Raw genomic sequence first — 56,710 nt, 5'->3', positions numbered from 1 at the left:
ACCCTCGCGCTCTCCTGGGGCCTGGCCGCCGGGCTCGCGGGCGCGGCCGGGCTGGTGCTGTTCTACCGGGCGCTGGCCACGGGCGTGATGTCGGTGGTGGCCCCCACCACGGCGGTCACCTCGGCCGCGCTGCCGGTGGTGTTCGGCCTGGCCACCGGCGACCGTCCCGGCGTGCAGGCGCTGGTGGGCGTGGCGCTGGCGCTCGGCGCGGTGCTGCTGGTCAGCCAGGAGGGCAAGGGCGGCGGGCAGGTCACGCCGCGCTCGGTGCTGGTCTCGCTGGCGGCGGGGGCCGGGTTCGGCGGGTTCTTCATCCTGCTGTCCATGGCGCCCGACGACTCCGGGCTGTGGCCGCTGGTCGGCGCCCGGCTGTCGTCGGTGTCCGTCGTCGCCCTGCTGGCCCTGCTGACCGGGCGCGGTCTGCGGCCGGGCGCGGGGTCGCTGCCCGTCATCGTGGCGGCGGGCGTGCTCGACATGACGGCCAACGTGCTCTACCTGCTCGCCCAGCGTGACGGCCTGCTCAGCCTGGTCGCCGTGCTCGTCTCGCTCTATCCCGCCAGCACGCTGGTGCTCGCCAACCGGGTGCTCGGCGAGCGTCTGCGGGCCGTCCAGATCGCCGGCGTGGTGTGCGCGCTGGCCGCGGTGGCGCTCATAGCCGTTGCACAGCACTCCTAGCCTTGCTACGTTCCGCCTGTGCGCCCTGCCCGGGCACGTTCCGTTGACGGATCGTTGAGGCACGTCGCGGTGCCGTACGACTCCGAGGAGTCCTTCGTGACCCTCACCGTGCCGCGCGTGCGTTCCGCGCTGGACGAAGGCAGGCAGGTGCTGGTCGTCACCGGCGCGGCCAAGCTCGGCCTGCTGGCCGCGGCGCTCGGGCCCGACGCCGCCCGCATCGACAGCCGCTCGCCCGCCGCCTGGTACGCGCATCCGTACCGGATGCTCGCCGCCTGCCACGACTACACCCGCGGCCGCAGCACGCTGGTGATCGCCGAGCCGTCCTGGACGGGCATGAGCGAGCGCGACATCAGGGAGCTGATCCGCTGCGACTCGGTGATCAACGCGGCGCTGCACCGCGCCGCCGCGATCGTGATGTGCCCGTACGACGTGCGCCGGGCCCCCGAGCCCGTAGTGGCGTACGGGCCGGTCATCCACCCGGCCCTGCTCGGGGCCGACGGCGAGGTGACGAGCACCCGCTTCGTCCCCCGCACGACCTGGTGCTCGACGGCGACCACGCACCCCTGCCCCCGCCCGCGCCCGACGCCGAGAGGTTCGGCTTCACCGGCCGCGAGCTGAAGCGGCTGCGCCGGACCGTCGGCGACTACGCCAGGGCGGCGGGCATGGACCACGACCTCGTCACGTCGCTGGTGATCAGCGTCTCGGAGATCGCCGCCAACAGCGTCGAGCACGGCGCGGGCCACGGCACGGTCGCGATGTGGATCAGGGACGGCGAGCTGATCTGCGAGATCTCCGACCCGGGAGGCGCGCTCGACGACCCGTTACCCGGCTACATACCACCAGAGCCCGAATCCCCACGGGGATACGGGCTCTGGATCAGCAGACAACTGTGCGATCTGGTGGACCTGCGCGCGGAGGACGGTGTGTTACGGGTCCGCCTCCACCTGAGGGTGGAGCGGTAGTCAGGCGGCCCGCTGCGCGGGCAGGCGCACGGCGCCCTCCTCGCGGGCGTACTCCTCCAGCATGGCCCGGAGCTGGCGGCGGCCGCGGTGCAGCCGCGACATGACGGTGCCGATAGGCGTGCCCATGCGCTCGGCGATCTCCTTGTACGCGAAGCCCTCGACGTCGGCGAGGTAGACGGCCACGCGGAAGTCCTCGGGAAGGGAGCGCAGTGCGTTCATGACGACGTTGTCCGGCAGGCGGTCGAGCGCCTCGGTCTCGGCCGAGCGCAGGCCGGTGGAGCTGTGCGACTCGGCGGCGTGCAGCTGCCAGTCCTCGATGTCCTCGGCGGCGGACAGCTTGGGCGAACGCTGCTTCTTGCGGTAGTCGTTGATGAAGTTGTTGGTGAGGATCCGGTGCAGCCACGCCTTGAGGTTGGTGCCCTCGCGGAACTGGTGGTACGACGTGTACGCCTTCGCCACCGTCTCCTGCACCAGATCCTCCGCGTCAGCGGTGTTACGGGTCAGGCGCATGGCGGAGGCGAACAGCTGCGACGTCACGGGCACGACGTCCCGCTCGAACCAGTCCTGGCGCTGCTCATCGGTCATGGTGATCAATTCATTCCCCCTTGCGCTATCCCCCGTTTCGGCACAAGCCGCCTGACGGCGGTTCCATCCTCGCAAGCCCTTGGTAAGGGGGGCGTTAGAGAGGTTCCGCTTCGATCAGAAGGGGGGTCATCGTCCATCTGCTCGCGGCGTGCGTCACGTCCACGGCGGGACAAGTCTCATTATCATAACACTACCCACCCAAAATCATAGGAATAGTGGCGAGAGTCACATGGGATAGCGTATGGCCATGAGATTCGTGGACCGGCATGACTCGGGGACACGCCGCTGGGTGGCGGAGGCCATACGCAAGGTCGAGGCCGACGCCAACCGTAGTTGCGACACACACCTGCACGTCTTTCCGCTGCCCCCGCACTGGGGCGTAAACCTTTATCTGAAAGACGAATCGGTGCATCCAACCGGATCTTTGAAACACCGGCTGGCCCGCTCCCTATTCCTGTACGGCCTGGCCAACGGCTGGATCGGCCCCACCACCACGATCGTGGAGGCGTCGAGCGGATCCACCGCCGTCAGCGAGGCGTACTTCGCCCGGTTGCTCGGTCTTCCCTTCATCGCGGTCATGCCCGCCTCCACGTCGCCGGAGAAGTGTCATCTCATAGAGTTCTACGGCGGAAAATGTCATTTGGTTGACGACCCGCGTGCGATCTATGACGAATCTCACCGTCTGGCCGCGGAGACCGGCGGCCACTTCATGGATCAGTTCACTTACGCCGAGCGGGCCACCGACTGGCGCGGCAACAACAACATCGCTGAATCGATCTATTCACAGATGTCCATGGAGCCCTACCCCGAGCCCGCCTGGATCGTGGTAGGCGCGGGCACCGGCGGCACATCGTCGACCATCGGCCGCTACATCCGCTACCGCCGCCACGACACCCGCCTCGCCGTCGTCGACCCCGAGGGCTCGGCCTTCTATCCGAGCTGGGTGGACGGCGACCTCACGGTCACCGCCCCCGGCTCCCGCATCGAGGGCATCGGACGTCCGCGCGTCGAGCCCTCGTTCCTGCCCTCGGTCATCGACCGCATGATCGCCGTGCCGGACGCCCGCTCGATCGCCGCCATGCACTGGACCCGCGAGGTGACCGGGCTCGACGTCGGCGGCTCCACCGGCACCAACATGGCGGCGTGCGTGCAGCTCATCGAGGAGATGCGCGCGGCCGGGGAGCGGGGCAGCATCGTGACGCTGATCTGCGACAGCGGCGACCGGTACAGGGGGACGTACGGCAACCCCGCGTGGCTGGCGGCCAACGGCCTCGACATCGAGCCGCACCTGGAGGAGCTGCGCAGGTTCATGAACAGCTAGGGCACTCGGAACCGGCCGGGCCTTCTCGATGAGGGCGGCGGCCGGTTCGTCAGCGGCGGCTAGGACGTCTTGGCCGGATCGACGCCGAAGATCTCGGCCACGTCGTCCAGCATCGCGTGCGCCCCCTGGATGCCCACCGCGGTCATCCACGTCAGGTCGCTGACCTCGTGCTTCTTCCCCTTGAGCTTGGCCCACAGCGGGTTGCCGACGAACTTCTGCTTCGGCCCGTCGGAGGCCGGGTCCGGATAGGTGGCGACGAAGATGTGGTCGGCGTCCAGGTCGGCGATGCGCTCCTGGCTCACGTTCACCGCGATCGCGTCCTGCGCGGTGGGCTGGCCCTCGGGGCGCGGGAAGCCGACGTCCTTCAGCACCACGCCGGAGTAGGAGTTCTCGACGTACAGGCGGGTGGTCGGCTCGCCGGCGAAGCGCACGATCGAGATGGTGGGCAGCTCGCCCTCCTTCTCCTTGATCTCCCGCCCGATGGCGGCGGCGCGCTCCTCGTACGCCTTGATCCGCGCCTCGGCGAGGTCCTCCTTGCCCAGCGCCTGGCCCATGAGCCGGAGGTTGTCCTTCCAGATGGCCCCGGTGGTCTCGCTGAACACGGTGGGAGCGATCTTGGACAGGCGGTCGTACAGGGCCTCGTGCCGGACCTTGGCCGAGACGATCAGGTCGGGCTTGAGCGCCATGATCTTCTCAAGGCTGGGCTGCTCCAGAGTGCCGACCGACGTGGCCTCCTGGCCGTACCGCTCGACGACCGGGCCGAGGTAGCCGGGCAGCTTCGTCTCGATCGACCGGTACGTGGTGTAGCCGACGACCGGCGTCTCCAGCGTCAGCACCGCGTCCACGAAGCTCTGGTCGAGCGCCACCACCCGCTTCGGCCGCGAGGGGATGACCGTCTCGCCCATCGCGTGCCGCACGGTCCTGAACGGCGCCGCGCTCTTCGAGGCGTCCCGCGCCGATCCGGCGCCTGCGCCCTCCGCCGAGCCGCAGGCGGCCAGTGCCGCCAGCAGGACAGCGCCGACCAGCACGCGCAACGGTCTCATCAGATCCCTTTCCCCGAAGTAAGGTAAGCCTAAATTAGGTTAGCCCTGCCTAACCTGGCATACTTCAGCGGGATCGGGCAAACGTCAGGAGGACTCGGGTGAGCGTTTCCGCCGTCGCCCCGCGCCTCCACGGCATTCAGCGGCGCCGGCTCGGCGTGCTGGGCGTGCTGCTCGCCGCCGTGGCGATCGGCGTCCTGCTGAGCATCACGATCGGCTCCAAGTCGGTGCCGCTCGCCGACGCCTGGCACGCGATCACCGCGCCGACCGGCACCGAGAACGACATCGTCATCCGCTCGCTGCGGCTGCCCAGGACCGCGCTCGGCGTCATGGCCGGCATCGCGCTCGGCGTGGCGGGCGCCCTCATGCAGGGCCACACCCGCAACCCGCTCGCCGACCCCGGGCTGCTCGGCGTCACGCAGGGCGCCGCGTTCGCCATGGTGTCGTCGATCATCCTGCTCGGCACGTCCAGCCTGCTCGCCTACATCTGGTTCGGCCTGGCGGGCGCGCTCGTGGCCAGCGTCGCGGTCTTCGCGCTCGGCATGGTGGGCGGCAGGGGCGGCCCGACCCCCGTCACGCTGGCCCTGGCGGGCACCGCCGTGAGCGCCCTGCTGTACGCGCTGACCTCCGCCATCGTGCTGCTCGACGAGCAGGCGATGGACGTCTTCCGCTTCTGGCAGGCCGGCTCCATCGCCGCCAGGGGCGCCGACGTGGCCTGGCAGGTGCTGCCGTTCATCGCGGCCGGCCTGGTGCTCGCGATGGTCAACGCCCCCGGGCTCAACGCGCTCTCACTCGGCGAGGACGTGGCGAGGAGCCTCGGCCAGAACGTCGCGAGGACCCGCGCCATCGGCGTCGCCGCCGTCACCCTGCTGTCCGGCGCCGCCGTGGCCGCCTGCGGCTCGCTCGCGTTCGTCGGCCTCATCGTGCCCCACCTGGCCAGGCCGCTGTCCGGCACCGACCACCGCTGGCTGCTGCCGTACTCGGGGCTCATCGGCGCGGCCCTGCTGCTGGTCGCCGACGTGGTCGGCCGGGTCGTCGCCCCGCCCGGCGAGCTGGAGGTGGGCGTGGTGCTCGCGCTGCTCGGCGCGCCCTTCTTCGTCGCCCTGGTACGCCGCAGAAAGCCCGTACGCCTGTGATGACCACACTCCCCCTGCGACTCGGCGGCCTGTCCTGGCGGCTGCGGATGCGCGGCGTCGCCGTCACCGTCACGGGCGCCGTGCTGCTCGCCCTGCTCATGGCGCTGAACATGCGCATCGGCGACATCGAGATGACGCTGCCCGAGGTGATCTCCGGCACGTTCGACGCGGGCAGCCCCGCCCACTTCGTCATCATGGAGCTGCGCCTGCCGCGCGCGCTCACCGGCGCCCTGGTCGGCGCCGCGCTCGCGCTGTCCGGCGCCATCATCCAGTCCATCGCCCGCAACCCGCTCGCCAGCCCCGAGATCCTCGGCGTCACCACCGGCGCGTCGGTCACGGTCGTGGCCGGCGTGGTGGCGAGCGGCAGCGTGTACGGCGGCGTCAGCGGCCTGCTCGCCACCCTCGGCATCCCCGCGCTGGCCCTGCTCGGCGGCCTGATCGGCGCGGCCATCGTGTACGGCCTGGCCTGGCGGCGCGGCCTCGACGGCTACCGCCTGGTGCTGGTCGGCATCGGCGTGGCCGCGGTGTTCACCAACGTCAAGTTCTGGCTGCTGACCGTCGGCGACGTCAACGACACCGGCCGCGCCATGGTGTGGATCAGCGGCTCGCTCAACGGCCGCGGCTGGGAGCACGTCGTGCCGACCGGGGTGGCGCTGGCCGTGCTGGTGCCGCTCACCCTGCTCGGCACCCGTTCGCTCGACGCGCTGCGCTTCGGCGACGACACCATCACCGCGCTCGGGGTGCGTACGAACCTGGCCAGGGCGCTGATGATCCTGGCCGCCGTGCTGCTCGCCGCCGTGGCCACCGCCTCGGCCGGGCCGATCGCGTTCGTGGCGCTGGCCTCGCCGCAGATCGCGCTGCGGCTGGTCCGCTCGGGGCAGCCGCCGCTGCTGTGCTCGGCGGTCGTCGGCGCCGTGCTCACCACGGCCGCCGACCTGATCGCGAGGTCGCTGTTCTCCCCCATCGAGTTGCCCGTCGGCATCGTCACCGCCGTGCTGGGCGCACCGTACCTGATCCACCTGATCTGGAGGTCGCGAAAGTGAGACTGCAGGCCGCCGACGTCAAGCTCGGGTATGGCGACCGCCTCATCGTGGACGGGCTCGACCTCGGCATCGAGGCGGGCACGGTGACCACCATCATCGGCCCCAACGGCTGCGGCAAGTCCACGCTGCTGCGCGCGCTCGGCCGGCTGCTCAAGCCGCAGGGCGGCGAGGTGCTGCTCGACGGCAAGCGCATCGACAAGATCCCCACCCGCGAGGTGGCCAAGGTCCTCGGCGTGCTCCCCCAGTCGCCCACCGCCCCCGAGGGGCTGACGGTCGCCGACCTGGTGGCCAGGGGACGCCACCCGCACCAGACGTGGTACCGGCAGTGGTCGTCCGACGACGAGGGCGCGGTCGCGGCGGCCCTGGACATGACGGGCCTCGCCGACCTGGCCGAGCGGCCGCTGGACGAGCTGTCCGGTGGGCAGCGGCAGCGGGCGTGGATCTCCATGGCGCTCGCCCAGGGCACCGACCTGCTGCTGCTCGACGAGCCGACCACGTTCCTCGACCTGGCCCATCAGGTGGAGGTGCTCGAACTGGTCAGGCACCTGCACGAGGAGGGCGGCCGTACGGTCGTCATGGTCCTGCACGACCTCAACCTGGCCGCCCGCTACGCCGACCGCCTGGTCGCCATGCGCGCCGGCCGGGTGATCGCCTCCGGCACCCCGCACGAGGTGCTGACCGAGGAGCTGCTGCGCGAGGTTTTCGAGCTGGACGCCAAGGTCATCCCCGACCCGGTGGCCGGCACCCCGCTGGTCGTCCCGATCCGCCCGCTCTCCCACGCGTCCTGACACCGCCGGACCGCTCGGCCCGCCGTCACAGGAACCCTTGGGCGCCCCCCGGCGGCGCGTCAGGCGTCGCCGAGCTCCGACAGCGCCGCGCGCACGTCCGCGTCGTCCGGGTCCAGCTCCGCGGCCCGCAGCAGGTCCTGGCGCGCCTGCTCGGCCAGCCCCGCCGCCCGGTACGCCAGCGACCTGTTGTAGAGCAGTTCGGCCGTCTCTCCCAGCTTCAGCGCCCGGGTGAGATCCGACACCGCCAGCTCGTTGTCGCCGCGTTCGAACGCGAGCTCCGCCCGTCCCGCCCAGGCCGCGACCAGTTCGGGGTCGATCTCCAGCGCCCGGTCGAAGGCCAGCCGCGACTCCGGGTAGCGCTGCTCGGCCAGCTCGACCTGCCCGAGCACGCACAGCAGGTAAGGATCCTCAGGGGCCAGCGCGAGCCCGCGCTCCACGTCCTGCCGCGCCCGCACGTAGTCGCCCGCGGCGACGTGCAGGCCGCAGCGGTTGACATAGGCGGGGGCAAAGTCCGGGTCCAGCTCCAGCGTGTGGTCCAGGTCGGCGCGCGCTCCCGCCAGGTCGCCGGCCGCGTAGCGGACCTCCGAGCGGTTGTAGTACGCCTCGGGGAACGGCGGGCTGAGCCGCATCACCGCCTCGTAGTCGGCCAGGGCCTCGTCCGAGCGGCCCATGGCGTGCAGCAGGTTGCCCCGGTCGAGGTAGTAGTCGGGGTAGCCGGGGTCGGCCGCGATGGCCCTGTCGTAGTCGGCCAGCGCCTCCTCGCGCCGCCCGCCGAGCGCCAGCAGCTGTCCCCTGTTGGCGTACAGAATGAGCCGGTGGATCGGGTGCTCGTCCTGGAGGTGCGTCTCGGCCAGCTCGATCGCCTGCTCGACCAGCTCCATGGCCGCTTCCCTGCGGCCTCTGCGCAGCTCGACCAGGGCCTTGCCGTTGAGGTCGAAGCCCAGGTGGAAGGCGCGCTCACGGGGGTCGGGCAGCAGCGAGGTGATGGTGACGGCCTCGTTGATCCACGACAGCGCCTGCTCCGGGTCGCGCTGCGCCGGGTCGTGGTGGCGTACGAGGATCATGGCGGTGGCGTACGCGATCGTGGCGCGGTGCTTGGGGTCGGTGCTCAGCCGCCTGGCCCTGTCGTACAGGTCGCGGGCCTCGTCCTCGCGCTCGATCGCCTCCAGCGCGGCGGCGACCCGCTGCACGAGGAGCTGCCAGCGTTCGGGGTCGTCGTCGTACGCCAGCCCGCGCAGCACCTCCAGCCCCGACTCCGCCATGGCGTGGTGGAAGCCCTCGTCGCGGTAACGGCCGAAGTCGGCCCGCAGCGGCCCGCTGCCCGGCGCCGACGGGCCCTCCTCGATGCGCAGCAGCTCGGGGTCGAGCCGGCGGCGCAGCACCTTCACCAGCTCGCTGTCGGTGTAGTCGGCCTCGCCGAGGTTCGTCACCCGCAGGGTGAGCGGCCCGGCGGCGGTCAGGTAGTCGCGCACGAACTCGGCCAGCCCGTTGGCGATGCGCAGGCTGCGCCGTGCACCCGGCACGAGCACCCGCTGCGCTCTGGGCAGGTCGTCGGCCAGCGAGCGCCTGCGCGCGGGCACCGCGGCGCGCAGCGCGGGCGCCGCCGCCCTGATCTCGATGTCGTGTGCGGCGACCAGGTCCGGCGCGGTTTTCAGCGCACCGGGAACGAGCCGCGCCAGCAATGCCGCGGCCAGCGTATACGGCCCGCCGATCCGGCGGTCCGCGTCAATGAGGATCGTCTCCACGTGGATCGTTCTGCCCTGGCCGGCGCCCCCACCGAGACGCCGGCCCCGCAGCTCAGGCGCTGTGCCTCGGAGCCGCCGCAGCGGTCGGCTTCACAGTTCCTGGCCGGTGGACGACGATCTTCTTCATGAGCGGCCTTTCACGTACCAAAGCGATCGAACGATCTTTGATGACGATATATGTCAACACATGAAAAAGAGGTCGATCAAGGCTTATCTGGTAAGGGCTCCTTCACGAATATTTACGGCGTAACCGTAAATCATTCGCCCAAAATGGCGTCCACGAAGACCTCGGGGTCGAACGGCGCGAGGTCGTCGGGCCCCTCTCCCAGCCCCACCAGCTTCACCGGAACGCCCAGCTCCCGCTGCACCGAGATGACGATGCCGCCCTTGGCGGTGCCGTCGAGCTTGGTCAGCGCGATGCCGGTGATGTTGACCACTTCGGCGAAGACCTGGGCCTGGCGCATGCCGTTCTGGCCGGTGGTGGCGTCGAGGACGAGCAGCACCTCGTCGACCGTGGCCTTCTTCTCGATGACCCGCTTGACCTTGCCCAGCTCGTCCATGAGGCCGGTCTTGGTGTGCAGCCGGCCCGCGGTGTCGACGATGACCACGTCGGCCTTGTCCTCGATGCCCCTGGCCACCGCGTCGAACGCCACGGACGCCGGGTCGCCGCCCTCGGGGCCGCGCACGGTGTCGGCGCCGACCCGCTCGCCCCACGTCTGGAGCTGGTCGGCGGCGGCGGCGCGGAACGTGTCGGCCGCGCCCAGCACGACCTTCTTCCCGTCACCGATGAGCGAACGGGCGAGCTTGCCCGTGGTGGTGGTCTTGCCGGTGCCGTTGACGCCCACGACCAGCACGACGGCCGGCCGCTCGCCGTGCTTCTGCACGTGGAGCGTGCGGTCGAGGTCGGGGCCGACCTGGGCGAGCAGCTGCTCGCGCAGCAGGCCGCGCACCTCCTCATGGCTGCGGCTGCCCAGCACCTTCACCCGGGTGCGCAGCTCCTCCACTATGGCGCGGGTCGGAGCCACCCCCACATCGGCGGTGATCAGGCGCTCCTCGATCTCGTCCCAGACCTCGTCGTCGAGGTGGTCGCGCGACAGCAGCTCGAGCAGCCCGCGGCCCAGCGCGTTCTGCGAACGGGCGAGCCGCGAGCGCAGCCGCACCATGCGGCCCGCAGACGGCGGCGGCACCTCGACCTCGGGCGCCTTGACGACCGGCTCGGCGGGCTTGGCCGGAGGCGGCAGCGTGGTGGTCGCGCCCTCGGCCTCCTCACCCGCGCCGGCGGGCTTCTTCTCGCCCTCCTCCGGCAGCACGGGGGCCTCCGGCGGCTTGACCGGCGGCGCAGCCTTGCGGCCCGGCCTGAACAGCAGGAAAAGACCGCCGACCGCCAAGATGGCGACGACGGCCACGATCACGATGACGCCGAGGTAATCCACAAGATGTCAGTTTTCCAGATCGAACGGCATGGTCACGCACAAGGCCACACCGATCAGGCGGACCGGCGCCCGTCGAATCGCCGCCCGGCCACCGGCTCAGACCGGCTCACGCCCTCCGGAACCGCCGCCCGGCCACCGGCTCAAGCCGACTCACGCCCTCCGGAACCGCCGCCCGGCCACCGGCTCAAGCCGACTCACACCCCCTGAGCCTCAGACCGACTCACGCGCTGAACCTCAGGCCGACTCGCGCTCCCTGAGCCGCTGGCTGACCACCTGCGTCACGCCGTCGCCCCGCATGGACACGCCGTAGAGCGCGTCGGCGATCTCCATCGTGCGCTTGTTGTGGGTGATGACGATGAGCTGTGAGCTTTGTCGCAGCTCCTCGAACAGCGTGAGCAGGCGCTGCGTGTTGGTGTCGTCGAGCGCCGCCTCGACCTCGTCCATCACGTAGAACGGCGACGGCCGCGCCTTGAAGATGGAGATCAGGAACGCCACCGCCGTCAGCGAGCGCTCGCCGCCCGACAGCAGCGACAGCCGCTTGACCTTTTTGCCCGGCGGCCTGGCCTCGACCTCGACGCCGGTGGTCAGCATGTCGCTGGGGTCGGTCAGCACCAGCCGGCCCTCGCCGCCGGGGAAGACCCGGGTGAAGATCTGCTCGAACTCGCGGGCGACGTCCTCGTAGGCGGAGGCGAACATCTGCTCCACCCGGTCGTCGACCTCCTTGACCACGGTCAGCAGGTCGCGCCGGGTCTTCTTGAGGTCTTCGAGCTGGGAGTTGAGGAACGCGTGGCGCTCCTCCAGGGCCGCGAACTCCTCCAGCGCGAGCGGGTTGACCTTGCCGAGCTGGTTCATCTGCCGCTCGGCGGCCTTGGCCCGCTTCTCCTGCTCCTCGCGTACGTAGGGGACCGGCGGTTCGCCGGGCACCGGCACGTCGGGGCCGTACTCGGCGATGAGCGCCTCGGCCTCGACGCCGAACTCGTCGAGCGCCCGCTGCTCCATCTGTTCGAGCCGCAGCCGCTGCTCGGTGCGCGCCATCTCGTTGCCGTGGACGCGGTTGGTCAGCTTGTCGAGCTCCTGGCCCAGCTCGCGCACGCGTACGCGGACCTGCTTCAGCTCGGCGTCGACCGCCACCCTGGCCAGCTCGGCCTCGTCGCGCTCGCGCTCGGCCAGCGCGACCGAGTCGTTCAGCGCCGTCAGCACCCTCCTCGCGCCCTTGGCGACGGCGTCGGCGAGCGCCGCCTGACGCCTGCGCCTGGCCCGCTGAGCGGCCGCCTGGGCGCGTTCCTCGCGCTCCCTTCTCGCGGCCCTGAGCAGGCCGTCGGCGCGGCCCTCGATGCCCTTGACGCGCTCCTCCGCGGTGCGCACCTGAAGGCGGGTGTCCATCTCGCGCTGCCTGGCCGCCTCGCAGGCGCTCGCCAGCTCGTCGCGCAGGTCGGTGGTGGGCTCGGACTCCAGCTCCTGGGCGTATTCGGCCTCGGCGAGCCGGACCTCCAGCTCGGCAAGCTCCTCCAGGCGCTCGGCGCGGGCCGCCTCCGCCCTGGCCACGCTCGCGGTCAGGCGTTCGGCCTCCTGGCGCGCGGCGTCGGCGGCGGCCTCGATCTGCGCGAGCCGCCTGGCCGCCGCGGCGCTCGCCTGGTCGGCCTCGCGCTGGCGGCCCCTGATCTGGTCGAGCGTGCCCTGTGCGGCGCTCACCCCTGCCTGGGCGGTGGTGAGCGCGGTCTGCGCCTCGCTGACGCGGGCCTCGGCGGCCTCAAGCGCGGCCTGGGCGGCCTGCTCGGCGGCGACCGCCTCGTCCAGCGCCACGGCGCTCTCCTCGGCCCTGGTCTCGGCCGCTTCGAGGTCGGCGAGCGCCTCGTCGAGCGCGGCCCGCACCTGAAGCACGGAGGTGCCGCCGGTGGATCCGCCGGTGGCCACGTGGGCGCCGACGACGTCGCCCGCCCTGGTGACCGCGCGCAGCTCGGGGTGGCGTTCGACCAGGGCGCGGGCGGCGTCGAGGTCTTCGGTGAGCACCACGCCGGAAAGCACGTGGTCGAGCGCGGGCCGCAGGTGCTCCGGCACCGTCACCAGGTCGGCCACCCACCGGCCGCCGCCCGGCGCCTCGCCGCGCGCACCGCCGTTCGCGCCGTTGGCGAGCGCCACGAGCAGCGTCGCCTGGCCGGTGCCCTGCGTACGCAGCAGCTCAAGGGCCTCAACGGCGGTGTCGAGCGTCTTGACCGTGATGGCCTCGGCGACCGGGCCGAGCACGGCGGCCACGGCCTGCTCGGCCCCCGGCGTCACCTGCATGGAGGCGGCCAGCGGCCCCAGCACCCCGCCCAGATCGGCGTCCAGCAGCGCGGCGCCGCCGTCGCCCTTGGCCAGGCTCAGCTCCAGTGCGTCGCGGCGGGCGGCCAGCGCGGCCACCTTGCGCTGCGCCTCCTGGTCGGCGGCGCGGGCGCTGCTCACGCCCGCCTTGGCCGCCTTGAGCGCGGCGCGGGGCGCTTCGAGACCGGCCTTGGCCTCCTCGACCGCCGCGCGCGCCTCGTCGGCCACCGCCCTGGCCTCCTCGACGGCGGCCTGCGCCGCGGCCAGCTCCTCGGCCAGCGCGGGGTCGGCGGCCGGCACCTCCTGCCGCTGCGCCTCCAGCTCCTCCCTTGCCCGGCGCTCGCGCTCGGTGGCGTCGGCGACCGCCTGGGTGAGCCGGCCGATCTCTTCTTCAGCGGCCCTGGCGCGGCTGCGTACGGAGTCGACCTGGCCGCGCAGCTTGGCCAGCCCCTCGCGGCGGTCGGCGGCGGCCCTGGCGGCCAGCGCGAGCCGCTGCTCTTCGGCGGCCAGCTCGGCCTCTGCCGCCGTCCGCGCCTGCACGGCCTCTTCCAGCAGCTCCTGCGCCTGCTCCAGCTCGGCCCTGAGCAGCTGCTCGCGCTCGCGCACCTCGGCGGCCTCGCGCTCAAGGTCTTCCGGGTCGCGGCCGCGCCGCTCGATGGAGGCGGCGTCGAGCGCGTGGCGGTGGCGCTCCATGGCGAGCTGTTCGAGGCCGGTGATGCGCTCGCGCAGCGAGGACAGCCTGAAGTACGTCTCCTGCGCGGCGGCCAGGCGCGGCTGCGTCTCGGCCTCGGCCGCCTCGAGTGCCGCCTCGCGCTGCTGTGCCTCGGCCAGCTCGGCCTCGACCTGCTGCCGCCTGGCCATGATCGCGGCCTCGTCGGCGGCCTCGCGCTCCAGCTTGGCCCGCAGCGTGCACACGTCGTCGGCGAGCAGCCTGAGCCTGGCGTCGCGCAGGTCGGCCTGGATGACGGCGGCCTTACGGGCGATCTCGGCCTGCCAGGCCCAGCGGCTTGAGCTGGCGGCGCAGCTCGGTGGTGAGGTCTTGGACGCGGGTCAGGTTGGCCTGCATCGCGTCGAGCTTGCGCAGCGCCTTCTCCTTGCGCTTGCGATGCTTGAGCACGCCCGCGGCCTCTTCGATGAAGGCGCGGCGCTCCTCGGGGCCCGCGTGCAGCACGGTGTCGAGCTGGCCCTGGCCGACGATGACGTGCATCTCACGGCCGATGCCGGAGTCGGACAGCAGCTCCTGGATGTCGAGCAGGCGGCAGGTGTCGCCGTTGATCGCGTATTCGCTCTGCCCCGACCGGAACATCAGCCGGCTGATCGTGACCTCGGTGTAGTCGATGGGCAGCGCGCCATCGCTGTTGTCGATGGTCAGCGTGACCTCTGCGCGGCCGAGCGGCGGCCGGTTGGCCGTGCCGGCGAAGATGACGTCCTCCATCTTGCCGCCGCGCAGCGACTTGGCGCTGTGCTCGCCCATGACCCAGGCCAGGGCGTCGACGACATTGGACTTCCCGGAGCCGTTGGGGCCGACCACGCAGGTGATGCCCGGCTCGAAGCGGAGGACGGTCGCCGAGGCGAAGGACTTGAAGCCGCGCAGGGTGAGGGTCTTCAGATACACGAGCGCGACCCCCTCTCCCCGGAACGGACTCGGAAAAGCCTACTGGTCCGAAGGGCCGCGAGTGGGCATCATGGCCGGGACCTGGTCTCCGGGGTGAGGTGTGGGGTGAGGTATGAGGCACGTAACAAGGGACGCCTCATCGAGACGTCCCTGGGTCTTGCGCTCCGATCACTCTCAGGTGAGTGCCGGCTCGCGCTCCTGCATGCGGCTTAGTGCCTCGTCGCGGGTCTGCGCCGCAAGAGCGTCATTGGTGGCCTGGAGTCGGATGAGTTCTGCCTCCAGGTCTCGTATGCGCTGCTGCAGGCGGCGCATTTCCGAGACCATTCGAGGGTCAGGACCGCCGACGTGGCCGAGTAGAGCCTTCGCCATGGTAAAGGGTCCTCCACGCTGAGTGACCAGACTGGTTCGCGCACTTCTATTCCGCGGGAGGGGTGCGCGTGGTACCTAACAAGAGTCGCACCGGCAGTGTGGGCGGTCAAGTCGATCGAACCGCTGAGCCCTACTGATGGGCACTCCCGACATACAACTATACCCTATTTGGGCGGTTTAGCGAAACGAGCTACCTTTCCACAAACCCCCCCAAACTACCTCGGGGTTCGCTCCAGCGTTCTACTACTCCATCCACTCTGCCCGGCGTGTCGCAACCTCTGAGCTGCTCCAGCAGCTTGACGCACGCCTCGCGCGGACCCTCGGCGACCACCTCGACGCGGCCGTCCTCCATGTTGCGTGCCCACCCGGTGAGTCCGAGCTCCAGCGCTCGCGACCGGGTCCACCAGCGAAAGCCCACGCCTTGCACCCGGCCCCGCACCCAGGCGGTCAACCGGGCGTCCGAACCGCCGTCAGACATCCGCACTCCTCCATGCCGCAGTCACGCTGAGTGATCAGGCCACCAGGACGGGCGCCGCGTTCGCATGGGCGACCGCCGCCTCGTTGAACGCCCTGACGGCGGCCGTCTCGCCCGCCTTCGTCCAGGCCAGGCCGAGTATCGAGGCGCGCAACCCGGTGACCGGTACGAACACGACGTCGGCCCGGGGATACTGAGCCGCCGTGGGCGTGCAGAAGAGCATGCCGCCGCGGTTGAGCGCCACCTGGGTCAGGCCCTCCTGCGTGGTCGCCACCTTACCCGCCAGCGGGATCTTCCTCCCGGAAGGGGTCGCCGACGGCGCGATGCGCTCCTGCCAGCCGCGCGGCGCCGGGCCGTCCAGCCCGATGAGCGGGATCGAGGCCAGTTCCTCCGCCTCGATGACCGCCCGCTTGGCCATCGGGTGGCGTACGGACAGGCCGAGCCGGTAGGAGACGCGGTTGAGCGCCTCTCCCGCGGCCAGGTCGGGCTCGTCCACGGGCAGCAGCGTGAACGTGATGTCCACCTCGCCGGCCCGCAGCTTGCCGAAGGGGTCGGACAGCGGGATCTCGACCAGCTTGACCACGCTGCCGGGGTTGCGCCGCTCGTAGGCGCGTACGCTGCCCGCCACCAGCTCGGTCGGCGTGGCCAGGAAGCCCACCCTCAGCTCCCCCGTCACCCCTCTGGCCGCCGCCCTGGCCCTGCTCACCGCCTGCGCCAGGCCGTCGAAGGAGGGCCGCAGGTCGGCCAGGAACCGCTCGCCGAGCGGCGTCAGGCGTACCCGCCTGCTGGTGCGCTCGAACAGCCGCCCGCCGATCCTCGACTCCAACGAACGTACGAGCTGGCTCACCCGGCCTGGCGACAGGTACAGACGCTCGGCCGTACGCGCGAAGTGCAGCTCCTCGCTGAGGACGACGAAGCACTCCAGCTCCCTGAACTCCATGCGCCCCTCCCCGGGCGAACGCTTAGCCTGACTAAACCAAGCCTTCGGGTCTCGTCATTGTTCCCGCCCGCCCGCCGCACGAGGCTGAGCGGCATGACGATGACCGAAGTCTCAAGCGCCGCACGGGCGCGCTGGCTCGCCGTGACCACGGTCGCGGTGGGCACGTTCACCGTGGTCACCAGTGAGATGCTGCCCGTCGGGCTGCTGACCTCGATCGCCGACGACCTCGGCGTGTCGCCGGGCACGGCCGGCCTGTCGATGACGGCTCCCGGGCTGGTGGCTGCCGTCGCCGCGCCGGTGCTCGCGTTCACCGCGCGCGGCCTGGACCGGCGGCTGATCTTGATGGGGTTGATGGCGCTGCTCGGCGTGGCGAACGTGGTGGCCGCCGCCGCGCCCGACAACACGGTGATGCTGGCCGCGAGGGTGCTGACGGGCGTGAGCATCGGCGGTTTCTGGGCGTTCGCCGCCGCCCTGGGCGCCCGCCTGGTGCCGGAGCGCTCCGTGGGGAGGGCCACCTCGATCATCTTGGGCGGGGTGTCCGTGGCGTCCGTGCTGGGCGTGCTCGCGGCGACGTTCGTGTCGTCGTTCGCGGGCTGGCGCAGCGCGTTCGCCGCCGCCGGTGCGCTGTCGATCGCGTTGCTCGCGCTGCTGGCGGCGACGCTGCCGCCGTTGCGTCCCGAGGCCGATGATTCTGGGTCTGCCGCTCGGGAGAAGCGCTTGGCGTGGCTTACAGGGCCGCTGGTGCTCGTTCTGGTGCTCACGGCCCTGACCGTCTCGGGGCACTTCGCGGCCTACACCTACGTACGCCCGTTCCTGGAGCAGGTCTCCCAGGCCGGTCCCGCTTTCATCGGCACCGCGCTCCTGCTGTACGGCGTCGCCGGCGTGATCGGCAACTTCGCCTCCGGAGCCCGCGCGGGCAGGAACCCCAGGTCCACGTTCATCGTGCTGGTCGTCCTGATGACCGCCGCCATGCTGGCGCTCGCGCTGACCGGCATGCCGCCCCTGGCCGCGCTGCTCGTCTGGGGCGTCGGCTACGGCGGCGTCGGCGTCGCGCTGCAGCTCTGGCTCATGCGCGAAGGCGGCGGCGAGCGCGGCACGGCGCTCTACGTCAGCGCGTTCAACCTCTCGATCGCGCTCGGCGCCCTCGCCGGCGGCCGGATCACGGACGCGGTGTCCGTGCCCGCCGTGATGTGGACGGGCGCCGCGCTCACCGCGGTCAGCGCGGTCGTCGCTGGCATCTGGGGCAGGAGTAGGACGACCGGTTCATGAAGGGGTCGCGCCTGATGGGCGTGCCGCAGCGGGAGCAGGGCTGGTCGCGGCGGCCGTACACCTCAAGCGAGCGCTCGAAGTAGCCGCTCTCGCCGTTGACGTTGACGTACAGGCTGTCGAACGAGGTGCCGCCCTGCTCCAGCGCCGCGCTCATCACGGTGCGCACCGCCGACACCAGCTCGGCGATCTTGGGCCGGGTGAGCGTCTGCGTCGGACGCGCCCAGTGCAGCTTCGCCATCCACAGGGCCTCGTCGGCGTAGATGTTGCCGACGCCGCTGATCAGCGACTGGTCGAGCAGGGCCCGCTTGATCTCCGTACGCCTTGCCCGCAGCCTGCGCGCGAACTCCGCCTCGTCGAACGCCGGCTCGAACGGGTCGGGCGCGATGTGCGCGATCGGCGCGGGCACGCCCGACACCAGCGGCGTCAGCATGACGTGGCCGAACGTTCTCTGGTCGACGAAGCGCAGGTCGGGGCCGCCGTCCTCGAAGCGCAGGCGCACCCGCAGGTGCTTCTCCGGCGGCTTGCCGGGATCGGCGACGAGGAGCTGGCCGCTCATCCCCAGGTGGGCGAGCAGCGCCTCCTCCGCACCCGACAGCGGCAGCCACAGGTACTTGCCGCGCCGCTCGGCCGACAGCAGCGTGCGGCCCTTGAGGCGGGCGGCGAACTCGTCGGCGCCCGGCACGTGGCGCCTGATCGCACGCGGGTGCAGCACCTCGGCGGCGGCGATCTCGCGCCCGATCACCCATTGCGCGAGGCCCCGCCTGACGACCTCGACCTCCGGCAGCTCAGGCACCTCGGACCCCGCCCTTCGACAGCGGAGGGAACGTAAGTCTCACCCTCCGGACAACATCGGACGCCGCCCCGGCCCTTCCCGGCGCCCTGCTCACGATCACGCGCATCAGGCCCACCATCTTCGAGCAGACCCCTCCTCCGCCGGTAGCCCCTCCCCTGACCGAAACCCCGCCCACGCCACAGGCGTCACGCCCGAAACGCCTTCACAGCCCGTTTCTGCACCGCCGCTCCTGCCGAACGAGCGGCACTCGAGTGCCCAGCGCACGGCCGGGGTTGTGCCAGCGGTACCGCACCACCCTCCGCACCAGACTCACGAGGCGCGGAGTACCGCACATTCACCAGGGGCGGGCGACCCTTGTGCTAGCGCCGCAGCCGCCACGCACCCGCAGGCTGGATCTTCGGCGCCCGACCGCCTACCGATCGGCGAGGCTCGACGGGCGCTTCCGCCACTCGCCTTCCGGCGGCCCGCACGCTGCCCGCCGCCATAAGGACCTCACGTGGCCTGCCCGGCATCGACGCACCGCGCGCCGCCCGCCAAGCGTCACCAGCCGGCAGAAGGTCACGCAAGCCGGGGCCGCCGGCGGGTCGCCGTCAGGCGGTCGGCTGGCTTTCGCGCTGTTCGCGGCGGGCGCGGATGCGGGTCCAGGCCGCCTCGGCCGCCTGCTGCTCGGCCTCCTTCTTGCTGCGGCCGGTGCCCGAGCCGTAGGACTCGCCGCCGACCCGCACCATCGCGGTGAAGGACTTGGCGTGGTCGGGCCCGCTCTCCTCGACGTGGTACTCGGGAACCCCGAGCGCCTCGGAGGCGGTCAGCTCCTGCAGGGAGGTCTTCCAGTCGAGCCCCGCGCCGAGCGAGGCAGAGCGCACGATCAGCGGGTCGAACAGCAGGTGGACGACGCGGAAGGCCTCGTCGAGGCCCTTGTCGACGTAGATGGCGCCGATCAGCGCCTCAAGGGTGTCGGCCAGGATGGACGACTTGTCGCGCCCGCCGGTGCCCTCTTCGCCCCTGCCGAGCCGCAGGAAGCGGCCGAGGCCGAGGCCCCTGGCGACGTCGGCCAGCGCTCGCATGTTGACCACCGCGGCCCGCAGCTTGGCCAGCTGGCCCTCGGGCAGATCGGGGTGGTTGCGGTAGAGCGTGTCGGTGACGACCAGGCCCAGCACCGAGTCGCCCAGGAACTCCAGGCGCTCGTTGGTGGGCAGGCCACCGTTCTCGTACGCGTAGGAGCGGTGCGTCAGCGCCCGCTCGAGAATCGTCGTCTCAAGGGAGACGGAAAGAACTCGCTCCAGCTCGTCTCGGGCGACCTCGACGGCCACCGGCTTAGGACCTGCGCCCACGTGCTTCCTCCTCGGACATCTTCACATGGCGCGCCGACTGCGGAAGATGCCCGAAAACGTGGTGGGCGTCGGGGTAAACGCGTTAGCCCCGGCGTCCACCACGGCCGCGGGCGAACCGCCGCCGCACGCATCTGAGACGTTAACGCCGACCGAGGCACAATGGCACCCGGTCGGCATCACGTCAACTGCTGGCGATCAGGCGGACGGCTCGACGACCTGACGACGGTTGTAGGTGCCGCAGGTGGGGCACGCAATGTGCGGCTGCTTGGGCGACCGGCACTGCGGGCAGCTCACCAGGGCGACAGCAGTCGTCTTCCACTGGGAGCGACGGGCGCGGGTGTTGCTCCGCGACATCTTTCGCTTCGGGACGGCCACGTCACTTCTCCTGATCGTTATCTTTGTCGGTGAACAAACCTTGCAACGACGCCCAGCGAGCGTCGATCTTCTCGTGCCGGTGATCCTCGCCGGCCTCGGCCAGCTTGATTCCGCACTCCGCGCAGAGCCCGGCGCAGTCTTCCCTGCACACAGGGCTCAACGGCAGTGCGAGCACCACCGCGTCGCGAAACGTCGGCTCGAGGTCGAGCAGCTCGCCGTCGAGCAGCGAATCCTCCTCCGAGGCGTCCTCGTCGGAATAGAAGAACAACTCCTGCAGATCGACCCGGATCTCCGAGGAGACCGGATCGAGACACCGCGCGCACTCCCCGGCGAGCGGGGCCTGCGCCGTGCCTGACACGAGCACGCCTTCCATCACTGCCTCGAGCCGGAGATCCAGCTCGACTTCGGCGTCTTTGGGGACACCGATCATGTCGACGCCGAGATCCGCCGGTGCCGGGAGAGCGAGGGTCAACTGCCGCATCGTGCCCGGCCGCTTCCCCAGGTCGTGTGTGGAGATCACCCACGGGGAGCGGGGGTCCAGGTGCTGAGTCATCCTGCTCTCGCTAGGCATGGCGAAAAGCATCGCCGTCGTACAAGGCCGAAAAGTAAGGATAGCAGCTTGCGACTAGCCTCTAAGCCGCTCGATGAGCAGCTTGTGGACGAGGTCGGGCACGAGACCCGAGACGTCACCACCATACCGGGCGATCTCCTTCACCCGGGACGACGACAGGAACGAATACTCGGGATTCGTGGGCATGAACAGCGTCTCGACTCCGGACATCCGGTAGTTGAGCTGCGCCATCTGCAGCTCGTAGTCGAAGTCGCTGACGACTCTGATGCCCTTGACGATGGCGGGGATCTCGTTCTGCCGGCAGAAGTCGACGAGCAGTCCGTGGAACTTCCGCACCTTGACGTTCGGAATGTCCTTGGTCACGGCCTGCAGGATGTCGATGCGTTCATCCACCGTGAACAGGCTGGATTTCTCGACGTTGATGAGGACTGCCACCGTCACCTCGTCGTACAGCCGGGCGGAGCGGCCGATGATGTCGAGGTGACCATTGGTGACGGGGTCGAACGACCCGGGCAGACTACGCGGCGCAAGACGCCTCCCAGGTCTACGGGTTCCCGGCGGCGCGACCGTACCAAACGGACGCTTCGCCATAACGACGGACCCTCTCCTCAACGTACCCTTTAGGCCACATCAGTGGCCCTCCCCGACTTTCCCTCTCGAACGCCACCAATCCCTCTTCGACCAGCCACCCGTTGTCTCGCAGCAGCTCGAGCACCGTGCGCACGTCGTCATCGGGCAGCGCGTACGGAGGGTCGGCGAAGACGATGTCGTACGGCGTGTCGGCCCGCCTGCCGAGGACCCGCTCCACCTTGTCGGCCACCACCCGGGCCCCGTCGAGACCGAGCGAGGCGACGTTGGCCTTGATCGTGCGCACCGCCTTGGGATCGGACTCCACCAGCACCGCCTCGGCCGCACCCCGCGACAGCGCCTCCAAGCCGATCGCGCCCGAACCCGCATAAAGATCGAGAACGCGGGCCTCGTGCAGGCCGTAGAGGGAGTCCAGCGTCAAGAAGATGCCTTCTCTGGCCCTGTCGCTGGTCGGCCGCGTGCCGCGCCCCGGCGGCACCGCCAGCCGCCGCCCACCCGCCGTGCCTGCGATGATCCGCGTCATGTCCCCCATTGTCCCGCATGTTCATGCAGGTCAAGAGTGGACAAGTGTCGGCCTCGACTACGCAAGGGTGATTCACATCGGGCGGACCGGCCCGCATGATGATGACTGCGGCCTTCAAGGTGACCCACATGAAGGCCGACCGGCGTGATCGTGAGCCCTTCCGCACGCCGGTTCCCTCGGCACCTGACCCGAGGGTGGGCCCAGCCGGGGACGGCATTCGGGGGAGGCCGTCCCCGGCGGCTGGGCCTCACTTCACCGCCACCTCACCCCGGCACCGGCACCCCGCCGGCTTCGGTTTCTCGCCTCACCAGGCACCCGACACGCCCGCTCACCTCGGCTCCCGGCTTCGCTTCCATCAAGCGCCTCACCCACCGGACCTCCGAGCGCCTTGCGCGACGGCACCCAGCCTCCGGCAATTCGACCTGCTCACATCGGCGACAACCGGCCTGACCGCAGCAGCCCGACCGTGCGGTTGATCGACCTCCCCACCCCACACACCTGACCGCAGCAGCCCGACCGCGCGGTTGATCGACCTCCCCACCCCACACACCTGACCGCAGCAGCCCGACCGCGCGGTTGATCGACCTCCCCACCTCACGCACCCCGACCACCAGCCACCCGCCGGCCCTCCCGCCCGAGCGCGGCGGCCCTCCTGCGACGAGGTCGCCGACCGGCGAGGCCATCGAGCTGCTCACCGGACACCCCGCCCCACGCACCGGCAACCCACCACGAGCGCCGCAGCAGCACCCCCGGTTGGCCGTTGTCGCGACGCTCAGGCCGCAGGGCCGATCAAATCCGCAACGCCCACGCCACCAGGGCCATCCGGACCCAAGACGCCCAAGCGGATCGACGGCAGGCCGCAGGGCCGGCCCTGCGGAGATCGGCAGGGTCGGTCCCTCCAGACGCGACCTCCGCCGAGCAGCGGGACCGGTGTCATGTCTTCTCGAGGTACTCGGCGCGTTCGTCGGCCAGCAGGCGTCCGATCTCCGCGCGCAGCCCCTCGTGCCGCTTCAGCTCCGGGTCGCCGGCCAGCAGCGCCGCCGCCTCCTCACGGGCGGTGGCGATGACCTCCTCGTCGCGCAGCAGCTGCAGCAGCTTCAGCGACGACCGCTTGCCGGACTGCGCCGCCCCCAGGACGTCGCCCTCGCGCCGCTGCTCAAGGTCGACCCGCGACAGCTCGAAGCCGTCGAGCGTGGCCGCCACCGCGTCGAGGCGGGCGCGGGCAGGGGTGCCCTCGGGGAAGTCGGTGACCAGCAGGCAAAGACCAGGCAGCCCGCCCCGGCCGACCCGGCCGCGGAGCTGGTGGAGCTGGGAGACGCCGAAGCGGTCGGCGTCCATGATGATCATGACGGAGGAGTTGGGCACGTCGACGCCGACCTCGATCACCGTGGTGGCGACCAGCACGTCGAGCTCGCCGCGCGTGAAGGCCCGCATGATCGCCTCCTTCTCCTCAGGAGGCAGCTTGCCGTGCAGGGTGCCCACCCGCAGGTCGCTGAACGGCCCCTGGGTGAGCATCTCGGCGACGTCGAGGACCGCGAGCAGCAGCAGGCGCTCGTCGTCGGCCGCCGCCCCCATGTCGCCCTCGTCGCCCTCCAGGTCGCCGATGCGCGGGCACACGATGTACGCCTGCCGCCCCAGCGCCACCTCCTCCCTGACCCGCTGCCAGGTGCGCTCGAGATAGTGGGGCTTCTCGGCGGCCGGCACGACGTGGGTGGTGATCGGGGCGCGGCCGGACGGAAGCTGGGACAGCGTCGAGACCTCAAGGTCGCCGAAGACGGTCATGGCGACCGTACGCGGGATCGGCGTGGCGGTCATGACCAGCACGTGAGGGCGCCCGCCGTCGGCCTTTTCGCGCAGCGCGTCACGCTGCTCGACCCCGAACCGATGCTGCTCGTCCACCACGACCAGCCCCAGGTCGGCGAACTGCACGTGCTCCTGCAGCAGCGCGTGGGTGCCGACGACGATGCCGGCCGTGCCGGAGGCGGCGTCGAGCAGCGCGGAACGCCGGGCGGCGGCCCCCATCGAGCCGGTCAGCAGCGTGACCGCCGTGCCGCCGAACATGCCGCCCTGCGCGAGATCGCCCAGCATCGTGGTGATCGAGCGGTGGTGCTGCTGGGCCAGCACCTCGGTGGGCGCGAGCAGCGCGGCCTGCCCGCCGGCGTCGACCACCTGCAGCATCGCCCGCAGCGCCACCACCGTCTTGCCCGCGCCGACCTCGCCCTGGAGCAGCCGGTGCATCGGATGTTCGCTCGCCAGGTCGGCGGCGATCTCCTCGCCGACCTTCGTCTGCCCCTCGGTCAGCGAGAACGGCAGCCGCTCGTCGAACGCGGCGAGTATGCCGTCGGGACGCCGGGGCCTGGGCTTGGCCGGCAGCGCGGTGGCCGCCTGGCGCCGCTGGAGCAGCACGGCCTGCAGCACGAACGCCTCGTCGAACTTCAGCCTCTTGCGCGCCCGCCCGACGTCGGAGAAATCCTTGGGCCGGTGGATCGCCACCAGCGCGTCGCCGAGGTCCTGCAGGCCGTGGCGGGCTCGCAGCTCGGCGGGCAGCGGGTCGTCGAGCGGCCCCAGCGTGTCGAGCACGACGCCGACGGCCCGCCTGATCGCCCACGGCGTGAGGTCTTTGCCCGCCGGGTAGATCGGCACCGGCGCGGCCGCGAACTCCTCGGCGCTCGCCTCGCTCTCCTCGAACAGCTCGAACTCCGGGTGCGCGAGCTGCCAGCGCGGCCTCGACCGCGCCCCGAACAGGCCCACCTTGCCCGCGAACATACCGCGCCTGCCCGGCTTGAGCCGCGACTCGGCCACGTGGGAGCCCTTGCCGAAGAACGACAGATAGATCTTGTTGCCGTTTCCGTCGACGACCTCGACCTCCAGCCAGGTGCCGCCGCGGTTGCGCATCGGCTTGCGCATGAGCCTGGTCACCTCGCCCACCACGGTGACGTGCTCATCGACCTCCAGCGCGTCGAGCGACGTCAGCTCGCCGCGCTCGGCGTAGCGGCGCGGATAATGGCGCAGCAGGTCGCCGACCGTCTCCAAGCCGAGCACGCTCTTCAGCAGCTTGGCGGTCTTCGGGTCGAGCGCCTTCGTCAAAGGCTCGTCGAAACGACTCACGGCATTCAGTTCTACCGCCTGCGACCGACAGGAATCCCCAGCGACGCGGGGACGCAGCGCCCGTGAAGTCGTAAGGAGCGGGCGGGCAAGCCCCTCGGACACCGGCGGGCACGCCGGTGGATCACTCGACGCCGATGAGGAGCGGGTAGCCGCCCTGCTCGCCGTCGTACACGACCAGGTCCACCTCCGGCCGCGTACGTCCGAGATACCGCTCCACCTCCTCCGCGAGCCCCTTCTCCGCGCCGGCCCCCGTGACCAGCGTGACCAGCTCGCCGCCACCCGCCAGCATGCGATCGACCACCGTGACCGCCACCCCGGCCACCGAGTCGCCGATCACCGCCACGTCCCCGCCGATCAGGCCGAGCACGTCGCCGGGCCGGCACACCCCCGCGCTGGTGAACGCCTCCCGGTCCGCCACCGTGACGTGCCCGCAGCGGGTGTGACCCGCGGCGTCGGTCATCGCCACCACGTCGTCGTCGAAGCGCCGCAGCGGATCGTGTACGGCCAGCGCGGCCAGCCCTTGCACGGTGGACTCGGTGGGCAGCACGCTGACCGTCACGCCCTCCTCGCGGGCGATCTCGGCGGCAGCGGCGGCGACCGCGCGTACGCCGTCGTCGTTGGGCAGCACCGCGACCTCGCCGCCCGCCTGCCTGATCGCGGCCAGCATCGCGGGGAGCGTGGGCCGGGTGCCGGGCGCGCGCCGCACCACGACCGCGCCGCACTCCTCGAACAGCGCCGCGATCCCGTCGCCCGCCGCGACCGCCACGACGCCGCGCCCGGTGCCGCCGGCGTGGGTGCGTTCGGCCAGGTACGTGATGCGGATCCGGTGCGGCCGCCCCGCCTTGATCCCCGCCTCCACCGCCGGGCCCGCCTCGGGGACGTGGACGTGCACGTTCCACAGCCCGTCGCCGCCCACCACGACCAGCGAGTCGCCCATCGCGTCGAGCTCTTCGCGCAGCTCCGCGACGGCCCGGTCGCCGGCGTCCAGCAGGAACATCACCTCGTAGCCCGCCCCCGCCTCGGTCATCGGCGACACCCGCGAGGACGGCGCGGGCACCTCGTAGTGTCCGCCGGACTCGCCCGCGATCGCCGTGGCCAGCGTCTCCAGCACGATCGCCGCTCCCGCGCCGCCCGCGTCCACCACACCGCTGCGGGCCAGCACGTCGAGCTGGCCGGGCGTACGGCTGAGCGCCGCCCGCGCCTCCCCCGCCGCCTGCCGCGCCACCTCGGGCAGGTCGCCCTCCACTTCCTGTACGGCCCGCGCCGCCGACTCCAGCACGCTCAGCACCGTGCCCCCGACCGGCCTGGCCACCGCCTCCCTGGCGAGCACCGCCGCCCTCATCAGCCCGGCGCGCAGGTCGGAGCCGTCCTTCAGCACCTCGGCCATGCCGCGCAGCGCCTGGCTGACGATCACTCCCGAGTTGCCGCGCGCGCCCACCAATGCCCCGTACGAGAGCGTCTGCCACACCACGGCGGCGTCCACGTCCTCCGGCAGCGACTCGACGGCCTCGGCCGCGGACAGCATGGTCAGGTGCAGGTTGGTGCCGGTGTCGCCGTCGGCGACCGGGAAGACGTTGAGCGCGTCGATCTCCGACCTGGCCTGGCCCAGCGCGTCGGCGGCCAGGCGGGCCCAGCGTCGTACGGTGGGCGGGTCGAGGATCTTCATGTGGTGCCTCCGACGTACGTCCCCCGACCGACTGCCCTGACAGGTCGGCGGCGAGCGACCGGCCGGGATGGGCCGGGACGTCCGAGCTCACCGCCTGGATGCGCTACGGTTGTGCGAGGAGAATATCGCCGCCCGGGATCCGGTCCAGGTGCTCTGGTTCGCGCCCATCGGCGTGGATCGGATATTCTCATCTGGCTGGCCGGTCGTCCCGGCATGCCCTCCGCCCGGAAAGCATCAGCGGACAGGGCTACATCGACTGTTTTAAAGGAGCGATACCGTGGCTTCCGTCTGCGATGTCTGCCGCAAGGGCCCGACCTTCGGCAACAACGTGTCTCACTCTCACCGCCGCACCCGTCGGCGCTGGAACCCCAACATCCAGACGGTTCGCGCGGTCGTCGGCGGCACGCCGAAGAAGCTGAACGTGTGCACCTCGTGCATCAAGGCGGGCAAGGTCACCCGCTAGTTCACACTTCCGACGAAAGGCCCGCCTCCCGCTTCGGGAGCAGCGGGCCTTCGTCATGCCCGGCCAACGTCAGAGAAACGCATCACGCACGCCGGCGGCGCCGCCGGCCTCACCAGTCGGCGCAGGGTCGGCGCTCCGCCCGGCCCGGCCGGATCGCGGCAGGGCTCACGCGGCCGAGGGTGCCGCGTGCCACACGCCCTTCCTCAGGCTCACGAGCGACGCGTCCCCCACAGCGGTACCGTCCACGGGCGTCGCCTCGACCTGAGGCGGCACCGTCCACGGCGTCGCCTCAGGCCGTGGACACGTCCTGACAGCGGCGTTTTCCGCCATTCCGGGCAATCGGGTACCCACGGCCGTCCCCACGCGCTCTGTGTGGCGCTGAGACGCGCCCATGACGGCCATCACCCGGTACAGGGGCGCACAGCACAGCCTCTCGGCGACGACCGCGAGGCTGAGGCGACGTCGGCGATGCGCGGAGGAGAGCCGCGACGCGCGCAGTGCGCGGTAGCACCTGTCCACCACTCACCTGAAGGCGCGCAGGGACGATCGCCGCAGACGGCTGCGCGGCGGTCCATCAAGCGGGCGTCACGAACATCAAGCGGGCGTCACGAACCGCCATCAAGCGGGCGTCACGAACCGCGCGAAACGTCCACCCGTCCAAGACGCGCCGACCCCGGCAAGCCCGGGCGGAGAGAGGCTCCGCCCGGGGCGTGGAGGGTCAGCTGATGGCGCACTGGCCGGAGACCATGCCGCAGTTGCGGGCCTTGGCGCCCCTGCCGGTGGCGGTGAAGGACACCTTGACCGAGTCGCCGGCGGCAAGCGTGGTGGACAGGTCGAGGATCAGCAGGTCGCCGTCCTGGGTCCACTGCGCGCCGTCCACCTTCACGACCTTGCCCTCGACCGGCACGGACACGGTCGGGCTCTGCAGCGGCTGCGCGGACTCGTTCGACAGCGTCAGGTTCGCCTGGTACGTCGTCAGCCGCTGCTGGATGGTCTGCTTGACGTTGAGCGCGCCGGTGTTGCCGAACGGCTGCTCGAACCCGAAGTCGTCGCCCACGCCGACGCTGTCGTCGCTGGGCGTCGGGGAGGGCTGGTCCTGCGGGGTGGTGCCGGTGTTGTTGTTGGTGCCGGCGTCGTCGAGCTGGGAGACCTCCTCGCTGGGCTCTTCGGAGGCGGTCTCCTGGATGTCCGGCGACGGCTCGGAGACCGGCTTCTCCTCCTGCTTCTTCGCCCTGGTCCTGGTGGGCGTCGGCGACGGGTCGGCGGTGCGGCGCGGCACCCCGGCGTTCATCGTGGGGGTCGGGGCCGCGGACTTGGAGGGCTCCTCGCTCTCCGTCGGCTCCTCCTCCACCGGCTCTTCCTCGGGCGCGGCCTCGGTCTCCTCCTCGGCGGGCCCGGACTCGGCGGGCGCGGGGCGCTGGTTGGGAGCCTGTACGGCGGCGCACGTCGTGCCCTCGCACTTGGCCGGGTCGCTGGAGCTCATGAACTTGACGCCCGCCACCGTGCCGCCGAGCACGACGGCCACGGCGGCCACGGACAGCAGCGCCACGCGGCCCTTGCCGGCCCCGGAGGGCGCGGCCGCGAGCGCGTCGTCGTCTCCGCCGCCGCCACGGCCCTGCCTGCGGCGGCCACGGCGGCCGCGCGGCTCGTCGTCTTCGTCGGGCCAGCCCGGGTCGGCGCCGAGGAAGGAGGTCTCGGCGTTCGCCCAGGCTGGGGTCGGTGCAGCGGTCGGCTCGCCGGCGACCTTGACGTCGCCGGGCTCGGGCGGGCCGCCGTAGACGGGGCTGGGCCCCGAGGGCGAGTCGAATCTCGCCGTACGGTCGTCCGGCGCTCCATCGAAGGAGGAGCCGAAGGGCTCACGCCGGTCCGCGTCGAACGGCCCTTGCTGGTCGATCGGCCCGTCGAACGTCCTGGTCCGCTCCTCGTACGAGCCCCACTGGTCGTCGTCGAAGGCGCCGCGCTGGTCCCTCGGCGGGTCGAACAGCCCGCGCTGCTCGGCGGACAGGTCGGACAGTGTGTCACCGCTCTGCGCGTACGAGAGGCCGGGCTGCGTGCTCGTCTGGCCGGGGCCGCCGCCGAAGACGGCCGTCTGGTCGGCGGGGCCGGGAGCGGGCTGGTTCCACTCCGGCGGGCGGGCGAACGCGCCCGTCGTCTCGAACGGCCCGGCCTCATCCGGCCTGGAGTCGCGCCCAGGCTGCTGCGGGTAGGCGCCCGCGGGGTCGTTGCCCGGCGGGAACCCGCCGGGGACGTTGGTCGGCAGCGCGAAGGCCCCGGTGGTCTCGAACGGCTCCGACTGCGTCGCGCGCGGTGGCGGTGCGTCGGTACGCCGCGGCATCGGGGCCCACTGCCCCGTCACCTCGGGCTGGTCCGGCAGCGAGGGCCAGCCCGGCGGCTCGGCCTGCTCGTCAGGACCCCAAAAAGCGCTGTGCCCCCGTTCGTCCCCGTCTTCGGATCCACCTGTGCCGTGGCGGCCCATGGCTGCCCTTTCTTCCCGGTTACAGTGGCCGCCACTCTTCATAACACCTTTGCTACGCCGTTGTCACAGCAATCCCACTAGTCATACCCCAAACCGGGAAAATTTCACGTAAATCAGGACAAGTCGTCACCGAAAGTGATCCCACCCGCGCTGTCCGATTTCTCTCCCGAGCACGCTCACCCCGGAGCCCTCGGTCACCCGGCCCACGATATGCCACGGCTCCGGCAGCCGTACCTCGGCGGGGAAGGCCGCCGCCAGCGCGTGATCCTCGCCACCCGACAGCACCCACTCCAGCGCATCGGCCCCCAGCTCCTTGGCCGCCGCCGCCACCGGCTCGTCCAAGGTGAAGGGGGCGAAGGCGGCGGGATCCAGCTCCACGTGCACGCCGCTCGCCTGCGCGATGTGCCCCAGGTCCTGCAGCAGCCCGTCGCTGACGTCCAGCATGGCGCTCGCGCCCAGCTCGGCCGCCTCGATCCCGCTCTCGTACGGCGGGCACGGGCGCCGATGCCCCGCCACGGCCTCGGCCAGCGCGGGAGCGGCCACCGGAACCCCGGCCGACAGCAGCGCCAGCCCGGCGGCCGAGCGGCCGAGCCGGCCGGCCACCGCCACCACGTGCCCAGGCCGGGCCCCCGACCGGGTGACGGGAGCGCGCCCGCCGAGGTCGCCGAGCGCGGTCACGCCGAGAACGACCAGGTCGCAGCGGGTCACGTCGCCGCCGGCCACGCTCGCGCCCACGGTGGCGCACTCGTCGGCGAACCCGGCGGTCAGCTCGTCCAGCCAGTCCACCGGCAGGTCGGCGGGCAGGCCGAGGCCGACCACGAGGCAGGTGGGACGGGCACCCATGGCCGCGACGTCGGCGAGGTTCTGAGCGGCGGCCTTACGGCCCACGTCATAGCCGCCCGACCAGTCGCGGCGGAAGTGGCGGCCCTCGATCAGCAGGTCCGTCGAGACCGCGACGCGCCCGTCCGGGGCGCCGATGACGGCGGCGTCGTCACCCGGGCCGAGCATCACCGCGTCGCCTTGGGGCAGACGTCCGGTGATGCGTTTTACCACACCGAATTCGCCGAGATCTCCGACTGTGATGACGCACCTCCTGACGCACACAGGGTACGGTGGCCCTTCGGCGTGATCCAATCGCCCGGGAGGACGTGATGGTGCAGGCCTACATCCTTATTCAGACCGAAGTCGGCAAGGCCGCCGCCGTGGCGCGCGAGATCTCCGGCATCCCCGGGGTCACGCGGGCCGAGGACGTGACGGGGCCCTACGACGTGATCGTGCGCGCGGAGGCCAACAACGTCGATGAGCTGGGCAAGCTCGTCGTGGCCCAGATTCAGGCGGTGCAGGGCATCACGCGTACGCTTACGTGTCCGATCGTCCATATCTGACGGCATATCTGACGGAAACATCTGACGAAAACATCTGACGGGCGCGCACGCGCCCCTGTCGCGGAGGTAGTGGTCGTCGCATGCGTGTCGCCGCCGTCCTGCTCGTTCTCCTCGCACTCGCCGGTTGCGGCGGCACGGTGCAGGTCGAGCCGCCCAGGCCCGAGGGCGAGGCGGCGGCGGCCTGCGACCGGCTGGCGCCGCTGCTGCCCGAGACGCTCGACGGCGAGGAGCGCGGCACCTCGGAGCCGGCCTCCCCGTACGTCGCCGTCTGGGGCTCGGGCGTCATCGCGCTGCGCTGCGGCGTGCCGCGGCCGGTGCGCATGGCGCCCACCGACCAGTTGCAGGAGATCGGCGGCGTGGGCTGGTTCTCCGACCCGGACAAGCCCGCGCTGTTCACGGCCGTGACCGACACCGCGTACGTCGAGGTCACGATCGGCGGCGAGCACGTACCGGCCGAGGTGCTCACCGACCTGTCGAAGCCGATCGCGCAGGCCACCGCGCCGGCGGCCTGACCCGAGATCTTCAGCGCAGCCCGGCCCGTCGCTGCAGCGCGAGCTGGATGAGCCGGTCGACCAGCTCCGGGTACGACAGCCCTGAGGCGGCCCAGAGCTGCGGCGCCACCGACAGCGACGTGAACCCCGGCATGGTGTTGATCTCGTTGAAGATGAGCTTGCCGTCGGGGGTGTAGAAGAAGTCGACCCGGGCGAGCCCCTCGCAGTCGAGCGCCTCGAACGCCCGCACCGCCATCGCCCGCAGCTCCTCGGTGGTCTCCGGCGGGATGTCGGCGGGCACCGTGAGCGACATCTGGTCGGGGTAGTACTTCGCCTCGAAGTCGAAGAACTCCTGCCCGCCCTCGACCTTCACCTCGCCGGGCAGCGACGCGGCCGCTCGCTCGTCGCCCAGCGACTGCAGCACCGCGCACTCGATCTCGCGGCCGGCGATCGCCGCCTCGATGAGCACCTTGGGGTCGTGCTCCCTGGCGAACTCGACGGCCTCCTCCAGCTCGGCGCGGTCGTGCGCCTTGGAGATGCCCTGGACGAGCCTGGCCCTGGCGGGCTTGACGAAGACCGGGTAGCCGAGCTCCTCGGCCTCCTTGAGCACGGCCTCGCGGTTGAGCCGCCAGTCGCGGTCGCGTACGACGACGTAGCGGCCGATCGGCAGGCCCGCCGCGGCCATCACGGTCTTCATGTACGCCTTGTCCATGCCGACGGCGCTGGCCAGCACGCCGGAGCCGACGTAGCGGACGCCCGCCATCTCGAGCAAGCCCTGGATGGTGCCGTCCTCGGCGAACGGGCCGTGCATCACGGGGAACACCACGTCGACCGTGCCGAGCTCGACCGGGATGCTGCCCTGGTCGTACGCCACGAGACTGCCGCCGCCGCCCGAGGGCAGCGCGAGCGCCGCACCTGAGGTGTCGACGACCGGCAGCTCGCCGGACTCGATGGCGAACCGCTGGTCGGAAGCGGCCAGCACCCACCTGCCGTCCTGGGCGATCCCGATAGGGATCACCTCGTACTTGGTCCTGTCGATCGCCTCCAGCACGCTGCCCGCGCCCATCAGGGACACGGCGTGCTCGGAATTGCGACCTCCGAAAACGACGGCGACGCGTGGCTTGCTCATGGTGTCCGAATCTACCGGGGTGTACCGGTCACAGCGAGCCGAGCACGCCGTATTCAGGTCATTTCACAACCCGTATCGTTCCGGCTTCGGTGAGCGCGACATCAGCAGCATGCCCGCCTCGGCCGGAGACATGCCGTCGTGCACGACTCCGACGACGACCTCCGTGATCGGCATCTCCACGTCGTGCTTCCTCGCCAGCTCCAGCACCGACTCGCACGACTTGACGCCCTCGGCGGTCTGCTTGGTGGCGGCGACGACCTCCTCCAGCGTCATGCCGCGCCCGAGGTTCTCGCCGAACGTGCGGTTGCGCGACAGCGGGGAGGTGCAGGTGGCGACCAGGTCGCCCATGCCGGCCAGGCCGGCGAAGGTGTGGGGGTCGGCTCCGAGCGCCGCGCCGAGCCGGGAGATCTCGGCCAGGCCGCGCGTGATGAGCATGGCGCTGACGTTGTCGCCCATGCCCATGCCCGCGGAGACGCCGACGGCGAGCGCGATGACGTTCTTCACCGCGCCGCCCAGCTCGACGCCGACGACGTCGGGGTTGGTGTACGGCCGGAACCACGGCGGCAGGTGGCAGATCGCCTGCAGCCGCTCGGCCACGCTCTCGTCGGTGCAGGCCACCACGGTCGCGGCGGGCTGGCGGTGGGCGATCTCCTGGGCGAGATTGGGCCCGGAGACGACGGCGACCCGCTCGCCGGGCACCTCGGCGACCTCGCGGATCACCTCGCTCATCCGCTTGGTGGTGCCCAGCTCGATGCCCTTCATCAGGCTGACCAGCACCGCGCGCGGCGGGATGTACGGTTTCCACGCCGTGAGGTTGGGCCGAAGCTGCTGTGACGGCACCGCGAGCACCACGAAGTCGGCGCCCGCCAGCGCACGCTCGGGGTCGGTGGTGGCCCGCAGGGAGGGCGGCAGCGGCACGCCGGGCAGGTAGTCGGGGTTGGCGTGGTCGCGGTCGATGGCCTCGACCAGCTCCTTCCTGCGGCCCCACAGCGTGACCTCGTTGCCCGCCTCCGCCAGGATCATCGCGAACGTGGTGCCCCACGAACCCGTGCCGAACACGGCTGCCTTCGTCATGCGCTCACCGCCTCGACGGGTCGTAGGGGGTATCGGGGGCCTTCTCGCCGCGCAGCTCGGCGAGCTGCGCGGTGACCGCGGCCATGATGTCGGCCGTGGCCGCGCGCAGCACGTCGGCGCGCAACGGCTTGCCCTCGTACTTCGACAGGTCCACCGGCGGGCCCACGCTCACGTGGAACGTCTTGCGCGGGAACAGCCTGGGCCGCTTCGAGCCGTACGGCAGCAGCTCGTGTGCGCCCCAGTGGGCCACGGGGATGACCGGGGCGCCGCTTTGCAGCGCGAGCCTGGCCGCGCCGGTCTTGCCGACCATCGGCCACAGGTCGGGATCGCGGGTGCAGGTGCCCTCGGGGTAGAAGAGGATCGCGCACCCGTTGGCCAGCCGCTCCTCTGAGATCCGCAGCGACTTGGCGGCCTCGCTGCTGCCCCGCTCGACGGGGATGGCGAGCAGCGAGGAGATGGCCCGGCCGAGGAACGGCACCTTGAACAGCCCCGACTTGGCCAGAATGACCGGCCAGCGGCCGTGGTTGTACAGGAAGTGCGACAGCAGCACGGGATCGGTCCACGACAGGTGGTTCGCCGCGATGATCACGCCGCCGGTCCTCGGGATGCGGTCGCCGTTGCGCCAGTCCTTCTTGACCAGGAGCCAGGACAGTGGTTTCACCACGACGACTGCCAGGGTCTCCCAGAAACGCGGTGGTCTCGTGGGGCGGCTCATGGTCTTCCTCCAACACGTACGGGGTGCGCCCCAAGTCTCCCGGTTGGCCGCGCGGGCTGTCGAGGCGCGATGCTTACCCTATGAGCATCCGCTGGTCCCTGGTGATTCCGGTGAAGACGCTGGTCGCGGCGAAGACCCGGCTGGCGGCCGCGACGGGGCCCCATCGCACGCGGCTGGCCGTGGCCGTGGCCTGCGACACCGTGGCCGCCGCGCTGGCCTGCCCGCCGGTCGCGCGGGTCATCGTGGTGACGGCCGATCCCGCCGCCGCGGGGCCGCTGGCCGCGCTGGGCGCCGATGTGGTGCCGGATCCCGACCGGGGGCTGAACACCGCCCTGCGCACGGGCGCCGCGCACGCCGTACGCGTCGCGCCCGATGACGCGGTGGGCGCGCTCCAGGCCGACCTGCCCGCGCTGCGCCCGGCCGAGCTGGCGGTGGCGCTGGAGGCGGCGGCCGAGTTCGACCAGGCGTTCGTGCCCGACGCGCTCGACGTCGGCACCACGTTCTACGGGGTACGGCCGGGGCAGCCGTTCACGCCGAGGTTCGGCGGCGAGTCGCGGGCCAAGCACCTGGCGGTCGGGGCCAAGGAGCTGTGCGTGCCGGGGATCGACTCCGTGCGCCGCGACGTGGACACCCCCGACGACCTGCGCGCCGCCATCCGGCTGGGCCTCGGGCGGCACACGGCCGCCGTGGTCGCCGAGCTGTGGCCGGACGCCGGTCTGGACCCCGCCTGAATCCCTCGGCTCCTCGGGCGGCGGGCCGGCGCTTAAGCTGGTGGCGTGCAGGCGACCGTACGCAGTTTCGACCAGGCCACCCGTTCCGGCACGGTCTTCCTCGACGACGGTGCCGTGCTCCCGTTCGGCACGGCCGCGTTCGACGCGGGCCCGCTGCGGCTGCTCCGCTCCGGCCAGCGGGTCAATCTCGGCATGAGGGACGGCGAGATCACCTACATCACGCTGTCCACGTTCCCGGTGCCGGAGGCCTTCACGTCCTGACGCGCCGGCCCGTCCGCAGGTCCGTCTCAAGGCGTCCGGACACGCGGACGCCCGGGCCGCGTGGCCCGGGCGTTCAGCGGTCCGCTGTATTTACTTCTTCTTGCCGATTTTCTTGCCGCCCTCGTTCACCAGTTCTTTGAAATCGGAACCGGGACGGAACTTGGGCGCCCAGCTCTCCGGCACGTTGATTTCCGCGCCGGTGGACGGATTGCGCGCCGTGCGGGCGGGCTTGTTCACCATCTCGAACGCGCCGAAGCCCGTGATCGAGACCTTGTCGCCGCCGGCCACGGCCTTCTGGATGGTGTCGATGACCGCGTTGACGGCCTCCGTGGCCGTCTTCCTGTCGCCCACCCGATCCGCGATGGCCTCGACGAGTTCTCGCTTGTTCATGAAAGTCCTGCTCCCCCAGTTACGGCTCGGGGTTCCAGCTCACGAGTTCGACGTAGAAACCCCTTACGGGCTCTGAAAGTAGGCGGGATCGCGTATGAACTCAATCACCGAGCGGGTTTTCTTCACTACGTGGCGTGTCGAAAGCCTCGTCAAGGGCGCGCAGAAACGCGTCGAGGCGCATCGCGGCCCTTTCCCGGTCGTGCTTGGCCAGGTCGCAGATCGCGAGATAGCGGCGCGCGAGGCGTTCCCTGCGGTCGGCGGGCAGCATGCGGACGCGGCGGTGCGCATCGCGCAACCGCCGCGCCAGTTCGTCGTCGTCTAGACGGTCGTCGGCAGCCATGGCTGCCGACCATTCTCGTACGCCGCCACTTCGCTCTCGTGACGCAGGGTCAGGCCGATGTCGTCGAGACCCTCCATCAGCCGCCAGCGGGTGTAGTCGTCGATCTCGAACGGGACCGTCTGGCCGCCCCAGCGGACCTGGCGTTCGACCAGGTCGACGGTCACCTCCAGCTTCGGGTCTGCCTCGACGGCGGCCTGCAGCTCCTCGACCTTCTCGCCCGGCAGGACAACCGGGAGCAGGCCCATCTTGGTGGCGTTGTTGCGGAAGATGTCGCCGAAGCGGGCCGAGATCACGACGCGGAACCCGTACTGCTGCAGCGCCCACACGGCGTGCTCGCGCGAGGAGCCGGTGCCGAAGTCGGGGCCGGAGACCAGGATCGAGCCGCCCTCGTAGGCGGGGTTGTTGAGCACGAAATCGGGGTCCTCGCGCCAGGCGGCGAACAGCCCCTTCTCGAAGCCGGTGCGGCTGACCTGCTTGAGCCAGACGGCCGGGATGATCTGGTCGGTGTCGACGTTGCTGCGGCGCAGCGGCACCGCCGTACCGGTGTGGGTGGTGAAGGCTTCCATGGAACGTGGTCTCCCTTACAGGTCGGCGGGTGCGGTGAGGCGGCCGGTGACGGCGGTCGCGGCGGCGACCTGCGGCGACACCAGGTGAGTGCGGCCACCCTTGCCCTGGCGGCCCTCGAAGTTGCGGTTGGAGGTGGAGGCGCTGCGCTCGCCCGGCTTGAGCGTGTCGGGGTTCATGCCGAGGCACATCGAGCAGCCGGCCGCGCGCCACTCGGCGCCCGCGGCCTGGAAGATCTCGTGCAGGCCCTCCTCCTCGGCCTGCTTCTTGACCATCATCGAGCCGGGCACGACCAGCGTGCGGGTCTTGACCTTGCGGCCCTTGAGGATCTCGGCGGCGGAGCGGAGGTCCTCGATGCGGCCGTTGGTGCACGAGCCGACGAACACGGTGTCGACCACGATGTCGCGCAGCGGCGTGCCGGCGGTGAGCCCCATGTACTCCAGGGCCCGCTCGGCGGCGGCGCGCTCGACCGGGTCGGAGAAGCTCTCCGGCGAGGGGACGGACTCGCCCAGCGGCAGGCCCTGACCGGGGTTGGTGCCCCACGTGACGTACGGGGTCAGCGTGGAGGCGTCGATCTCCACGACCTTGTCGAAGACGGCGTCCTCATCGGTGCACAGCGACTTCCAGTACTCGACCGCCTGGTCCCACAACTCGCCCTTCGGCGCGTGGGGGCGGCCTTTCAGGTACGCGAACGTGGTCTCGTCGGGGGCGATCATGCCGGCCCGCGCGCCCGCCTCGATCGACATGTTGCAGATGGTCATGCGGCCCTCCATGGAGAGCTTGCGCACGGCCTCGCCGCGGTACTCCACGATGTGGCCCTGGCCGCCGCCGGTGCCGATCTTGGCGATGATGGCCAGGATCAGGTCCTTGGCGGTGACGCCGACGGGCAGCTCGCCGCTGACCTCGATGGCCATCGTCTTGGGCCGGTAGGCGGGCAGCGTCTGCGTGGCGAGCACGTGCTCGACCTCGGAGGTGCCGATGCCGAACGCGATCGCGCCGAACGCGCCGTGCGTGGAGGTGTGAGAGTCGCCACACACGATGGTCATGCCGGGCTGGGTGAGCCCGAACTGGGGGCCGATGATGTGGACCACGCCCTGGCCGTCGTCGCCCATCGGATGGAGCCGGATGCCGAACTCGGCGGCGTTCTTGCGCAGGGTCTCCACCTGCGTCTTGGACACCGGGTCGGCGATGGGGCCGAGCACGGTCGGCACGTTGTGGTCCTCGGTGGCGATGGTGAGATCGGGCCGTCGCACCTTGCGCCCGGCGAGCCTGAGCCCGTCGAACGCCTGCGGACTGGTCACCTCGTGGATGAGGTGCAGGTCGATATAGAGCAGGTCCGGTTCGCCCTCCGCACGACGGACTACGTGCTGCTCCCAGACCTTCTCGGCCAGTGTGCGGCCCATGATCTCCTCCTTGAGAATCTCCGACTTGCTTTCTCATATGTCGAGACTGCAGTATCGGTGTATGGACAACTCTAGCGGAGTCGGAGTACTCGACAAGGCGGTTCTTGTACTCAATGCCCTTGAAGCGGGACCCGCTTCACTGGCCCAGCTCGTCCAGGCCACCGGTCTGGCCCGCCCCACTGCCCACCGGCTGGCCGTCGCTCTTGAGCACCACCGCATCGTGAGCCGCGACACGCAGGGACGGTTCGTCCTCGGACCGAGGCTGTCGGAGTTGTCCACCGCCGCCGGCGAGGACCGGCTGCTCGCGGTCGCGGGACCCATATTGATGCAGCTTCGTGACCTGACCGGGGAGAGCGCGCAGCTCTACCGGCGCCAGGGCGACGAGCGCGTGTGCGTGGCCGCCGCCGAGCGGGCCAGCGGCCTGCGCGACACGGTGCCCGTCGGGTCCGCGTTGCCCATGACGGCGGGCTCGGCGGCGCAGATCCTGCTGGCGTGGGAGGAGCCCGACCGGCTGCACCGCGGTCTGCGCGGCGCCAAGTTCACCGCGGCGACCCTGGCCTCCGTACGCCGCCGCGGGTGGGCGCACAGCGTCGGCGAGCGTGAGCAGGGTGTGGCGAGCGTCTCGGCGCCGATAAGGGGCGCGGGCGGCAAGGTGATCGCGGCGGTGTCGGTCTCGGGGCCCATCGAGCGGCTGACGAGGGCGCCCGGCAGGCTCCACGCGGTGCCGGTCATGGCCGCCGCCGAGCGGATCACCGAGGCCATGCGCCGCTCATCATGATCCGTGAAAGGCGGTATTTCGGGAGCCGACAGCCTCGCGGGCGCACTAGCCTGAGTGCGTGACAGATCGCATCGAGGTAGCCGCCACTGAGCTGCGACCCCTGCTCGAAGAGTTCATCGTGTGGGCGCGTACGAACGCGCCCGAGAGCGACCCGGAGCTGGTGGGGCCCGCCGCGCTGTGGCACCGTCTCGCCTTCTCGCAGGACCTCGGCACGTGGAAGCGCGCCGACCTGCGTAACCTGCTGCTCGACCGCATGCCGAAGGTCGTGGAGGACCCCGACGCGGCCGCCGACGGGATGCTCCCGGCCGTCGACGCCTACCTGACCTTCCTGTCCAGCACAGGCCGGCGTAACAAGGGCTCCGACTCCCTCGCCGATCTGCAGGCCGAGCTCGACGATGTCGAGGACGAGTTCGTCGATCTCATGGAGGAGCTGATCGAGGACGGCGAGGGCGGCGACGAGGAGGACGAGACCGGCGACCTCGGCGACTTCGAGCCGTTCGCCGACGAGCTGGCCGAGCTGGACACGGTCAGGCTGCGCCCCGACGCAGAGCTCGCCGCGGCGGCCCGCCAGGTGCCGCTCATCGCCAAGGCCCGCGACCTCGCGGTGTGGGTGGGCACGGGACGCAAGGTGGGCGAGGAGACGCTGCTCACCGATGCCGAGGTCCTGGAGGCGCTGGAGGCCGTCGGGCTGCCCGAACCCGAGACCGACGGGCCCGTCTCCGAGGCCGTTCCCGAGCTGTGGAACATCTGGAACCTCGCCGTCGATCTCGAATTCCTCGAGCCGGGCGAAGGCGGCACCGTCACCGTCCAGGACGACACCGCCGAGTGGCCGTTCGAGGACGACGACGACGTGCTCGACGCCTGGATGCTCGGCATCCACTCCGTCGACTACGGCGACCCCGAGCTCGACGACGACGATCTCACGATGGCGCTGGCCGGCCTGACCCGGGGCCTGCTCGTCCGGCTGCTGCTCGCCGGCGGCTCGCGCGAGCTCGACGGGCTCGCCCGCGAGCTGAAGGAGGCCGCCGCCGAGCTCGACGAGCTGGGCACCGATGCCTGGGAGGCGGCCGGCGACCCGCTGGCCTCCTCGATCGAGTGGCTGACCGGCTACGGCATGCTCGAGCGCGACGGCGACGTGCTGCGCCTCACCCCGCTCGGCACCGAAGGCGTCGTCCACCTGATCGACGACGCCGACCTCGAAGTGGACGCCCGCCCTGCGATCGACTCCATGAGCGCGCACGAGCTGCTCGCGCTCAGCGCCGAACTGCCCGAGGACGAGGCCGACGCCGAGTTCGCCGCGTGGATGCGGCTGCGCGAGCCCGCCAAGGCCGCCGAGGAGCTGCTTGCGGCCGCCGCCGAGGACGACAGCGACGCGCTCATCAGGGTGCAGGCCGCCAGCGTGGTCGGCACCCTGGGCGAGGCCGCCATCCCGGCCTGGCAGGCGGCGCTCGACCAGCCGTCGCTGCGCCCGTACGCGGCCACCCACCTCAGCCAGCTCGGCGTCGAGGGCGCGCCGGAGCCGACTCCCGACGACACCCACTGGCTGATCCTCGACATGTGGACGATCTCGGCCGGGCTCGGCCGCGCCGAGTTCGTCAGCAGCCTGCGCGACATCGGGCCCGAGATGGTCGGCAACCTCCTCGATGTGATCTGGAAGATTCCGCATGCTCACGTGGAGGAGCTGCTCGACCTGATCTCGCAGGTCCACCCCGACAAGCAGGTGGCCAAGGCGGCGCGGCGCGCGCTGTTCAAGGCCCGTTCCAAGAAGAAGTGACACCCGCCGGGTGCCGCCGCCCCGCCTGACGAGCGCGTCGGCACCCACGAGGTTTTTCCGGGAATTTCCGGTACGAGAGACGAAGCTCACACCACGGTTCTCGGGAAGCGGAGGCCCGTGGGCGGAATCCCGCCGTGCGGACGGAAACCGGCGAAACCGCGGCAGCACCCCTGCGAACGGAAACCGGCGAAGGCGCGAGGGCGCCAGACGAACGGAAACGGGCGAGTGCTCGGCGGACGGAATGGGAGGGCTACTCGGCGGACGGAAACGGGCGAGCCCAGCGGACGGAAACGGAACGGACAGAGACGGGCGAGCCCAGCAGACGGAAACGGGGGGCGGCCAAGCTGACCGAAACGGGAGGGCGCCCGGCCAGCGAAAGCGGGCGAATGGGCATACACGCGGGCAAACAAAAAGCCCCGGGCCTTGAGCGCCGGAGCTGATTGCTGCTGACAGTAGTCCCGACCGGATTCGAACCGGCGCTACCGCCTTGAGAGGGCGGCGTCCTGGGCCACTAGACGACGGGACCTTGGTGCGCTTGCGTGCAGTGGTAGTCCCGACCGGATTCGAACCGGCGCTACCGCCTTGAGAGGGCGGCGTCCTGGGCCACTAGACGACGGGACCCTGTCCACAAGCTGCGTGTGCCGGGGGCTCGCCCCGGCGACGCAGGTAACTCTACCGCACCTGGAAGACCACTCCAAACCGCTTAATGGCCCATCAGATCGGGCCTGTAACGGCGGACCCAGTCCCCCATGGGGCCGCGCTGCCAGGCCGGGTCGAATTCGCCAGCGGAATCGTCACCTCCGGCCGGCCCGTCGCCGGGTCCACGGGCACGCGGGCCAGGCGCTCGCGCATCCAGGACGGGATGCGCGGTGGCACCGTACGCTGCCCCAGCCGATGAGCCCGGCCGAGCGCAGCGCCCCAACGAGCGCGTGGCCACCGTGCTGCACCGGCCGAAGGCCGCAGCGCGACCTCGCCGTCCTGTCTCGCGCCCACCGCGACTCACCGGCCGAGGGCCGCGGAACGACGGGTGCCTCGCGTGTGACGGCCTTCACCGTGCATCGCCCCGGCCGCCTGCAACCCGCCGACCTCCGTCTACCGGAGGGTGTGAGTCGTCGTCGACAGCCGTGCGCCGGCCAGCGGCCTTCAGTCGAACGGCGCCGAGCACCCACCGACCGCACCGCACAGGCGGCAGGCAGCGGGCGCCGCTCAGCTGGCGTGGGGGGACGATCACCGGCTGCGGCGACCCGGTGTCCGTCGAGAGCCATCCGACCTCAGACGAGGGGCGAAATGGGGCTGCGCGAAGGGCGCGGCCATCTGCTGCGGCGACCCGGTGTCCGTCGAGAGCCATCCGACCTCAGACGAGGGGCGAAATGGGCTGTGCGAAGGGCGCGGCCATCGGCTGCGGCGGCCCAATGTCCGTCTGGAGTCGCCCGGCCACGGACGAGGGCGGGGTGGGTGTGCGGGGGCCGGGGTGTCAGGTGGTCAGGAGGCCGCGGCGGTAGGCCTCGCCGACGGCGGCCGCGCGGTCGCGGACGTCCAGCTTGGCGTAGATGTGCAACAAGTGTGTCTTGACGCTGGCCTCGCTGATGAACAGGGCGGCGGCGGCCTCCTTGTTCGTGGCGCCCTCGGCGACCAAGCGCAAAACCTCGAGCTCGCGCGGGCTCAATCGCCCACGGGCGGGTCTGCGTACCTGGTCGGCGAGGCGGCCGGCCACGGCGGGAGCCAGCACGGTCTCGCCTCGGTGAGTGGCCAGGACGGCGCGGGCCAGCTCGGCGGGCGGGGCGTCCTTGAGGAGGTAGCCGGTGGCGCCGGCTTCGAGCGCGGGCAGGACGTCGTTGTCGAACGTGGTCAGCACCAGCACCCGGGGACCTGTGCCGGCCAGCCGCCGGATGGCGGTCATGCCGTCCATGCCGGGCATGCGCAGGTCCATGAGGATGACGTCGGGCGACAGCTCGGCGGCCAGGCGGACGGCCTCCTCGCCGTCGCCCGCCTCCCCCACCACCACGATGTCATCGGCGGCTTCGCGGGCGAGCGCCGCGCACAGGCCGTCGCGGACGATCGGATGATCGTCGGCTATCAGCACCCGCACCGGCATCAAAGCTCCCTCCCGATGTGACGATTGTCGCAGCGTCCCGTCACCGGCCGCCGTCCGTTCCGTCAGGAGGCGGGATGGCGGGTACGGCGGCGGCGATCGCGGTGCCGGAGCCCGGCTCGGACTCGACGGTCAGCGTGCCGCCGACGCCGCCGGCCCGCTGCCGCATGCCGTCCAGGCCGAAGCCGTCAGATCGCCGCTGCGGCACGAACCCGCGCCCGTCGTCGCGGATGTCCAGAAGGACGAGTTCGTCGGTGTACGTCAAGGTGAGAGCCGTTCTGGTGGCCTGGGCGTGCTTGGCGACGTTGGCCAATGCCTCCTGGGCGATGCGGAACAGGGCGGACTCCACGTCGGGAGCCAGGGCGACAGGTGTGCCGGCGACCTCGAAGCGCAGGTTCACGCCCGACGTCTCGGCCCACGAGTCGGCCATGTGCCGCAGGGCCTGGGGCAGCTCGGTCGACTCCAAGGGCTCTGGACGCAGGGCGCTGATGGAGCGGCGGGTCTCGGCCAGGCCGCGGCGGGCCAGCTCGGCGGCCCTGTCGAGGTGCTCGCTGCCCGGTCCGGCGGCGGCGCGGGCGGCGTCGAGCTGGCCGATGAGGGCCACGAGGTCCTGGGCGAGCGTGTCGTGGATCTCCCCGGCAACGCGGTGCCGCTCGTCCAGCACGCCCGCCCGCCTGGCCTGGTCGAGGAGGCGGGCGTTCAGCTCGGCGTTCTCGTCCATGGCGGCGCGCAGGCGCTCCACGAGGCGGCGGCGTTTGTCGTGCTCGGCGGCGACGTACCAGCCCGCGGCCACCAGCGGCACGGCCACGCCGGCGAGCACCGTGAGCAGGGTGTCGCGGTCGCCGGGACCGGCCTGGGCGGCGACGCAGACGAGGGCGGTCAGCGTGACCCCGGCCATGACCAGGCGGGCCGGGAACATGCCGATCGCCAGCGGGTAGCCGATCGAGGCGAACACCACGAATCCCGGGGCCTTGAGCGTCAGCCCGGCGGCGATGGCCTGCAGGACGACGAAGTGGCCGACGACCAGTGCCCGCCGCCGTTCACGTACGGGATGAAGCCACGCGACGGGCGCCAGCCACACCGCCGCCAGCAGCGCCAGGAACGGCCACGGCACGCCCGCCCACGCCGCCGCCACCGGATCCGCCTCTCCAGGCCCTTGAGGGCGCTCCTGAGACGTCCAGATCGCGAGCGGGCCCGCCAGCCAGGACGGCAGACGTTCGGGAGTGCTCAAAGCCGGTGGGGCGCCGAGGACGGTCGCGAGCGAGCCGAGCGCGAGCAGGCCGTAGCCCAGCCCGGCGAAGATCCACCGCTCGCGGCCCTCCCCCACCGCCATCCTTCGCCCCCGCCAACGGCCCTCCCCCATCGTGATCCTCCGCCCGAGCCTCCGCCCCTCCGCCACCGTGTTCCTCCGCGTCCGCCCGCGGCCCTCCCCGACCGCCTGCGGCTCCCGCTCGTCGGCCGTCCCCCGAGCGGGCTGTCCGTGGCCGTTGTGGCTGGTCATGGTGTCGAGCCTGGCACAGCATCGACCGATCGGTGGATGGCCGGCGTCCACCGCTTCTGCGGCCGGTCAGGCGATGTGCGGCATGCCCCGCCGAGGCGAGCATCGAAGACATGAAGGACACGACTCGCAGAACGGTTCTCAAGCTCGCCGCCGCCGGTGCCGGGGCGGTGGCCGCAACGTCGGTGGCCCGGCCGAAGAAGGAGATCACCACGTACGTCTTCGTCAGCGGCTCGAACGGCGGCACCACGGCCGACTCCGAGCTGGTGCTGCGCGGCCACCGCACGGTCGGCGTGGACCTGCCGGGGCACGCGCTGGACGCGCAGTTCCACCGCGCCTACCAGGCGCCGCAGGACCTGAAGGCGCTGGCCACGCTCAAGTCGCCGATGGCGAAGGTGCGGCTGGAGGACTACGTGGAGGCGACGGTCAAGGTGGTGCGCCGGGTCGCCGAGTACGGGCCGGTGATCCTGGTGGGCGGCAGCCTGGGCGGCGCGACGATCACGAAGGTGGCCGACGAGGTGCCGGACCTGATCGACACGCTCGTGTACGACGCCGCGTACTGCTGCACCCGCCTGCGCTCCCCCAACGACTACGCCGCCGCCCCGGAGGGGCGGACGAGCCTGGCGGCGAGCCTGGTGGACGGCATCGTGGCGGACCCCACGGTGATCGGCGCGGTGCGCATCAACTGGCGCTCGGCGAACCCGAAGTTCCTGGACGCGGCCAAGAAGGCGTTCATGGCCGAGGGCGGCGAGGGCGAGTTCATGGCCCTGCTGAACGGGCTGCTGCCGGACGAGAGCATGCTCGTGCAGGGCGCCGACGCCCGCGGCCGGAAGGACAGGTGGGGCCGGGTGCGCCGGGTCTACATCCGCCACACCAAGGACCGGATGATCCCGATCGCGCTGCAGGACCGGATGATCAGGGAGGCGGACGCGGCCACGCCGGGCAACAGGTTCAAGGTTTTCACGGTGGCCACCTCGCACGCGCCGACAAGGCAGGCGTACAAGGAGATCTCCGAAATTCTGCATCGGTTGGCGAAATGAAAAAACGGACGTCTCACCGGGAGACATCCGTTCAGATGCTGGGGTACCAGGACTCGAACCTAGACTAACTGAACCAGAATCAGTCGTGCTGCCAATTACACCATACCCCACCGCTGCGATCTCCTCGCGGAGCGCGTTGGCGACGTCCGAAAGAATAGCCCAGCTCCGGGGCTAAGACCAAAACGAATCCTCCGGCCCGCTCTGCGCTGCCCCACCGGACCCCCGGACGTGCCAAGCTGAAGGGGACAAAACACCACGTGGAGGAGCCCAAGCGTTGGCCGAGAATCCGTTCTTCGCCCCAAGCGATCTGCCCTACGAGCTGCCGCCCTTCGCCGAGATCCGGGAAGAGCACTACCTGCCCGCCTTCGAGCGCGGCATGGCGGAGCAGCTCGAGGAGGTCGAAGCCATCGCCGGCAGCAGCGAGCCGCCGACGTTCGAGAACACGATCACCGCGCTCGAACGGTCGGGCAGGATCCTCGACCGCACGACCACGGTCTTCTTCAGCGTCGCCTCGTCCAACACCACGGACGGCATCATGGAGATCGAGAAGCAGATCTCCCCGCAGCTGACCCGGCACAGCGACGCGATCCTGCTCAACAGGCGGCTGTGGGAGCGCATCAAGCAGGTCACCACCGACGACCCCGAGGAGTCGTGGCTGCTGGAGAAGTACCGCCAGGACTTCATCAGGGCCGGCGCCGACCTGTCGGAGCCCCAGCAGGAGCGCCTGCGCGAGCTCAACGAGGAGCTGTCGCGGCTGTCCACCGAGTTCGCGCAGAGCCTGCTCAAGGCCACTACGGAGTCGGCCCTGGTCGTGACCGACCCCAAGGAGCTGGACGGGTTCGACGAGGCCAAGATCGAATCGCTGCGGAAGGACGACGGCACGTACGTCCTGCCGCTGCTGAACTTCACCGCCCAGCCGGGCCTGTCCCAGCTCACCGACCGTGACGTGCGCCGCCGCCTGTACGAGCTGAGCGTCGGCCGCGCCCCCGGCAACTTCGCGATCGCGGCCAAGATGGCGGCGCTGCGGGCCGAGCGGGCGGCGCTGCTCGGCTTCCCCAACCACGCCGCGTACGTGGTCGCCGACCAGACCGCCAAGACCGTCGAAGCGGTCGAGGAGATGCTCGGCCAGCTCGTCGGCCCGGCCATGCGCAACGCGAAGAAGGAGGCCGAGGCGCTGGCGGAGCAGGCCGGGTTCCCGATCGAGCCGTGGGACTGGCCGTACTACACCGAGAAGGTGCGCCAGGCCCGCTACGACTTCGACGACGCGGCCATGCGGCCGTACTTCGAGCTCAACCGCGTCTACCGCGACGGCGTGTTCTTCGCGGCGACCAAGCTGTACGGCATCACCTTCACCGAGCGGCCCGACCTCGGCGGCTACCACCCCGACGTGACCGTGTTCGAGGTGTCGAACGAGGACGGCAGCCCGCTCGGCCTGTTCGTGCTCGACCCGTACGCCCGGCCGAACAAGCGCGGCGGCGCGTGGATGAACAACCTGGTGGACCAGTCGTTCCTGTTCGGCACGAAGCCGGTCGTGATGAACAACCTCAACGTCACCAAGCCGGCCTGGGGCCGACGCTGCTGACGTACGACGAGGTGACCACCGCCTTCCACGAGTTCGGCCACGCGCTGCACGGGCTGTTCTCGCAGGTGCGCTACCCCCGCGTGTCGGGCACCAAGGTGCCGCGCGACTTCGTCGAGTACCCGTCGCAGGTCAACGAGATGTGGGCGACCTGGCCCGAGGTGCTGGCCAACTACGCCAAGCACCACGAGACGGGCGAGCCGATGCCGGCCGAGCTGGTCGAGAAGCTGAAGGCGGCCGAGACCTTCAACCAGGGCTTCAAGACCGTCGAATACCTGGCCGCCACGCTGCTCGACTGGGCCTGGCACAAGCTCGCGCCCGGCGAGACCGTGGAGGACCCCGAGGCGTTCGAGGCCGCAGCGCTGGAGGCCGCGGGGGTCGCGTACCCGTTGATCCGGCCGCGTTACCGGACCAACTACTTCGCGCACATCTTCTCCGGCGGCTACGCGGCCGGCGACTACTCCTACATCTGGAGCGAGGTGCTGGACGCCGAGAGCGTGGAGTGGTTCAAGGAGAACGGCGGGCTCACCCGGGCCAACGGCGACCACTTCCGCCGCGAGCTGCTGTCGAGGGGCGGCAGCCTCGACCCGCTGACGGCGTTCAAGAACTTCCGCGGGCGCGAGCCCGGCATCGGGCCGCTGCTCGCCCGCCGCGGCCTGGTCTAGAACGCGCCACGGCCGGTGCGGGGGTTCCGCCGCACCGGCCGTACGACGAGAGCCGTACTACGAGAGCCGTACTACGACAAAGGTGTGCTCAGCCGCGCAGGCGGGCCAGGGCGGCGCGCAGCCGCTCCTGCGTGCGCTCGCGGCCCAGCACCTCGATCGACTCGAACAGCGGCAGGCCGACCGTACGGCCGGTGACGGCCACGCGGACCGGCGCCTGCGCCTTGCCCAGCTTGAGCCCCTGGGCCGCGCCGACCTCCTCCAGCGCCTGCTTGAGCGACTCGGGGTCCCAGCTCACGGTCTCAAGCCGCTCGAGGTAGCCGGTGAGGATCTCCTCGGGGGCGTTCTTCATCGCCTTGTCCCACGACGCCTGGTCGAAGACGGGCTCGTCGAGGAAGAGGAAGTCGACGTTCTGCCGGATCTCCGACAGCACCGAGATGCGGGTCTGGGCCAGCGCGGCGACCTTGCTGAACAGCTCGCGGTCCCACGACGGGTCGAGGAAGGGCGCGCAGCGCTCCTCGAACGTCTCCAGCCGCAGCGCCCTGATGTACTCGCCGTTGAACGCGCGCAGCTTCTTCTCGTCGAAGAACGCGCTGGCGGAGTTGACGTTCTCCAGCCGGAACAGCGGCACCATCTCCGACCACGGCATGATCTCGCGGTCGTCGCCGGGGCCCCAGCCGAGCAGCATCAGGTAGTTGACCATCGCCTCGGCGAGGTAGCCCTCGTCGCGGTAGCTCTCCAGCGCCACCTTGTCGCGGCGCTTGGACAGCTTCTTGCGCTGCTCGTTGACGATGACCGGCAGATGGGCCCAGACCGGCGGGGTGGCGCCGAGCGCGGGCCACAGCAGCATCTGCTTGGCCGCGTTGCCGAGGTGCTCTTCGCCGCGTACGACGTGGGTGATGTTCTGGGTGATGTCATCGACCGCGTTGGCCAGCACGTAGAGGGGCGAGCCGTCGGAGCGGGCGATGACGAAGTCCTCCTGCGCCTCGTTGGGGAACTCGACGTTCCCGCGTACGAGGTCTTCCACGACCGTGACGCCCTCGTCGGGGGTGCGGAAGCGCACGGCGCCCTGCGTCAGGCCGCGCTCGCGGCAGTAGCCGTCGTAGCCGCGGTGCTCGGAGCCGGTGCGGGCGACCAGCGTCTCGCGGGTGCAGTCGCAGTAGTAGGCGCGGCCGTCGGCGAGCAGCTTGGCCACCGCCTCGCGGTGCTGCGGCTCGTACGCCGACTGGAAGTAGGGGCCTTCGAAGGCGGGGTTGGATCCGTTGATGCCGATCCAGTCGAGGGCGGAGATGATGCCCTCCGTCCACTCGGGACGGTTCCTCGACGCGTCGGTGTCCTCGATGCGCAGCACGAACCGGCCGCCCGACTGCAGGGCCAGCGCCCAGTTGAACAGCGCCGTACGCGCGCCGCCCACGTGAAACATGCCGGTTGGGGACGGCGCGAACCGCACCCGTACTTCAGTCACGGGAGACCACCTTGTTCGTGAGTGTGCCGATGCCTTCGATGCCGACGCTGACCTCGTCGCCGATCTGCAGGGGGCCGACGCCCGCCGGGGTGCCGGTCAGGATGACGTCGCCGGGGATCAGCGTCATGACCGCGCTGACGTACGCGACCAGCGCGGGGATGTCGTGAATGAGCTGGCTCGTACGGCCGCTCTGCCGGATCTCGCCGTTGACCGTGGTGGTCAGCGCGAGGTCGCTCGCGTCGAGATCGGTCTGGATCCACGGCCCGAGCGGGCAGAACGTGTCGAAGCCCTTGGCCCGGGTGAACTGCACGTCCTTCTTCTGCAGGTCGCGGGCCGTGACGTCGTTGGCGCACGTGTAGCCGAAGATGACGTCTTTGACGCGTTCGACCGGCACCTCGCGGCAGAGCCTGCCGATGACGACGGCCAGCTCGCCCTCATAGTCGACGCGGTCGGACAGCGACGTGGGGTAGGCGATGTTCTCGCCGTGACCGATCACCGAGGTGGACGGCTTCATGAAGATGAGCGGCTCTTCGGGCACCTCGTTGCCCAGCTCGGCCGCGTGCTCGGCGTAGTTTCTGCCGATGGCGACCACCTTGCTCGGCAGCATCGGGGCCAGCAGCTTCACCTGGGAGAGCGGGAACCGCTCGCCGGTGAACTGCACCTGGCCGAACGGGTGGCCGGAGATCGCGGAGACGAACTCCTCGCCTGGACCGCCCTCGACCACGCCGAACGAGACGCCTTCGCCTGTGGAGAACCTCGCTATACGCACCCGTCAAGGCTATCGCCGCCGCCGGAGGGGTCCGCCCACCTCGGGCGTTCGCTGCGCGTCGCGTCCCCTGAGCTGCGAAAGAGCCGCCACTCCGGTGGGTGCGCGACGCGCTGGGGCCTGACCGGGCACCGGAGGCGGCCCGCGTTAGCCTGGAGCCGCACCTGCGCCGCACCGTGCCGTGCGCTGAGTCGTTGCTGAGTCACTGCGCTGAGTCACTGGGCTGAGTCACTGGGCTGAGTCACTGCGCTGAGCCGTGCGCCGACGAGAGGGGACCTGCGATGTCCGTCGTGAAGATCAACGTGCTGACCGTGCCCGCCGAGATGCGCGAGGAGCTCGAACGCCGCTTCGCCGGCCGGGCCGGGATGGTGGAGGCCGCCGACGGGTTCGAGTGGTTCGAGCTGCTGCGCCCGGTCGACGGCACCGACCGATACCTCGTCTACACCCGCTGGCGCAGCGAGGAGGACTTCCAGAAGTGGCAGCAGGGCGAGGCGTTCCAGCGCGGCCACGCCCAGGCCGCCGGCGAGCGTCCCGCCGGCGCCGCCGGACACGGGCAGGGGCACGGTCATGGCGGCCCGGCCGCGACCGGCTCGGAGGTGTGGAGCTTCGAGGTGGTCGAGAACGCGGGCCCCAAGGCGTAGCCCGGCCCTTCGTCCGCGAACGCCCGGCCCCGGGCCACTCGCCCGCGAACGCCCGGCCCCGGGCCACTCGCCCGCGAACACCCGGCCCTGGGCCACTCGCCGCGAACCCCCGCTCCGGGCCACTCGCCCGCGAACCCCCGGCCCTGGGGCCCTCGCCGAGAGCCGAAAGCCGGGCGGGCCGAAAGCCGGGGCCCGAGGGCCGGGGCGAGCGCCAAGGGCCGGGGGCGGAGCCTGCGATCAGTCGTCGAGCGGGTTGCGGATGATCCGGTCCACGATGCCGTTGCGGACGAACCGGGCCGCGTAGCTCGACGGCTTGCGCGCGCCCTGGTCGGCGATGCAGACGCTGAACTCCTTCGCGATCTCCAGCCTCGGATAGCGCTCCAGCACCTCCGCGCGCACGCGGGCCGGGATCCTATCGGTGTCACGGCCCGAGATGTCCATGCCCGTGGACAGTTCGAGCAGGTGCCCTTCGGGGTCCTCGTCCACGGGCACCTCGTCCCACATGTGCCGGACGATGACCTCGGCGACCCGGTCGCGCCGCTCCGGCGACCAGCCGGCACCCGCGCAGAACGCCCAGGCCACGTGCCCGCCGGCCTCCTCGTACGGCACCGCGTGGCTGTCGTACTCGGCGGCCAGGCCGATGTCGTGCAGCATCGCCGCCACGTACAGCAGCTCCGCGTCGAAGGCGATGGCGTTGTCCTGGGCGTAGGCCGCCGCCCACAGGTAGGCACGTATGGAGTGGTTGAGCAGCGAGGGCGTGTGGTAGCGGGTGGCCACTTCGAGCGCGCCCCGGCACGCGGGCGTGTCGGGCATCACCAGGTCGTCGAGTTTCACATGGACCAGCATGCCCTGCCGGCCGGCCGCTGAGGATTGTGGCGGGGCATCGGGGACCTAACGAAACGGCCATTCGGCTTGCCCCTATGATCGTCGTTTCGAAAGCATGTCCCGCCCTCACCTTTTTGTCCCTGGAAGGAACTGGCGTGCGCCGGCTCGCGATACCTCTTGCCTTAACGCTCGTACTCGGTGCCTCGGTAAGCCCGGCACAGGCAGCGACGCAGACGGCGACGACGGCGGACACTACGGGGGGCACTACGGGGGGCGCGGCAGGCGACAAGGTGGCCCGCACCGCCGAGTGCCAGGGCGACTGGCTGCCCGCCACGCCGACCGCCGAGGACGTCATGAAGGGCGAGATCTCGCTGGTCGGGCTGCCCGCGTACAAGCTGGGCAAGAAGATCAAGTGGACGGCGAGCCCGTACCGCAACCGCTCCTGGGAGTACGTCTTCCAGTCGCTGCGCTGGATGGGCACGCTCGTCGTGGAGTACGAGAACACCGGCGAGCAGCGCTACCTCGACCGCGCCACCGAGATCGCCAAGGACTGGGTGGCGCGCAACAAGTACGGCGCCCGCGGCACCCCCTCGTACGTGTGGAAGGACCACCCGGTCTCGCTGCGCACCCAGCCGCTGCTCTGCCTGAGCAGGCATGTGAAGGCGAGCTGGCTGAAGGACAGCCTGGCCGTGCATGCCAAGCTCCTGGCGAACCCGCGGCTGTACAAGAAGGGCCACAACCACGGCATCGACCAGGACATCGCGCTCATGGGCATCGGCTGCCGCTACGGCCGTAAGGACTGGGCGAACCTGGCCGTCAAGCGGCTGACCGGCACCGTCAAGCTCGACGTGGACGCGCAGGGCGCGCTGATGGAGCAGGCGCCGCGCTACGCCGTCTACGTCTACGGCCGCCTCCAGGTCGCGATGAGCAATATGAAGGTGTGCGGCCGCAAGGTGCCCGGCACGATCTCGAAGCGGGCCGAGGCGCTGAAGGACTTCATCGCGCACGCCACCATGCCCAACGGCTACATGGTGCCGATCGGCGACGGCAGCGCGGAGACCGAGCCCAAGATGGAGACGGGCACGCCGAAGCAGAAGGTCAAGGCGTACCGGGCCGGTTACGTCTTCGGCCGCACCAAGTGGGACGAGCCCGAGTCGGCGTACTACTCGATCAGGTTCGGCCCAGGCATGAAGTGGCACGGCCACGAGGACCACCTGGGCGTCACCTACTACGCGCAGGGCCGCGACATCCTCATGGACGGCGGCTTCCACTCCTACGAGAAGAGCTCCTACCGCTACTGGACGCTCTCCCCCGAGGCGCACAACGTGCCGACCGTGGTGGGCGCCAAGTTCCGCCCGCGCACGGCGAGCAAGCTCGTCAAAACCTCGTACGGCAGCGACCGCCAGGCGTTCCGGCTGACCGACAAGGCGTACGGGGTGAGCAGGACCAGGTCGGTGCTGGTGAACCACGACGACGACCTGATGGCGGTCTACGACACGGCGTCGGGCGGCAAGAAGGTCCGCAACATCTGGCGCTTCGCCCCCTCGCTCAAGCTCGTCTCGAAGGAGCGCGGCAAGGTGGTGCTGGGCGACGGCAAGTTCAGGGTGACGCTGCTGCAGTTCACGGCGTCCTGCTCCCGGCTCGGCGGGCAGAAGGTCGAGCGGGGCGGCAAGCTCGGCTGGGTGTCGCCGACGTACCTGTCGAAGGAGCGGGCCAACGTGGTGGTCTCGCCGGCGGCGAAGTCGGTGCTGACGGTGATCGTGCCGGGCACGGACGCGCCCAAGGTGTCGTGCTCGGGCGGCAAGGTCAAGGTGAATGGGGTGTCGTTCTCGGCCAAGGTGCTTTAGAGGCCGAGCACCGACGAGACCGAGCCCTATGAGACCGGGCCCACCAGACCGGGCCCCACCAGACCGGGCCCTACGAGATCGGGCCCTACGAGATCGGGCCCTACGAGATCGGGCGCTGTTGGACCGGGCCCCCTTCGCGGGGGCCCGATGCCGAAAGAGCCGGTCAGCAGTCGTGACCGGCGCGCAGCAGCCCGTACGTGACCGCCTGCTCCAGCGCCTGCCAGGAGGCGTCGATGATGTTCTCCGCCACCCCGACCGTGGCCCATTCGGAGACGTCGTCGCTTGAGGTGATGAGGACGCGGGTGACGGCGTCGGTGCCGTGAGTGCCCTCCAGGATGCGGACCTTGTAGTCGACCAGCTCCAGCTTGGCCAGCTCGGGGTAGAGCCGTTCGAGCGCGAGGCGTACGGCCTTGTCGAGGGCGTTGACGGGGCCGTTGCCCTCGCCGGTGGCGACGATGCGCTCGCCCTTGGCGTGGAGCTTGACGGTGGCCTCGCTGACCAGCTCGCCGCCCTTGGTGCGCTCGACGATGACCCGCCACGACTCGACCTCGAAGTGGCGCTTGCGCTCGCCCTCGACGGTGTCGCGCAGCAGCAGCTCGAAGGAGGCGTCGGCGGCCTCGAACGTGAAGCCGCGGGCCTCGAGGTCCTTGACCCGCTCGACGAGCGTCTTGGTGTCGTCGGGGGTCAGCTCGTAGCCCAGCTCGCGGCCCTTCAGCTCGACGGAGGCGCGACCGGCCATGTCGGAGACGAGCATGCGCATGTCGTTGCCGACCAGGGCCGGGTCGATGTGCTGGTAGAGGTTGGGATCGACCTTGATGGCGCTGGCGTGCAGGCCGGCCTTGTGGGCGAAGGCGGAGGTGCCGACGTACGGGGCGTGGGAGTTGGGGGTGACGTTGGTCACCTCGGTGATGGCGTGCGCGATGCGGGTCATCTCGGCCAGCGACTGCTCGGGCACGAGGTCGTAGCCGCGCTTGAGCTGGAGGTTGGCGACGACGGTGAAGAGGTTGGCGTTGCCGGAGCGCTCGCCGTAACCGTTGGCGCAGCCCTGTACGTGGGTGGCGCCCGCCTTGACCGCGGCCAGGGTGTTGGCGACGGCGCAGCCGGTGTCGTCGTGGCAGTGGATGCCGACCCTGGCGCTGGTCTGCACGGCCTCGTGCACGATCTCGGCCAGCTCGTCGGGCAGCATGCCGCCGTTGGTGTCGCACAGGGCGATGACGTCGGCCCCGGCTTCGGCGGCGGTCCTGACGACCTCCAGCGCGTACGCTGGGTTGGACTTGTAGCCGTCGAAGAAGTGCTCGGCGTCGAGGAAGACGCGCTGACCCTCCGCACGAAGGTGAGTGACCGTATCGCGGATCATCGCGAGGTTCTCCTGGAGAGTCGTGCGGAGGGCCAGCTCCACGTGCCGGTCGTGGCTCTTGGCGACAAGGGTCACGACCGGCGCGCCGGATTCGCGCAAGGCGGCCACCAGAGGGTCGTCCGCGGCCTTCACGCCTGCCCGGCGGGTCGCGCCGAACGCGGCGAGTTGCGCGTGCTTCAGGTCCAGCTCTGTTCGAGCGCGCCTGAAGAACTCGGTGTCCTTGGGGTTGGCGCCCGGCCAGCCCCCTTCGATGAAGCCGACGCCCAGGCTGTCCAGGTGACGTGCGACGGCGAGCTTGTCGGCGACGGTGAGGTTGAGCCCTTCCTGCTGTGCGCCGTCGCGTAGCGTCGTGTCGTAGACGTGGAAGCGGTCGTCGGCCATGAGTCTCTTCTCTCTGCGGGTGCTTCTCTGTCGAGGGCGAGGGGTCGGTTGTCCGGGAAAACAAAAAGACCCCTCACGGACGTGAGAGGTCTGCGCGCTGGCGGTGTCCCGTTTCAGCCAGCGCGCCTGCCGATAATGAGCAGACCGTAGAACATGGTGCCGTCCAGTGTGCCACATGGATTCACCATCTGGCACACCGATCTCACTCCTTGGGACACGGCAGGGAGGGGGACGGTCACACCCGGACGCCGCCACCGTCCGTGATCAGACGCTCCAGCGCGACCGGGTCGAAGACCTCGCCGCCCAGGATCCGGCCGTCGAGCAGCACGGTCGGCGTGCCCTCCAGCGGGATCTTGGCCGTCTCCGCCAGGTGCTCGTCCGCGTACGTCTGCGACTCCACGCACGCGTCCACCGAGGCGCCCGCCTTCCTCGCCGCCGCCACGAGCTCCTCCACCGTGAAGCCCGAGGCCACGCCGTGCGGGGCGGGCTGCATGGCGTACAGGGCGTCTCTGAAGGCCAGCCAGTTCTGCTCCGGCACGCAGCGCGCGGCCGCGGCGGCACGGATGGAGTTGGACCGCATCGGCTCGTCACGGAAGATCGTCACCGCGTGGAAGACGACCTTCACCTTGCCCTCCCTGGCCAGGCGCTGGATCGTCGCGTCGACCCTGTTGTGCATGTCCTTGCACACCGGGCAGTCGAAATCCTCGAACACGTCGAGCACCGGGGCGTCGCTGCCCAGGTCCGCCAGGATCATCGAGCCGTCCGCCTGCCTGGTCAGCTCCACCCCGTCGGACGACACGCCGGGCCGGGCGAAGGCCAGCACCCCGAGTACGGCGATCGCCGCGAAGGCCGCCGCTACCGCCATCAACCGCTTCTTCATGAGCCCACTCTCACCTTTATTCGATCGCGCAGACCCTACCGGAAGCGGTGACAACGCCCATCACACGCGTAGCCGGTCGGCGCGGCGGGCAGTGTGGTTCTCAGGGGTCGTCCTCAGGGGACACGGCAGGTGTGCAAGGGGGGATCATGCGGTACGTGACACTCGGCCGCGACGGGCCGGCGGTCTCGGCGCTGGGCTTCGGCGCGATGACGCTGGCGCCCAGGGTCTACGGCGACGTGAGCGAGCCTGAGGCCACGCAGGCGCTCCTGGCCGCCCTGGATGCGGGCGTCACGTTCGTCGACACCGCCGACATCTACGGCGCCGGGCACAGCGAGACCCTGATCGGGCGGGTGCTGCGGGGCCGGCGGGACGAGGTGGTGCTGGCCACGAAGTTCGGCGGCAACTCCGACGAGCAGGGCAGGCTGGTGCCGGGCATGGGCCGGCCCGAGTACGTACGCAGGGCGCTGGAGGCCAGCCTCGACCGCCTCCGTACCGATCATGTGGATCTGTACTATCTGCACAGGCTCGACCCCACGACGCCGATCGAGGAGACGATGGGCGCGCTGGCCGAGCTGGTGCAGGCAGGGTCGATCCGCTACATCGGCCTGTCGGAGGTGTCGGCGCGGACGCTGCGCCGCGCCTGCGCCGTCCATCAGGTCACCGCCCTGCAGAGCGAGTACTCGCTGTTCCACCGCTACCCGGAGCAGGACGTCATCCCGGCCTGCGACGAGCTGGGTGTGGGGTTCGTCGCCTACAGCCCGCTCGGGCGCGGCCTGCTCGGCGGCGCGATCCGCGGCCGGGACTCGCTGGAGGACGGCGACTGGCGCAGGGGCAACCCGCGCTTCGCCGAGGGCAACGTGGACCGCAACGTGGAGCTGGCCGACGCCGTGGCGGGCTTCGCGGCCGAGCTGGAGCTGCCGGTGGCGCAGCTCGCGCTGGCCTGGCTCGTGCGCCGCGGGACCGTGCCGATCCCGGGGACCCGCCGGGCGGAGAACGCGCGGTCCAACGCCGCGGCCGCCGACGTCTTCCTCGATGAGGAGACGGTGCGGCGGCT

49 protein-coding genes, 3 tRNA genes and 3 pseudogenes (2 of these 55 running past the window's edge) are annotated in these 56,710 nt (G+C 71.0%); 20 read left to right on the top strand and 35 right to left on the bottom strand.

All coding sequences use genetic code 11. The features are described 5' to 3' along the window. The 3 genes in view from WBK31_RS01295 to WBK31_RS01285 are tightly spaced (at most 54 nt apart) and all read left to right on the top strand, a layout consistent with a single transcriptional unit that may run on beyond the window. A protein-coding gene (locus WBK31_RS01295) for a DMT family transporter (protein ID WP_364058833.1) crosses the window boundary here: on the top strand, window positions 1-672 show its 3' portion. Its footprint begins 168 nt before the window's first position; 672 of the gene's 840 nt are visible here — the last part of the coding sequence; the start codon falls outside the window, past its left edge; the stop codon is at window positions 670-672. 54 nt (window positions 673-726) lie between these two features. After that, on the top strand, window positions 727-1,290 hold the full coding sequence (locus WBK31_RS01290; protein ID WP_406674200.1) for an MEDS domain-containing protein: 564 nt from the start codon (window positions 727-729) through the stop codon (window positions 1,288-1,290). Beyond that, complete coding sequence (locus WBK31_RS01285; protein WP_406674199.1) at window positions 1,212-1,634, top strand: ATP-binding protein; 423 nt, start codon at window positions 1,212-1,214, stop codon at window positions 1,632-1,634. The genes WBK31_RS01290 and WBK31_RS01285 overlap by 79 nt, the downstream gene beginning before the upstream one ends. On the opposite strand, the gene WBK31_RS01280 is transcribed toward WBK31_RS01285, so the two are convergent. Next, window positions 1,635-2,219 carry a sigma-70 family RNA polymerase sigma factor gene (locus WBK31_RS01280; protein WP_364058839.1) on the bottom strand — a complete coding sequence of 195 codons (585 nt, stop codon included), beginning with the start codon at window positions 2,217-2,219 and terminating at the stop codon, window positions 1,635-1,637. Window positions 2,220-2,466: 247 nt separating this feature from the next. Here WBK31_RS01280 and WBK31_RS01275 point away from each other — a divergent pair, with 247 nt between their 5' ends. After that, complete coding sequence (locus tag WBK31_RS01275) at window positions 2,467-3,540, top strand: PLP-dependent cysteine synthase family protein (RefSeq protein WP_364058842.1); 1,074 nt, start codon at window positions 2,467-2,469, stop codon at window positions 3,538-3,540. 59 nt (window positions 3,541-3,599) lie between these two features. On the opposite strand, the gene WBK31_RS01270 is transcribed toward WBK31_RS01275, so the two are convergent. Next, window positions 3,600-4,583: an iron-siderophore ABC transporter substrate-binding protein gene (locus WBK31_RS01270; RefSeq protein WP_364058845.1), complete on the bottom strand. Its 984-nt coding sequence runs from the start codon at window positions 4,581-4,583 to the stop codon at window positions 3,600-3,602. 98 nt (window positions 4,584-4,681) lie between these two features. On the opposite strand from WBK31_RS01270, the gene WBK31_RS01265 reads away from it, so the two are divergent. From WBK31_RS01265 to WBK31_RS01255, 3 genes are read left to right on the top strand one after another with little or no spacing between them, the layout of a single operon-like run. Further along, window positions 4,682-5,716, top strand: coding sequence for a FecCD family ABC transporter permease (locus WBK31_RS01265; protein ID WP_378784989.1), 1,035 nt, complete (start codon window positions 4,682-4,684; stop codon window positions 5,714-5,716). Continuing rightward, a complete protein-coding gene (locus WBK31_RS01260) occupies window positions 5,716-6,759 on the top strand; it encodes an iron chelate uptake ABC transporter family permease subunit (protein ID WP_364058851.1) in 1,044 nt (347 codons plus the stop codon). Before WBK31_RS01265 ends, WBK31_RS01260 begins: the two co-directional genes overlap by 1 nt. Continuing rightward, window positions 6,756-7,547, top strand: a complete 792-nt coding sequence (locus WBK31_RS01255; protein ID WP_364058854.1) for an ABC transporter ATP-binding protein — start codon at window positions 6,756-6,758, stop codon at window positions 7,545-7,547. Before WBK31_RS01260 ends, WBK31_RS01255 begins: the two co-directional genes overlap by 4 nt. Before the next feature lie 59 nt (window positions 7,548-7,606). Here the strand turns inward: WBK31_RS01255 and WBK31_RS01250 are convergent, their stop codons facing one another. The 6 genes and pseudogenes from WBK31_RS01250 to WBK31_RS01225 form a co-directional block, all read right to left on the bottom strand. After that, window positions 7,607-9,292, bottom strand: coding sequence for a tetratricopeptide repeat protein (locus WBK31_RS01250; protein WP_364058857.1), 1,686 nt, complete (start codon window positions 9,290-9,292; stop codon window positions 7,607-7,609). Window positions 9,293-9,549: 257 nt separating this feature from the next. Continuing rightward, window positions 9,550-10,725: a signal recognition particle-docking protein FtsY gene (ftsY, locus tag WBK31_RS01245; RefSeq protein WP_364058860.1), complete on the bottom strand. Its 1,176-nt coding sequence runs from the start codon at window positions 10,723-10,725 to the stop codon at window positions 9,550-9,552. Between the two features lie 234 nt (window positions 10,726-10,959). Beyond that, a pseudogene (gene smc / locus WBK31_RS01240) lies at window positions 10,960-14,641 on the bottom strand (chromosome segregation protein SMC). A 174-nt stretch (window positions 14,642-14,815) separates the two neighbouring features. Beyond that, window positions 14,816-15,010 (bottom strand): hypothetical protein, encoded by a 195-nt coding sequence (locus tag WBK31_RS01235; protein WP_090938435.1) that lies wholly within the window; start codon window positions 15,008-15,010, stop codon window positions 14,816-14,818. A 190-nt stretch (window positions 15,011-15,200) separates the two neighbouring features. Continuing rightward, complete coding sequence (locus tag WBK31_RS01230) at window positions 15,201-15,488, bottom strand: acylphosphatase (RefSeq protein WP_364058866.1); 288 nt, start codon at window positions 15,486-15,488, stop codon at window positions 15,201-15,203. Window positions 15,489-15,522: 34 nt separating this feature from the next. Continuing rightward, complete coding sequence (locus tag WBK31_RS01225) at window positions 15,523-16,425, bottom strand: LysR family transcriptional regulator (protein ID WP_364058869.1); 903 nt, start codon at window positions 16,423-16,425, stop codon at window positions 15,523-15,525. A 93-nt stretch (window positions 16,426-16,518) separates the two neighbouring features. On the opposite strand from WBK31_RS01225, the gene WBK31_RS01220 reads away from it, so the two are divergent. Beyond that, window positions 16,519-17,694 (top strand): MFS transporter, encoded by a 1,176-nt coding sequence (locus WBK31_RS01220; RefSeq protein WP_406674198.1) that lies wholly within the window; start codon window positions 16,519-16,521, stop codon window positions 17,692-17,694. Here WBK31_RS01220 and mutM read toward each other — a convergent pair. From mutM to WBK31_RS01180, 8 genes and pseudogenes are all read right to left on the bottom strand, one after another. Further along, window positions 17,642-18,487 (bottom strand): bifunctional DNA-formamidopyrimidine glycosylase/DNA-(apurinic or apyrimidinic site) lyase, encoded by an 846-nt coding sequence (gene mutM / locus WBK31_RS01215; protein ID WP_364058875.1) that lies wholly within the window; start codon window positions 18,485-18,487, stop codon window positions 17,642-17,644. The genes WBK31_RS01220 and mutM overlap by 53 nt on opposite strands. A 590-nt stretch (window positions 18,488-19,077) precedes the next feature. Beyond that, a complete protein-coding gene (gene rnc / locus WBK31_RS01210) occupies window positions 19,078-19,818 on the bottom strand; it encodes a ribonuclease III (protein WP_378784998.1) in 741 nt (246 codons plus the stop codon). Between the two features lie 195 nt (window positions 19,819-20,013). After that, complete coding sequence (gene rpmF / locus WBK31_RS01205) at window positions 20,014-20,193, bottom strand: 50S ribosomal protein L32 (RefSeq protein WP_082535183.1); 180 nt, start codon at window positions 20,191-20,193, stop codon at window positions 20,014-20,016. A gap of 1 nt (window position 20,194) precedes the next feature. Continuing rightward, complete coding sequence (locus tag WBK31_RS01200) at window positions 20,195-20,746, bottom strand: YceD family protein (RefSeq protein WP_364058879.1); 552 nt, start codon at window positions 20,744-20,746, stop codon at window positions 20,195-20,197. Between the two features lie 72 nt (window positions 20,747-20,818). Then, window positions 20,819-21,294 (bottom strand): annotated as a pseudogene (coaD, locus tag WBK31_RS01195) (pantetheine-phosphate adenylyltransferase). A 14-nt stretch (window positions 21,295-21,308) separates the two neighbouring features. Beyond that, window positions 21,309-21,875: a 16S rRNA (guanine(966)-N(2))-methyltransferase RsmD gene (gene rsmD, locus WBK31_RS01190; RefSeq protein WP_364058885.1), complete on the bottom strand. Its 567-nt coding sequence runs from the start codon at window positions 21,873-21,875 to the stop codon at window positions 21,309-21,311. A gap of 933 nt (window positions 21,876-22,808) precedes the next feature. Next, entirely contained in the window at window positions 22,809-24,983 is a 2,175-nt protein-coding gene (recG, locus tag WBK31_RS01185) for an ATP-dependent DNA helicase RecG (RefSeq protein WP_406674197.1), read from the bottom strand. 121 nt (window positions 24,984-25,104) lie between these two features. Further along, entirely contained in the window at window positions 25,105-26,649 is a 1,545-nt protein-coding gene (locus WBK31_RS01180) for a DAK2 domain-containing protein (RefSeq protein ID WP_406674196.1), read from the bottom strand. Window positions 26,650-26,926: 277 nt separating this feature from the next. On the opposite strand from WBK31_RS01180, the gene rpmB reads away from it, so the two are divergent. After that, on the top strand, window positions 26,927-27,112 hold the full coding sequence (gene rpmB, locus WBK31_RS01175; RefSeq protein WP_043618345.1) for a 50S ribosomal protein L28: 186 nt from the start codon (window positions 26,927-26,929) through the stop codon (window positions 27,110-27,112). Window positions 27,113-27,830: 718 nt separating this feature from the next. Here rpmB and WBK31_RS01170 read toward each other — a convergent pair. Both WBK31_RS01170 and WBK31_RS01165 read right to left on the bottom strand, forming a co-directional pair. After that, on the bottom strand, window positions 27,831-29,447 hold the full coding sequence (locus tag WBK31_RS01170) for a hypothetical protein (RefSeq protein WP_406674195.1): 1,617 nt from the start codon (window positions 29,445-29,447) through the stop codon (window positions 27,831-27,833). Window positions 29,448-29,714: 267 nt separating this feature from the next. Continuing rightward, entirely contained in the window at window positions 29,715-30,692 is a 978-nt protein-coding gene (locus WBK31_RS01165; protein ID WP_364058900.1) for a thiamine-phosphate kinase, read from the bottom strand. Window positions 30,693-30,739: 47 nt separating this feature from the next. Here WBK31_RS01165 and WBK31_RS01160 point away from each other — a divergent pair, with 47 nt between their 5' ends. Both WBK31_RS01160 and WBK31_RS01155 read left to right on the top strand, forming a co-directional pair. Next, on the top strand, window positions 30,740-30,973 hold the full coding sequence (locus tag WBK31_RS01160) for an Lrp/AsnC ligand binding domain-containing protein (RefSeq protein WP_364058903.1): 234 nt from the start codon (window positions 30,740-30,742) through the stop codon (window positions 30,971-30,973). A gap of 80 nt (window positions 30,974-31,053) precedes the next feature. Then, window positions 31,054-31,485, top strand: coding sequence for a DUF3515 family protein (locus WBK31_RS01155; RefSeq protein ID WP_406674194.1), 432 nt, complete (start codon window positions 31,054-31,056; stop codon window positions 31,483-31,485). 10 nt (window positions 31,486-31,495) lie between these two features. Here the strand turns inward: WBK31_RS01155 and WBK31_RS01150 are convergent, their stop codons facing one another. The 3 genes from WBK31_RS01150 to WBK31_RS01140 all read right to left on the bottom strand — a co-directional run bounded on the left by WBK31_RS01150 (window position 31,496) and on the right by WBK31_RS01140 (window position 34,331). Then, on the bottom strand, window positions 31,496-32,593 hold the full coding sequence (locus tag WBK31_RS01150) for a D-alanine--D-alanine ligase family protein (RefSeq protein WP_406674193.1): 1,098 nt from the start codon (window positions 32,591-32,593) through the stop codon (window positions 31,496-31,498). Window positions 32,594-32,656: 63 nt separating this feature from the next. After that, complete coding sequence (locus WBK31_RS01145) at window positions 32,657-33,667, bottom strand: NAD(P)H-dependent glycerol-3-phosphate dehydrogenase (protein WP_364058912.1); 1,011 nt, start codon at window positions 33,665-33,667, stop codon at window positions 32,657-32,659. A 4-nt stretch (window positions 33,668-33,671) separates the two neighbouring features. Next, window positions 33,672-34,331, bottom strand: a complete 660-nt coding sequence (locus WBK31_RS01140) for a lysophospholipid acyltransferase family protein (RefSeq protein ID WP_364058915.1) — start codon at window positions 34,329-34,331, stop codon at window positions 33,672-33,674. 131 nt (window positions 34,332-34,462) lie between these two features. On the opposite strand from WBK31_RS01140, the gene cofC reads away from it, so the two are divergent. Continuing rightward, window positions 34,463-35,113 (top strand): 2-phospho-L-lactate guanylyltransferase, encoded by a 651-nt coding sequence (gene cofC / locus WBK31_RS01135; RefSeq protein ID WP_364058918.1) that lies wholly within the window; start codon window positions 34,463-34,465, stop codon window positions 35,111-35,113. Between the two features lie 45 nt (window positions 35,114-35,158). Further along, window positions 35,159-35,374 (top strand): hypothetical protein, encoded by a 216-nt coding sequence (locus tag WBK31_RS01130; protein ID WP_364058921.1) that lies wholly within the window; start codon window positions 35,159-35,161, stop codon window positions 35,372-35,374. Between the two features lie 90 nt (window positions 35,375-35,464). Here the strand turns inward: WBK31_RS01130 and WBK31_RS01125 are convergent, their stop codons facing one another. The 4 genes from WBK31_RS01125 to leuC form a co-directional block, all read right to left on the bottom strand. Next, window positions 35,465-35,764 (bottom strand): HU family DNA-binding protein, encoded by a 300-nt coding sequence (locus tag WBK31_RS01125; protein ID WP_364058924.1) that lies wholly within the window; start codon window positions 35,762-35,764, stop codon window positions 35,465-35,467. 100 nt (window positions 35,765-35,864) lie between these two features. Beyond that, window positions 35,865-36,104, bottom strand: a complete 240-nt coding sequence (locus WBK31_RS01120) for a hypothetical protein (RefSeq protein ID WP_364058927.1) — start codon at window positions 36,102-36,104, stop codon at window positions 35,865-35,867. Further along, a complete protein-coding gene (gene leuD, locus WBK31_RS01115; protein WP_364058930.1) occupies window positions 36,083-36,670 on the bottom strand; it encodes a 3-isopropylmalate dehydratase small subunit in 588 nt (195 codons plus the stop codon). Before leuD ends, WBK31_RS01120 begins: the two co-directional genes overlap by 22 nt. Window positions 36,671-36,685: 15 nt before the next feature. Continuing rightward, entirely contained in the window at window positions 36,686-38,071 is a 1,386-nt protein-coding gene (leuC, locus tag WBK31_RS01110; protein ID WP_364058933.1) for a 3-isopropylmalate dehydratase large subunit, read from the bottom strand. 61 nt (window positions 38,072-38,132) lie between these two features. On the opposite strand from leuC, the gene WBK31_RS01105 reads away from it, so the two are divergent. Continuing rightward, window positions 38,133-38,849: an IclR family transcriptional regulator gene (locus tag WBK31_RS01105; RefSeq protein WP_364058936.1), complete on the top strand. Its 717-nt coding sequence runs from the start codon at window positions 38,133-38,135 to the stop codon at window positions 38,847-38,849. Between the two features lie 58 nt (window positions 38,850-38,907). Continuing rightward, window positions 38,908-40,623: a hypothetical protein gene (locus tag WBK31_RS01100; RefSeq protein ID WP_378785006.1), complete on the top strand. Its 1,716-nt coding sequence runs from the start codon at window positions 38,908-38,910 to the stop codon at window positions 40,621-40,623. Between the two features lie 453 nt (window positions 40,624-41,076). On the opposite strand, the gene WBK31_RS01095 is transcribed toward WBK31_RS01100, so the two are convergent. The 4 genes from WBK31_RS01095 to WBK31_RS01080 form a co-directional block, all read right to left on the bottom strand. Beyond that, a tRNA-Glu gene (locus tag WBK31_RS01095) sits at window positions 41,077-41,149 on the bottom strand. Window positions 41,150-41,168: 19 nt separating this feature from the next. Next, window positions 41,169-41,244, bottom strand: a tRNA-Glu gene (locus tag WBK31_RS01090). A gap of 853 nt (window positions 41,245-42,097) precedes the next feature. Further along, the gene (locus tag WBK31_RS01085; protein WP_378785007.1) at window positions 42,098-42,718 is read right to left on the bottom strand and encodes a response regulator; all 621 of its coding nucleotides are present in this window, start codon (window positions 42,716-42,718) and stop codon (window positions 42,098-42,100) included. Window positions 42,719-42,758: 40 nt separating this feature from the next. Beyond that, window positions 42,759-44,042, bottom strand: coding sequence for a sensor histidine kinase (locus tag WBK31_RS01080; protein ID WP_364058947.1), 1,284 nt, complete (start codon window positions 44,040-44,042; stop codon window positions 42,759-42,761). 284 nt (window positions 44,043-44,326) lie between these two features. On the opposite strand from WBK31_RS01080, the gene WBK31_RS01075 reads away from it, so the two are divergent. After that, window positions 44,327-45,253, top strand: coding sequence for an alpha/beta hydrolase (locus tag WBK31_RS01075; protein ID WP_364058950.1), 927 nt, complete (start codon window positions 44,327-44,329; stop codon window positions 45,251-45,253). 38 nt (window positions 45,254-45,291) lie between these two features. Here WBK31_RS01075 and WBK31_RS01070 read toward each other — a convergent pair. Next, a tRNA-Gln gene (locus tag WBK31_RS01070) sits at window positions 45,292-45,363 on the bottom strand. Between the two features lie 164 nt (window positions 45,364-45,527). Here WBK31_RS01070 and WBK31_RS01065 point away from each other — a divergent pair. After that, window positions 45,528-47,497: pseudogene (locus WBK31_RS01065) on the top strand (M3 family metallopeptidase). A gap of 88 nt (window positions 47,498-47,585) precedes the next feature. On the opposite strand, the gene gltX reads toward WBK31_RS01065, so the two are convergent. Both gltX and WBK31_RS01055 read right to left on the bottom strand, forming a co-directional pair. Further along, the gene (gltX, locus tag WBK31_RS01060; protein WP_364058956.1) at window positions 47,586-48,959 is read right to left on the bottom strand and encodes a glutamate--tRNA ligase; all 1,374 of its coding nucleotides are present in this window, start codon (window positions 48,957-48,959) and stop codon (window positions 47,586-47,588) included. Next, window positions 48,952-49,728, bottom strand: a complete 777-nt coding sequence (locus WBK31_RS01055) for a fumarylacetoacetate hydrolase family protein (RefSeq protein WP_364058959.1) — start codon at window positions 49,726-49,728, stop codon at window positions 48,952-48,954. Before WBK31_RS01055 ends, gltX begins: the two co-directional genes overlap by 8 nt. A gap of 278 nt (window positions 49,729-50,006) precedes the next feature. Between WBK31_RS01055 and WBK31_RS01050 the strand changes: the two genes are divergently transcribed. Beyond that, on the top strand, window positions 50,007-50,366 hold the full coding sequence (locus WBK31_RS01050; protein WP_406674192.1) for an antibiotic biosynthesis monooxygenase family protein: 360 nt from the start codon (window positions 50,007-50,009) through the stop codon (window positions 50,364-50,366). A 237-nt stretch (window positions 50,367-50,603) separates the two neighbouring features. On the opposite strand, the gene WBK31_RS01045 is transcribed toward WBK31_RS01050, so the two are convergent. Further along, the gene (locus WBK31_RS01045; protein ID WP_406674191.1) at window positions 50,604-51,200 is read right to left on the bottom strand and encodes an HD domain-containing protein; all 597 of its coding nucleotides are present in this window, start codon (window positions 51,198-51,200) and stop codon (window positions 50,604-50,606) included. Window positions 51,201-51,481: 281 nt separating this feature from the next. Here WBK31_RS01045 and WBK31_RS01040 point away from each other — a divergent pair, with 281 nt between their 5' ends. Next, entirely contained in the window at window positions 51,482-53,038 is a 1,557-nt protein-coding gene (locus WBK31_RS01040) for a heparinase II/III family protein (RefSeq protein WP_406674190.1), read from the top strand. A gap of 163 nt (window positions 53,039-53,201) precedes the next feature. Here the strand turns inward: WBK31_RS01040 and cimA are convergent, their stop codons facing one another. Both cimA and WBK31_RS01030 read right to left on the bottom strand, forming a co-directional pair. After that, the gene (cimA, locus tag WBK31_RS01035) at window positions 53,202-54,776 is read right to left on the bottom strand and encodes a citramalate synthase (RefSeq protein WP_364058971.1); all 1,575 of its coding nucleotides are present in this window, start codon (window positions 54,774-54,776) and stop codon (window positions 53,202-53,204) included. A gap of 235 nt (window positions 54,777-55,011) precedes the next feature. Beyond that, window positions 55,012-55,656, bottom strand: a complete 645-nt coding sequence (locus tag WBK31_RS01030; protein WP_406674189.1) for a DsbA family protein — start codon at window positions 55,654-55,656, stop codon at window positions 55,012-55,014. Between the two features lie 146 nt (window positions 55,657-55,802). Between WBK31_RS01030 and WBK31_RS01025 the strand changes: the two genes are divergently transcribed. Further along, on the top strand, window positions 55,803-56,710 hold the 5' portion of the coding sequence (locus WBK31_RS01025; protein ID WP_406674188.1) for an aldo/keto reductase. Its footprint extends 76 nt past the window's final position; the window shows 908 of its 984 coding nt (coding positions 1-908); its start codon is at window positions 55,803-55,805; its stop codon lies off the right edge, out of view.

This window comes from Nonomuraea sp. N2-4H, assembly GCF_045291505.1.
In the GTDB taxonomy this organism is placed as follows: Bacteria; Actinomycetota; Actinomycetes; order Streptosporangiales; family Streptosporangiaceae; genus Nonomuraea; species Nonomuraea fastidiosa.
Note: the sequence above shows the minus strand (reverse complement) of the source record. Positions and strands in the feature narration are given on the sequence as shown.

Excerpts from the sequence above, each read along its gene's own strand:
- WBK31_RS01260 (WP_364058851.1), top strand. The coding sequence starts at position 5,716 with ATGACCACACTCCCCCTGCGACTCGGCGGCCTGTCCTGGCGGCTGCGG.
- rsmD (WP_364058885.1), bottom strand. The coding sequence starts at position 21,875 with ATGACGCGGATCATCGCAGGCACGGCGGGTGGGCGGCGGCTGGCGGTG.
- leuD (WP_364058930.1), bottom strand. The coding sequence starts at position 36,670 with ATGGAAGCCTTCACCACCCACACCGGTACGGCGGTGCCGCTGCGCCGC.
- WBK31_RS01150 (WP_406674193.1), bottom strand. The coding sequence starts at position 32,593 with ATGAGCAAGCCACGCGTCGCCGTCGTTTTCGGAGGTCGCAATTCCGAG.
- WBK31_RS01155 (WP_406674194.1), top strand. The coding sequence starts at position 31,054 with ATGCGTGTCGCCGCCGTCCTGCTCGTTCTCCTCGCACTCGCCGGTTGC.
- WBK31_RS01180 (WP_406674196.1), bottom strand. The coding sequence starts at position 26,649 with ATGAAGATCCTCGACCCGCCCACCGTACGACGCTGGGCCCGCCTGGCC.
- WBK31_RS01085 (WP_378785007.1), bottom strand. The coding sequence starts at position 42,718 with ATGCCGGTGCGGGTGCTGATAGCCGACGATCATCCGATCGTCCGCGAC.
- WBK31_RS01120 (WP_364058927.1), bottom strand. The coding sequence starts at position 36,104 with ATGGCTGCCGACGACCGTCTAGACGACGACGAACTGGCGCGGCGGTTG.
- WBK31_RS01125 (WP_364058924.1), bottom strand. The coding sequence starts at position 35,764 with ATGAACAAGCGAGAACTCGTCGAGGCCATCGCGGATCGGGTGGGCGAC.
- WBK31_RS01105 (WP_364058936.1), top strand. The coding sequence starts at position 38,133 with ATGGACAACTCTAGCGGAGTCGGAGTACTCGACAAGGCGGTTCTTGTA.
- WBK31_RS01145 (WP_364058912.1), bottom strand. The coding sequence starts at position 33,667 with ATGACGAAGGCAGCCGTGTTCGGCACGGGTTCGTGGGGCACCACGTTC.
- WBK31_RS01170 (WP_406674195.1), bottom strand. The coding sequence starts at position 29,447 with ATGCCGCGGCGTACCGACGCACCGCCACCGCGCGCGACGCAGTCGGAG.
- cofC (WP_364058918.1), top strand. The coding sequence starts at position 34,463 with ATGAGCATCCGCTGGTCCCTGGTGATTCCGGTGAAGACGCTGGTCGCG.
- WBK31_RS01075 (WP_364058950.1), top strand. The coding sequence starts at position 44,327 with ATGAAGGACACGACTCGCAGAACGGTTCTCAAGCTCGCCGCCGCCGGT.
- WBK31_RS01235 (WP_090938435.1), bottom strand. The coding sequence starts at position 15,010 with ATGGCGAAGGCTCTACTCGGCCACGTCGGCGGTCCTGACCCTCGAATG.
- WBK31_RS01230 (WP_364058866.1), bottom strand. The coding sequence starts at position 15,488 with ATGTCTGACGGCGGTTCGGACGCCCGGTTGACCGCCTGGGTGCGGGGC.
- WBK31_RS01225 (WP_364058869.1), bottom strand. The coding sequence starts at position 16,425 with ATGGAGTTCAGGGAGCTGGAGTGCTTCGTCGTCCTCAGCGAGGAGCTG.
- WBK31_RS01200 (WP_364058879.1), bottom strand. The coding sequence starts at position 20,746 with ATGACTCAGCACCTGGACCCCCGCTCCCCGTGGGTGATCTCCACACAC.
- WBK31_RS01275 (WP_364058842.1), top strand. The coding sequence starts at position 2,467 with ATGAGATTCGTGGACCGGCATGACTCGGGGACACGCCGCTGGGTGGCG.
- WBK31_RS01280 (WP_364058839.1), bottom strand. The coding sequence starts at position 2,219 with ATGACCGATGAGCAGCGCCAGGACTGGTTCGAGCGGGACGTCGTGCCC.
- WBK31_RS01050 (WP_406674192.1), top strand. The coding sequence starts at position 50,007 with ATGTCCGTCGTGAAGATCAACGTGCTGACCGTGCCCGCCGAGATGCGC.
- WBK31_RS01030 (WP_406674189.1), bottom strand. The coding sequence starts at position 55,656 with ATGAAGAAGCGGTTGATGGCGGTAGCGGCGGCCTTCGCGGCGATCGCC.
- WBK31_RS01270 (WP_364058845.1), bottom strand. The coding sequence starts at position 4,583 with ATGAGACCGTTGCGCGTGCTGGTCGGCGCTGTCCTGCTGGCGGCACTG.
- leuC (WP_364058933.1), bottom strand. The coding sequence starts at position 38,071 with ATGGGCCGCACACTGGCCGAGAAGGTCTGGGAGCAGCACGTAGTCCGT.
- WBK31_RS01160 (WP_364058903.1), top strand. The coding sequence starts at position 30,740 with ATGGTGCAGGCCTACATCCTTATTCAGACCGAAGTCGGCAAGGCCGCC.
- WBK31_RS01220 (WP_406674198.1), top strand. The coding sequence starts at position 16,519 with ATGACGATGACCGAAGTCTCAAGCGCCGCACGGGCGCGCTGGCTCGCC.
- cimA (WP_364058971.1), bottom strand. The coding sequence starts at position 54,776 with ATGGCCGACGACCGCTTCCACGTCTACGACACGACGCTACGCGACGGC.